Source organism: Hyalangium sp. (genome assembly GCF_045802625.1).
In the GTDB taxonomy this organism is placed as follows: domain Bacteria; phylum Myxococcota; class Myxococcia; order Myxococcales; family Myxococcaceae; genus Hyalangium.
In genome coordinates this window covers 57,672-106,562 of the sequence record NZ_JBJMQP010000113.1, presented here as the reverse complement: position 1 = coordinate 106,562, position 48,891 = coordinate 57,672, and the positions used below count along the sequence as shown (strand labels likewise).

At 68.5% G+C, this 48,891-nt stretch carries 39 protein-coding genes and 1 pseudogene (1 of these 40 cut by a window edge); 33 read left to right on the top strand and 7 right to left on the bottom strand.

Annotated elements, in window-relative coordinates:
- On the bottom strand, positions 1-405 hold a 405-nt coding region (locus ACJ8AT_RS21110; RefSeq protein WP_407739582.1), incomplete at its 3' end, for a MarR family winged helix-turn-helix transcriptional regulator.
- A gap of 157 nt (positions 406-562) precedes the next feature.
- Between ACJ8AT_RS21110 and ACJ8AT_RS21105 the strand changes: the two genes are divergently transcribed.
- The 3 genes from ACJ8AT_RS21105 (at position 563) to ACJ8AT_RS21095 (ending at position 6,350) form a co-directional block, all read left to right on the top strand.
- The gene (locus ACJ8AT_RS21105; protein WP_407739581.1) at positions 563-1,972 is read left to right on the top strand and encodes a TolC family protein; all 1,410 of its coding nucleotides are present in this window, start codon (positions 563-565) and stop codon (positions 1,970-1,972) included.
- 26 nt (positions 1,973-1,998) lie between these two features.
- Entirely contained in the window at positions 1,999-3,129 is a 1,131-nt protein-coding gene (locus ACJ8AT_RS21100) for an efflux RND transporter periplasmic adaptor subunit (RefSeq protein WP_407739587.1), read from the top strand.
- A 74-nt stretch (positions 3,130-3,203) separates the two neighbouring features.
- On the top strand, positions 3,204-6,350 hold the full coding sequence (locus ACJ8AT_RS21095) for an efflux RND transporter permease subunit (protein WP_407739580.1): 3,147 nt from the start codon (positions 3,204-3,206) through the stop codon (positions 6,348-6,350).
- Between the two features lie 51 nt (positions 6,351-6,401).
- Here ACJ8AT_RS21095 and ACJ8AT_RS21090 read toward each other — a convergent pair whose 3' ends face one another.
- The 3 genes from ACJ8AT_RS21090 to ACJ8AT_RS21080 all read right to left on the bottom strand — a co-directional run bounded on the left by ACJ8AT_RS21090 (position 6,402) and on the right by ACJ8AT_RS21080 (position 10,986).
- Entirely contained in the window at positions 6,402-7,460 is a 1,059-nt protein-coding gene (locus ACJ8AT_RS21090; RefSeq protein ID WP_407739579.1) for an ATP-binding protein, read from the bottom strand.
- 38 nt (positions 7,461-7,498) lie between these two features.
- On the bottom strand, positions 7,499-8,638 hold the full coding sequence (locus ACJ8AT_RS21085; RefSeq protein ID WP_407739578.1) for an FIST signal transduction protein: 1,140 nt from the start codon (positions 8,636-8,638) through the stop codon (positions 7,499-7,501).
- Positions 8,639-8,844: 206 nt separating this feature from the next.
- Positions 8,845-10,986 (bottom strand): hypothetical protein, encoded by a 2,142-nt coding sequence (locus ACJ8AT_RS21080; protein WP_407739577.1) that lies wholly within the window; start codon positions 10,984-10,986, stop codon positions 8,845-8,847.
- An 89-nt stretch (positions 10,987-11,075) separates the two neighbouring features.
- Between ACJ8AT_RS21080 and ACJ8AT_RS21075 the strand changes: the two are divergent.
- The 19 genes and pseudogenes from ACJ8AT_RS21075 to ACJ8AT_RS20985 all read left to right on the top strand — a co-directional run.
- Positions 11,076-11,354 (top strand): annotated as a pseudogene (locus ACJ8AT_RS21075) (response regulator); the annotation flags it as partial.
- A 228-nt stretch (positions 11,355-11,582) separates the two neighbouring features.
- Positions 11,583-13,190: a Tox-REase-5 domain-containing protein gene (locus ACJ8AT_RS21070; protein ID WP_407739576.1), complete on the top strand. Its 1,608-nt coding sequence runs from the start codon at positions 11,583-11,585 to the stop codon at positions 13,188-13,190.
- Positions 13,191-13,199: 9 nt separating this feature from the next.
- A complete protein-coding gene (locus ACJ8AT_RS21065) occupies positions 13,200-13,946 on the top strand; it encodes an Imm52 family immunity protein (protein WP_407739575.1) in 747 nt (248 codons plus the stop codon).
- 480 nt (positions 13,947-14,426) lie between these two features.
- A complete protein-coding gene (locus tag ACJ8AT_RS21060) occupies positions 14,427-15,848 on the top strand; it encodes a sigma-54-dependent transcriptional regulator (RefSeq protein ID WP_407739574.1) in 1,422 nt (473 codons plus the stop codon).
- 187 nt (positions 15,849-16,035) lie between these two features.
- Entirely contained in the window at positions 16,036-16,962 is a 927-nt protein-coding gene (gene gspC, locus ACJ8AT_RS21055; RefSeq protein WP_407739573.1) for a type II secretion system protein GspC, read from the top strand.
- A 22-nt stretch (positions 16,963-16,984) separates the two neighbouring features.
- Positions 16,985-19,642, top strand: a complete 2,658-nt coding sequence (gene gspD / locus ACJ8AT_RS21050) for a type II secretion system secretin GspD (protein ID WP_407739572.1) — start codon at positions 16,985-16,987, stop codon at positions 19,640-19,642.
- Positions 19,639-21,447 carry a type II secretion system ATPase GspE gene (gspE, locus tag ACJ8AT_RS21045; protein ID WP_407739571.1) on the top strand — a complete coding sequence of 603 codons (1,809 nt, stop codon included), beginning with the start codon at positions 19,639-19,641 and terminating at the stop codon, positions 21,445-21,447. The genes gspD and gspE overlap by 4 nt, the downstream gene beginning before the upstream one ends.
- A gap of 36 nt (positions 21,448-21,483) precedes the next feature.
- Positions 21,484-22,740, top strand: a complete 1,257-nt coding sequence (gene gspF / locus ACJ8AT_RS21040) for a type II secretion system inner membrane protein GspF (RefSeq protein ID WP_407739570.1) — start codon at positions 21,484-21,486, stop codon at positions 22,738-22,740.
- 14 nt (positions 22,741-22,754) lie between these two features.
- The gene (locus ACJ8AT_RS21035) at positions 22,755-22,907 is read left to right on the top strand and encodes a hypothetical protein (RefSeq protein WP_407739569.1); all 153 of its coding nucleotides are present in this window, start codon (positions 22,755-22,757) and stop codon (positions 22,905-22,907) included.
- 60 nt (positions 22,908-22,967) lie between these two features.
- Positions 22,968-23,402, top strand: coding sequence for a type II secretion system major pseudopilin GspG (gspG, locus tag ACJ8AT_RS21030; RefSeq protein WP_407739568.1), 435 nt, complete (start codon positions 22,968-22,970; stop codon positions 23,400-23,402).
- Positions 23,403-23,431: 29 nt separating this feature from the next.
- A complete protein-coding gene (locus ACJ8AT_RS21025) occupies positions 23,432-23,863 on the top strand; it encodes a type II secretion system protein GspG (RefSeq protein ID WP_407739567.1) in 432 nt (143 codons plus the stop codon).
- Positions 23,860-24,579 (top strand): Tfp pilus assembly protein FimT/FimU, encoded by a 720-nt coding sequence (locus tag ACJ8AT_RS21020; RefSeq protein WP_407739566.1) that lies wholly within the window; start codon positions 23,860-23,862, stop codon positions 24,577-24,579. The genes ACJ8AT_RS21025 and ACJ8AT_RS21020 overlap by 4 nt, the downstream gene beginning before the upstream one ends.
- On the top strand, positions 24,576-25,463 hold the full coding sequence (locus ACJ8AT_RS21015) for a prepilin-type N-terminal cleavage/methylation domain-containing protein (protein WP_407739565.1): 888 nt from the start codon (positions 24,576-24,578) through the stop codon (positions 25,461-25,463). Before ACJ8AT_RS21020 ends, ACJ8AT_RS21015 begins: the two co-directional genes overlap by 4 nt.
- Positions 25,460-26,131, top strand: coding sequence for a type II secretion system protein GspJ (locus ACJ8AT_RS21010; protein WP_407739564.1), 672 nt, complete (start codon positions 25,460-25,462; stop codon positions 26,129-26,131). Before ACJ8AT_RS21015 ends, ACJ8AT_RS21010 begins: the two co-directional genes overlap by 4 nt.
- Positions 26,131-27,492: a general secretion pathway protein GspK gene (locus tag ACJ8AT_RS21005; RefSeq protein ID WP_407739563.1), complete on the top strand. Its 1,362-nt coding sequence runs from the start codon at positions 26,131-26,133 to the stop codon at positions 27,490-27,492. Before ACJ8AT_RS21010 ends, ACJ8AT_RS21005 begins: the two co-directional genes overlap by 1 nt.
- A 2-nt stretch (positions 27,493-27,494) precedes the next feature.
- Positions 27,495-29,087, top strand: a complete 1,593-nt coding sequence (gene pilM / locus ACJ8AT_RS21000; RefSeq protein ID WP_407739562.1) for a pilus assembly protein PilM — start codon at positions 27,495-27,497, stop codon at positions 29,085-29,087.
- 3 nt (positions 29,088-29,090) lie between these two features.
- Positions 29,091-29,675, top strand: a complete 585-nt coding sequence (gene gspM / locus ACJ8AT_RS20995) for a type II secretion system protein GspM (RefSeq protein WP_407739561.1) — start codon at positions 29,091-29,093, stop codon at positions 29,673-29,675.
- 4 nt (positions 29,676-29,679) lie between these two features.
- Positions 29,680-30,690, top strand: coding sequence for a type II secretion system protein GspN (gene gspN / locus ACJ8AT_RS20990; RefSeq protein ID WP_407739560.1), 1,011 nt, complete (start codon positions 29,680-29,682; stop codon positions 30,688-30,690).
- A 178-nt stretch (positions 30,691-30,868) separates the two neighbouring features.
- A complete protein-coding gene (locus tag ACJ8AT_RS20985; protein WP_407739559.1) occupies positions 30,869-31,753 on the top strand; it encodes an endonuclease/exonuclease/phosphatase family protein in 885 nt (294 codons plus the stop codon).
- A 295-nt stretch (positions 31,754-32,048) separates the two neighbouring features.
- On the opposite strand, the gene ACJ8AT_RS20980 is transcribed toward ACJ8AT_RS20985, so the two are convergent.
- The gene (locus ACJ8AT_RS20980) at positions 32,049-32,504 is read right to left on the bottom strand and encodes a hypothetical protein (protein WP_407739558.1); all 456 of its coding nucleotides are present in this window, start codon (positions 32,502-32,504) and stop codon (positions 32,049-32,051) included.
- 371 nt (positions 32,505-32,875) lie between these two features.
- Here ACJ8AT_RS20980 and ACJ8AT_RS20975 point away from each other — a divergent pair, with 371 nt between their 5' ends.
- From ACJ8AT_RS20975 to ACJ8AT_RS20955, 5 genes are all read left to right on the top strand, one after another.
- Positions 32,876-34,297, top strand: a complete 1,422-nt coding sequence (locus ACJ8AT_RS20975) for a DUF3943 domain-containing protein (RefSeq protein ID WP_407739557.1) — start codon at positions 32,876-32,878, stop codon at positions 34,295-34,297.
- Positions 34,294-34,749: a hypothetical protein gene (locus tag ACJ8AT_RS20970; protein WP_407739556.1), complete on the top strand. Its 456-nt coding sequence runs from the start codon at positions 34,294-34,296 to the stop codon at positions 34,747-34,749. The genes ACJ8AT_RS20975 and ACJ8AT_RS20970 overlap by 4 nt, the downstream gene beginning before the upstream one ends.
- 131 nt (positions 34,750-34,880) lie before the next feature.
- Complete coding sequence (locus ACJ8AT_RS20965) at positions 34,881-36,524, top strand: sigma 54-interacting transcriptional regulator (RefSeq protein ID WP_407739555.1); 1,644 nt, start codon at positions 34,881-34,883, stop codon at positions 36,522-36,524.
- Between the two features lie 104 nt (positions 36,525-36,628).
- Positions 36,629-37,138 carry an RNA polymerase sigma factor gene (locus ACJ8AT_RS20960; protein WP_407739554.1) on the top strand — a complete coding sequence of 170 codons (510 nt, stop codon included), beginning with the start codon at positions 36,629-36,631 and terminating at the stop codon, positions 37,136-37,138.
- Between the two features lie 102 nt (positions 37,139-37,240).
- A complete protein-coding gene (locus ACJ8AT_RS20955; RefSeq protein ID WP_407739553.1) occupies positions 37,241-37,726 on the top strand; it encodes a hypothetical protein in 486 nt (161 codons plus the stop codon).
- Between the two features lie 39 nt (positions 37,727-37,765).
- Here ACJ8AT_RS20955 and ACJ8AT_RS20950 read toward each other — a convergent pair whose 3' ends face one another.
- Positions 37,766-39,766 carry a lysyl oxidase family protein gene (locus ACJ8AT_RS20950; RefSeq protein WP_407739552.1) on the bottom strand — a complete coding sequence of 667 codons (2,001 nt, stop codon included), beginning with the start codon at positions 39,764-39,766 and terminating at the stop codon, positions 37,766-37,768.
- A gap of 115 nt (positions 39,767-39,881) precedes the next feature.
- Here ACJ8AT_RS20950 and ACJ8AT_RS20945 point away from each other — a divergent pair, with 115 nt between their 5' ends.
- The 6 genes from ACJ8AT_RS20945 (at position 39,882) to ACJ8AT_RS20920 (ending at position 48,664) form a co-directional block, all read left to right on the top strand.
- Positions 39,882-40,865, top strand: coding sequence for an AAA family ATPase (locus tag ACJ8AT_RS20945; protein ID WP_407739551.1), 984 nt, complete (start codon positions 39,882-39,884; stop codon positions 40,863-40,865).
- A 9-nt stretch (positions 40,866-40,874) separates the two neighbouring features.
- Positions 40,875-42,083 carry a DUF58 domain-containing protein gene (locus ACJ8AT_RS20940; protein ID WP_407739550.1) on the top strand — a complete coding sequence of 403 codons (1,209 nt, stop codon included), beginning with the start codon at positions 40,875-40,877 and terminating at the stop codon, positions 42,081-42,083.
- A complete protein-coding gene (locus ACJ8AT_RS20935; protein WP_407739549.1) occupies positions 42,080-43,999 on the top strand; it encodes a DUF3488 and DUF4129 domain-containing transglutaminase family protein in 1,920 nt (639 codons plus the stop codon). The genes ACJ8AT_RS20940 and ACJ8AT_RS20935 overlap by 4 nt, the downstream gene beginning before the upstream one ends.
- Before the next feature lie 220 nt (positions 44,000-44,219).
- Entirely contained in the window at positions 44,220-45,971 is a 1,752-nt protein-coding gene (locus tag ACJ8AT_RS20930; RefSeq protein ID WP_407739586.1) for a GDSL-type esterase/lipase family protein, read from the top strand.
- A complete protein-coding gene (locus ACJ8AT_RS20925) occupies positions 45,971-48,118 on the top strand; it encodes a serine hydrolase (RefSeq protein WP_407739548.1) in 2,148 nt (715 codons plus the stop codon). Before ACJ8AT_RS20930 ends, ACJ8AT_RS20925 begins: the two co-directional genes overlap by 1 nt.
- A 48-nt stretch (positions 48,119-48,166) precedes the next feature.
- On the top strand, positions 48,167-48,664 hold the full coding sequence (locus ACJ8AT_RS20920; protein WP_407739547.1) for a hypothetical protein: 498 nt from the start codon (positions 48,167-48,169) through the stop codon (positions 48,662-48,664).
- Positions 48,665-48,677: 13 nt separating this feature from the next.
- Here the strand turns inward: ACJ8AT_RS20920 and ACJ8AT_RS20915 are convergent, their stop codons facing one another.
- A protein-coding gene (locus ACJ8AT_RS20915; protein ID WP_407739546.1) for a hypothetical protein crosses the window boundary here: on the bottom strand, positions 48,678-48,891 show its 3' end. The gene runs 434 nt beyond the window's last position; 214 of the gene's 648 nt are visible here — the last part of the coding sequence; the start codon falls outside the window, past its right edge; the stop codon is at positions 48,678-48,680.

Genomic DNA, 48,891 nt, shown 5'->3' with positions numbered 1-48,891 from the left:
CTCCCCCTCCTCTTCATCCGTGGCGGCGTCGCCGGTCTGCAGCACTCCGGCATGCACCTTCTCCAGCAACTGCAGGAGCAGCTTCCGCTCCTGCACCGTGAGGTGCTTGCGCACGTCGCTCTCCAGCCGCTCCAGCTCGGCGTGATAGACGGCCACCTCCTTGCGGCCCGCCTCCGTCACCTCCAGGCGCACGCAGCGGCGATCCTCTCCCGCGCCGCGCTTCAGCAGCCCATCCTCCACCAGCCGATCCACCAGCCGGCTCACGGCGGGAGGATCCACCAACAGCCGCTCCGCGAGCGCCGCCTGGCTGCCGACCTCTCCCCTATCAATCGCTTTGAGCGCCAACATCTGAGTAAAAGGACGCTCGGTCCGCTTGCTCAGTCGGCGAGTCAGCAGCCGATGCATGGCGCGGCGCAGGGATGCTACTTGCTCTGCCAGGGTCATTGAGCGTATTAATGGTTGCGCTTTGCAACTATTGTCAACTGCACCGATGAACACGGACGCTCCAGGGCGAGCGCCGGCAAGCTCCATCGGTGAAGTGCCCTCCCCTTTCGCCCACGGTATGCACCTTCGCATCGCCCTCCTTGTCGGGCTCGTCAGCACCACGGCTCTGGCCGAGACTCCCGCTCCGGCTGCGCCCAACGCTCCGGTTCCACCTCCCACCCAGTTCCAACCCAAGGTGGAGGATCCCATGCTGGCCCCGATGCCTCCCTCGGCCCGGCAGGTGGCCACCTGGGACGAGGCCCTCGCACTGGTGAAGGAGCGCTCCACGGATCTGGACAGCGCCCGGGCCGGCGTCGAGCGCGCCGAGGGCCGATGGCGTCAGGCGCTGGCCGCGCTGCTGCCCAACGCGCGCTTCGCGGGAGGCGTCGGCTATGACGTGCTCAACTCGAGCAACTCCGTGCTGGCGACCTCGGGCACGGTGCTGCCGCCCGCTCCCTCCCCGAGCGGGCGCAAGCCCACGGCGCCGCTGGCCTCCGCGGCCGCGTCGCTGACGCAGGCGGTGGTGGACGTGAGCGCCTGGCGAGGCCTGTCCTCGACCGAGGCCGCTCAGCACAGCGCCGAGGCCAACTTGCAGGACGTGCGGCGCCGGCTCACCCAGGGGCTCGCACGCGCGTTGGTGGCCGTGGTGTCCGCCGAGCGCGCCGCCGAGCTCAACCGGGTGGGGCTGCGCCAGGCCCTCGAGCGCGCTGCGCTCGTCCAGCGGACGCTGGAGCTGGGCGCGGCCACTCAGTTGGATCTGGCGCGCACCCGGCAGGACGTGGAGGTGGCGCGGCAGTCGCTGATCTCCGGGGACGAGCAGCTGCTCCGGGCCCGTGAGGCGCTCGGGCTGGCGCTGGGCTTCGATCAGGCGGTGGGCGTGGCCTCGGGCTTCAATCTCCAGGGGCTGGTGGCACAGACGCAGGCGGACTGCGCGCCGTTGAAGGCCCTGAGCGAGCGGCCGGATCTGCTGGCCGCGAGCACCCAGCTCGAGTCCGCTCGGGAGAGCCGCCTTCAGGCCTCTGCTGGCTACCTGCCCACGCTGGGCATCACCAGCAGCGCGCTGGCCTACACCACCGAGCCCGCCGTGGGGCGGGTGTCCACCTGGAACATCGCCGCGGTGCTGTCCGTGCCCCTCTGGGAGGGCGGGCTGCGCGGAGGCCTGGTGCGCGAGCGAGCAGGCATCGAGCGGCAGGCGGCCGACACGCTGGAACTCACCCGGCGCAACATGGAGCTGGAGGTGGCTCGCACGCGGCGCGACGTGGGCGTGGCCGAGGCGTTGGTGAAGACGGCGCAGGCGGGACGCTCCCTGGCCGAGCAGACGGACCAGCTGACCCGCCGTTCATTCGAGATTGGCCGCAGCGGTAGCCTGGAGCTGGTGCAGAGCGCGGCGGCCTTGCGTCAGGCGGAATTGGCCCTGGCGCTGCGTGAGTTTGAGCTTGTCCAGGCTCGCCTGGATGCATTCTTGACGGAGGCCCGGTGCGACTGGTGAAGCGGGTGCGCCCCCTGGAGGCGCGGATGAAGCAGTGGTGGGGATTGGCTCTGGTGGTGGGCATGGTGGGCTGCGGAGGCCAGCCGCCCGCGAAGGCTCCTCCTCCTCCCCGCGAGGTGGAAACGGTAACGATTGCTCCCAGCGAGACGCGCGACACGGGCGAGTACCTGGGCACGCTGATCTCCCGGCAGAGCGTCAACGTGCTGCCGCAGGTGGTGGGCTACGTGCGCCGCATCCACGTGACGCCGGGCCAGAAGGTGGAGGCCGGGGCCCCGCTGCTCGAGGTGGACGGACGCCAGGAGACCGCGGCGCTCGAGAGCGCCCAGGCCCAGCGCAGCTCCGCGCAGTCCTCGCTCGAGCTGGCCAGGCAGACCCTGGAGCGCACCGAGGCGCTCTACAAGGAAGGCCTGGTGAGCGCGCAGGAGCTGGAGCGCGCCCGCTCGCAGGCGCAGACCTCCGAGGCCGCCACGCGCGCCGCCTCCGCGCAGGTGTCCCAGCGCGAGGTGCAGTTGCAGTACTACGTGGTGCGCGCGCCCTTCGCCGGCACCATGGGTGACGTGCTGGTGCGCGTGGGCGACTACGTGGGCGCCACCACGCCGCTGACCAGCGTGGCCCAGGCGGACGTGCTCGAGGTGAGCGTGTCGGTGCCCTCGTCGCGCGCCCGCTCGCTGCAGCCGAACTCGCCGCTGGAGATCCTGGACTCACAGGGCAAGGTGCTGCTCACCAGCCCTGTCTTCTTCGTGGCCCCGCAGGCGGACCCGCGCACCCAGCTGGTGGAGCTCAAGGCCGCCTTCCGCAACACCGTGGGCCTGCGCCCCAACGAGCTGGTGCGCGCGCGCCTGGTCTACTCCACCCGCCGCGCCCTGCAGATCCCCGCGCTCGCGGTGACGCGCCAGAGCGGCCAGCCGTTTGCCTTCGTGGTGACGGACAAGGACGGGAAGACGCTGGTGCAGCGGCGCCCCATCACCCTAGGCGTGCTCGGGGAGACGTCGTACGTGGTGGAGAACGGCCTGCACGAGGGAGATCGCGTGGCGGTCTCCCAGCTCCAGTCGCTGCGCGACGGCGCCCCGGTGAAGGTCAAGGGCGCCGCCGCAACACCCGTGGCCGAGTCAGCGCCGGGCACCGAGGGTGGTGGTTCGGCCGGGGGCGCCCGCTAGCTCGGGCCCATCCCTCGGGCGGCTCTCGGTGAGGGCCGCCTGATCACAGCAAAGAGAACGAGGGCGTAAGCACCGTGTTCGTCGACTTCTTCATTCGCAGGCCCATCTTCGCGGCCGTCTGCTCCATCCTGCTCACCCTGGTGGGCGTGCTGGCCATCCCGACGCTGCCCATCTCGCAGTACCCGGATCTGGCGCCGCCCCAGGTGACCGTCACCAGCACCTACGTGGGCGCGAGCGCCGACGTGGTGGAGACCGCCGTCACCATCCCGCTGGAGCAGGAGCTCAACGGCGTGGAGGGCATGCGCTACATCTCCTCCACCAGCGCCAACGACGGCACGAGCACCATCACCATCACCTTCGAGCCCACGCGAGATCTCGAGGTGGCCGCGGTGGACGTGCAGAACCGCGTCAGCCGCGCCTCCGCGCGCCTGCCCTCGCAGGTGAACCAGACGGGCATCGTCGTCAACAAGGCCTCCAGCCAGCTGCTGATGAGCTTCGGCCTCTACAGCCCCGACGGCACCTACGACTCGCAGTTCCTCAGCAACTACGCGGACGTGAACCTGAAGGACGCCATCAAGCGCGTGCGCGGCGTGGGCGAGGTGCGCATCTTCGGCGAGCGCAAGTTCTCCATGCGCCTGTGGCTGGATCCCACGGAGCTGGCGCGCCGCAAGCTCACCCCGCAGGACGTGGTGCGCGCGCTCCAGGAGCAGAACCTCCAGGTGGCGGCGGGCCAGGTGGGCCAGTCTCCCTCCGCGGAGAACCAGCCCTATCAGCTCGCGGTGCGCGCGCACGGCCGGCTCCTCGAGCCCGCCGAGTTCGATGACATCGTCCTGCAGCGCACCAACGACGGGCGGCTGGTGCGAGTGAAGGACGTGGGCCACGCGGAGCTGGGCGCGGAGAACTACGGCCAGCTCATGCGCTTCAACGGGAAGGAGGGCGTGGGCCTGGGCATCTTCCAGCTCCCCACCGCCAACGCGCTGGACGTGCGCGACGCGGTGACGCGCGAGATGGAGCGCCTGTCCAAGCAGTTCCCGACGGGCATGGAGTACAAGCCGGGCACGGACACCACGCTGGCGGTGCGCGCCTCCATCCACGAGGTGGTCAACACGCTGGCGGAGGCCATCGCGCTGGTGATCCTCGTCATCTTCCTGTTCCTGCACGGGTGGCGCAGCGTGCTGATCACGGCGCTCACCCTGCCCGTATCGCTGGTGGGCACCTTCGCCTTCGTGAAGCTGTTCAACTTCTCCATCAACACGCTCACCCTGTTCGGCCTGACGCTGGCCACGGGCCTGGTGGTGGATGACGCCATCGTGGTGATCGAGAACATCGAGCGCTTGATGTCCGAGCGAGGGCTCAGCGCGCGGCAGGCCGCCCGCGAGGGCATGAAGGAGGTGTCCGGCGCGGTGGTGGCCATCTCCATCGTGCTGGTGGCGGTGTTCGTCCCGGTGGCCCTCTTCCCGGGCACCACGGGCGCCATCTACCGTCAGTTCGCGCTGACGATCGCCGCCTCGGTGGCGCTGTCCACCTTCTGCGCCCTCACGCTGACGCCGGCCCTGAGCGCCAAGCTGCTGCGCCACGGGCACGGGCCGAAGTGGATCCTCTTCCAGAAGATCGATCAGGTGCTGGATTGGACGCGGCGGACCTACGGCCGGATGTTGGGCGGCCTGCTGAAGCACCCGGTGCTGGTGCTGCTGGCCTTCCTGGCCTGCGTGGGCGGCACGGTGGCGCTGTTCCGCACGGTGCCCACCGGCTTCATCCCGGACGAGGACCAGGGCTACGTCATCATCTCCATCCAGGGCCCCGAGGGCATGTCGCTGGCGCAGACGCAGAAGGTGCTGGTCAAGGTCGAGAACCTGCTGAAGGCCCAGCCCGAGGTGACAGGCATGTTCGTCATCGGCGGCTTCTCCTTCAGCGGCGCCGGCCCCAACATCGCCACCGCCTTCGCGGTGCTCAAGCCCTGGGAGGAGCGCGAGGGCCGCGAGCACTCGGTGGCCGGCATGGTGGAGCGGCTGCGTGGCCCGCTCAACAGCATCGGCGAGGCGCGGGTGCTGCCCTTCCAGCCTCCCGCCATCCGCGGCGTGGGCCAGGTGGGCGGCTTCCAGTTCATGGTCGAGGACACCTCGGGCAGCGGCTCGCTGGACAACCTGGGCGCCTCCGTCGGCAACCTGGTGGCCAAGGGCAACGAGGAAGGCACCCTGCGCGGCGTCTTCAGCTCCTTCACCGCGGACACCCCGCTGCTGGACGTGGAGGTGGATCGCCAGAAGGCCAAGGCGCTGGGCGTCCCCATCGAGCAGATCTTCAGCACCCTGCAGCTCTACATGGGCAGCCAGTACGTCAACGACTTCAACTACGCCAGCCGCACCTATCGCGTGTACCTGCAGGCGGACCAGCAGTTCCGGGACAGCCCGTCGGACATCAGCGCCTTCTACGTGCGCAGCGACGGCGGGGATATGATCCCGCTGGAGTCCCTGGTGAAGGTGGCCCCCACCACCTCCGCGTCGATCATCCGCCACTACAACCTCTTCCGCGCCGCCGAGATCAACGGCCAGGGCGCTCCGGGCGTGTCGTCCGGCCAGGCGCTGGATGCCATGGAGGCGATGGCGGCCCAGCAGCTGCCTCCGGGCATGAGCACCGAGTGGACGGGCATCAGCCTCGAGCAGAAGGAGAGCGGTGGGCAGACGCTCATCATCTTCGCCATGGGTCTGGTCTTCGTGTTCCTGGTGCTCGCGGCCCAGTACGAGAGCTTCAGCCTGCCCTTCGTGGTGATCCTCTCGGTGCCGCTGGCCATCCTGGGCGCGCTGGGGCTCCAGCTGGCACGCGGGCTGGCCAACGACGTGTTCTGCCAGGTGGGGCTGGTGATGCTGGTGGGTCTGGCCAGCAAGAACGCCATCCTGATCGTCGAGTTCGCCGAGCAGCTGCGCGAGCAGGGCAAGAGCGCCATGGAGGCGGCCATCTCCGCGGCCGAGGTGCGGCTGCGGCCCATCCTGATGACCTCCATCGCCTTCCTCCTGGGCGTGGTGCCGCTGATGCTGGCCACGGGCGCGGGCTCCGCCGCGCGCAACTCGCTGGGCACGGCCATCTTCGGCGGCATGTTCGTGTCCACCGCCGTCAACCTCATCTTCATCCCCAGCCTGTACGTCCTGGTGCAGAAGCTGCGCGGCGATGCCAAGCGCGCTGGCGCGGACGATGAGGAGGCGGTCGCTCCCGCGCCCTCGCACTGACGCGGGCCGTGGGCCGCTGGGCCGTACCGGCTTCCTGAGCCGGCACGGCCTTCACGCGGGCGCGAGGTCCGGCTGCTCTGCCTGCTTCACCGGCAGGACGATCCGGAACGTGGTGCCCTCTCCGAGCTGGCTGCGCACCTCGATGCGCCCGTGGTGCCTGGAGACGATGCCGTACGAGAGCGCCAGCCCCAGGCCCGTTCCCTTGCCCACCGGCTTGGTGGTGAAGAACGGGTCGAAGATGCGCTTCAGGTTCTCGGGCGCAATCCCCTGCCCCGTGTCGGCGATCTCGACGAACACGTGCTCACCATCCTGGCTGCCGGTGCGCACCGTGATGGTGCCGCGGTGGCCCTTGATGGCCTGAGCGGCGTTGACGAGCATGTTCAGGAACACCTGGTTGATCTGCGACGGCAGGCACTGCACCTCGGGGAGGTCGCCGTACTCCCTGATCACATCCGCCACATAGCGGACCTCGTTGTGCACGATGTTGAGCGTGCTCTCGAGCCCCTTGCGCAGATCCACCTGCTGCCATTGCGCGTCGTCCGCATGCGAGAAGTCCGTCAGGTCCCGGATGATCTGGCGCACCCGCCGAAGCCCGTCCATTGACTCGTCGAGCAGTGACACGGCGTCTTCGCTCACGAGCGCCAGATCCACCTGCTCCTTGACGGCGATGATGCGGACCCGCGCGGCCGCATCGAGCCGAGCCTCCTCCTTCTCGAAGGCGGAGATGACCTTCAGCAGCTCCATCACATACTCGCGCAGCGCGCCCAGGTTGCTGTTCACGAACCCGACGGGATTGTTGATCTCGTGGGCCAGCCCGGCGGCGAGCTGGCCCAGCGAGGCCATCTTCTCCGACTGCAGGAGCTGGCTGTGCGTGGCCTCAAGCTTCCGGAACAGCGCCGCCTGCTCCGCCTTCTCGTTGAGGAGCGCCTCTTCGATCTGCTCCCGGTCCGCCAGCTCGATGCGCAGCTGATCATTGCGCTCCGTCAGCTCGCGGGACATCAGCTCCAGGGAGCGCTCGATCAAGCGCCGATCCTCATCCGCGGCCTGGTAGGCGTCGCTCACCGCTTCGAGGAAGGGCCTCAGCTCCGGTGGAAGCGCTCCCTCACCCAAGAAGCGCCGAATCTGTCTCGCGAGGAGCTTGTGGTAGGTCACGATTCGGAGAAGGCCGTGATGGTCATGGTCTGGTTGTGGAGCTCGCACTGGGTGACGGCGCCGTGCGGGCAGATCTCTCCATACGAGTAGAAGCCGGCCAGCACCGGCCGCGCTCCGAGCACCTCTCGCACGCTCTCGACTTCTTCCTCCACGCGCTGCTTGAGCACCAGCTTGCGCCCCACGCAGCTGATCAGCAGCGCCAGCTCGGGTGAGAAGTCGCCCAGCCGCTCGAGCCCGGTGCGCGCCGCGCCCGCGGCCCCATCGACGAGGCGATCGAAGTTAGCCTTCATCAGGCGAGCGTAGGTGCCCTTCGGCATGTCGCCCGCGAAGATCATGCTCTGGTTCTTCTCGTCGATCCCGAGCACGGTGCGCACCACGCTGTAGCCCTCATGCTCGCCGCGGAGGGCCAGGGGGAAGCGCAGCGCCGTGGCGGGCAGCCCCGCGGCGTGCTCTCCCAGGTATTGCTTGTAGAGCTCCAGCGCCGAGCGGCCGTCGAGCTCATAGAGGATGTTGCGCTCGGAGCGGGTGATCAGGCGCTCCGGGCCGAAGGGGTCCCATCCCCCGAGCGACCCATATCCGATGCGCAGCCGCTCGCCATAGAGGCCCACGGCGAGGAGCTGGCCCTCAGTGGGCACGTCATTGCAGCAGACCACGGTGTGCAGGAAGTCCGGGCCGTCGCCCGCGAGCCCGCCCGTCACCGCCACCGACGCGGGCAGGTTGGCTCGCAAGCCGCGCACGAGCTCGGTGCCGTTGACGTTCAACCCATCGGACAGGACCAATACATGGGAGAGCCCGGGCCGATGGAGGGATCGGGCCAGCGCCTCCCCCGCGGCCTGGCTCTGCTCCATGGCGTCGACATGAGCCCGGGCCAGCTGGACGTGGGTGTGCTCGAACTGGATCGCCGTGGCCACCAGGGAGTGGTCCCGCACCTCGGTGCCGCAGATCTCGCCCGCCGTGGAGCAGCCCACGATGGTGGCGGCCGGGTACCAGCCGCGGACCTGCTGGAAGGCCGCGGGTTCCCGCAGCTGCGCTCTCGCGCCAAACAGCAGCACCAGCTGTGCGCCCGAGCCCACGCCTTGCGCCACGATCTCGCGCCACCCGCTCGCGGCGGTCCATGCCTTCTGGTCGACCTTCATGCAGCTCCCTCGGTGAGGCGCGGAGCAAGGGAGATGTTAGCGAGCAACCTCCTGAGCAGAAAGGCGGAGATGCGAGTGCGTCCACATCGGCACTGAGAGTGAACACGATTCCAACGCAAGGCGCTACGAGAGCGAGCACTCAGGTATCAGATCCACCGCTGATACCCGAGCGCTCGGACGTGGCCTGCTCCTCGGCCCGCCTGACCTCAGTTGAGGATGACGTGGCAGGTGGTGCCGTTGCCCGAGGGCGCCACGTCGCACACCAACCCCGAGCAGCAAGCCGCACCCGTGGACTGATCACAGGTGGTGCCGTCCGACAGGCAGGCGCCCGCGTCTGGGTTGGAGCTCGGCGCCTGGCAGAAGTACGTCAGCTCCGAGGCCGGCTGGCACTGGAGCCCCTGGCAGCAAGTGGTGTTGGGGCCGCACTCGGCGCCGGAGGGCGTGCACGCCCCCCCGTCCGTAGGCTCGGGGACGCGAACGTCGAGCGTCCAGAAGGCGCGGTGGTTGTTCTCGTTCAGATCCTGGAAGGCGAAGCGGAAGGCGGGGTAGCTCGGATCCACGACGCCGCCGTCCGGGTAGGTTTGGCCCAGCTTCGAGCGATCAATGGCCGCCACCCAGATCTGCTGGGTGCCGCCAGAGGGGTAGACGACGCCGTAGGGGCGCAGGCTGTTGAAGGCCACCCAGTCCGTGTCCCCAGGCGGCGCCCAGGTGGGCATGTTGTTCTCGTACTGCCCATTGGTGAGGCCACGCGCATCACACGTCACGCCGAGGCAGTTGTTCACGGCCCGGTTGGCGGTGAGCAGCTCCACGGGCTGGCCCGTCCCATCCGCCTTGGTGAGGAAGAGCTGGAGCGTCTTGTCCCCATGGCCGCCCTTGCCGCGCGCATACACCACGGCCTGCCCATCAGGAGCGTAGCTGGGGAACAGGTTGCTCAGGCCGCCGGCGGGCACCAGCACGCGCGTAGACCCCCAGGCGCCCGTGGCGGCGTGGGCCACCACCCCCAGCGCGGCGTTCCCAGGCGAGTCGCCGCCCACGTTCGAGTACACCAACTCCGTCCCGGTAGGTGACCAATCCGGGTTGGTCCCCGCGGCGATGGGGAGGTCCGCGATCTTCGCGCCAGTGCTGGAGTCGAACTCGGCGAGCTTGGTGCCCACCGTCGCCACCACGCGCTTGTCGTCCGGCGAGAAGGTGCCGAAGCCCTTGTTGGCGGTGGAGATCTGCGTGGTGATGACAGGGGTGGGCGGCGGCTGGAGCGCGACGTCATAGACGAACTCTCCCGTGGCGGAGCTGGTCTGCGTCCCGCCGAACAGCTTCTTGCCGCTGCGGCTGACGGTATGGCAGGCCACGCACTTGACCACAGCGGAGTTGGGCAGCGTCGTGGGGACGGGCTTGGCCACGACGTACGCCTCGGGCGCGTTGTCGGACACGGAGGCCCTGCGCACACCCGCGGCCGTGGTGGACCAGTAGAAGATGGCCCCGCGCACGTCCCGCTTGGAGAAGCTGAGATCGATGGGGGGCGCCCGGTACACGTGGGTATCACTGGCGCTCACGCCGTCCACGGTGAGGCGCGTGGTGGCGCCCGCGTTGGAGCCCGCGATGGCGAGCCACGCATTCGCGTCCGCCTCCCAGCAGGCCGCCGTGGTGGTGTTGGCGCAGTCCGGGTGAGCGCCGTCGGTGTAGATGGTGGTCGTCGAGTACGGCCCCTCGAAGGTGAGACGGAAGGACTCGTTGCCTCCCTTCTGCCACTGGAAGAGCACCTTGTAGATGTTGCGCGGGAAGCGCGTTTGGTTGTGCGGGTACACCACGCGCGGCAGCTTGGCCGAGGTGGTGGTGTCCACCGTGCCGTTGAAGCGGTCGACGGTGCTCTGGGGCGGGCTGCCCACGGTGGCGGAGAGCTTGAGGGTGAGGCTCGCAGACCCGCTCACGCACCCGTCGGTGGCGCTCAAGGTGACGACACCGCCCACGCCCGGCGCGGGGGTGTAGACTCCGTCCGCAGAGATGGTGCCCGCGGGGGAGTCGTCGCTCCGGGTGACGGACCACGTGACGCGCCGGGTGGCCTCCAGGCTGCCTCCGCCAGACAGGGCCGCCGTCGCGGTGAAGGAGACCGTCGTTGGCCCGCTCGAGGTAACGGTGACGGTCTGGCCGTCCGGCCCCACCTGGAGGGACTGGGCCCCCGGGATGCAGGCTTGGGTGGTGCCGCCGTCGTCTCCTGTCTGCCCACCGTCTGTCTGCCCACCGTCCTGCTGCGGGTGGTCGTCTCCACCGTCATCGCCGACGTTCCCGTCAGGATCTCCACACTGGCAGGCAGTGATGAGACACAAGCAGAGAATGGGCAGCAGTGTACGCATGAGCAGCTCCAAGACGGGGGACGGCACACCCTACACCAATGCGGGTTCGTGCCGCTCTCCTCTGACCCGAGCCGCCTCCGAGCGGCCACATGACCACCGCCACGGTTCTGGTCGTCGATGACGACCGCGCCAACCTCGACTCCGTCGCCCGTATCTTCCAGCGCGAGGGACTCGCCACCCTCTCCGCCTCCAATGGCACCGAAGCGCTCGACCTGCTGCGCAAGCCCGAGGTCAGCGTCATGGTCACCGATCTGATGATGCCTGGCATGGACGGCCAGGAGCTGCTCAAGGCCGCTCGCACCATCCGCCCGGACGTCGAGGTCGTCCTGATGACCGCCTACGCCACGGTACGACGATCGGGAGCAGCCTGTGCTCCCGCTTTGGCACGCCGCACCTGTCACGCTGGGGGTGCTGGCAGGGCATCGTGGTGGAAGCCGACGCACCGCATGGAGAAATCCAGGGCGCCTACACCCTCAAGTTGTGGGAGGCGGGAGGCCCTCACAGCATGACCTTGGAGGGCGTGGTCTTCCCTCCGGCACCGAATTCTACTGCTCCCTGACTCCGCGCCTGTTCTGGCGCGCGGAGGGGGAGGACCCATGCGTGCAAACCTGCTCCACCGCCGCGCCGCTGCGCGCTGGCCGGTGCTGATGCTTTGGGGATTGCTGGCGGGCTGCGCCACGGGCAGAGCGGACATTCCCCTGGGCGCGAGGGTGGAGTTCGAGAACCTGCGCTACCGCCCCGCCACTCCCCAGGACGCACCGGATACAGCGGCGGCTCGGAAGCAGGCGCAGTCGCAGCCTCAGCAGGCTCTCGGGGAGGGCAGTGGCCCTGCGGGGATGGTGACGCGCTCGGTGTTGGGCGGCATCCGGCAACTGGACGCCTTCGAGGCGGTGCTGGTGCTGGCCGGGCTGGACAACCCCGAGGCGCTGCCCTCGCCCGAGGCGCCCCTCACCCCCGAGGACGCGGCGGCGCTGTATGACGAGCTGCTGGACAAGCCCGTCCCCCTGGCCCAGTTCGCTCCTCGGCTCGTAGCTTCCTACCTGCTGCGCGAAGCCATGGAGGGGGAGGAGGAACTGCCCCGGGAGGTGCTGCTCCAGCGGGTGCAGCGCTTCCGGGGGCTGGCGGTGCTGCGGCCCGACGGCTACCTGGCGTGGGCGCTCACCGGGCAGACGCAGCAGCACGTGGCCGAGGTGGAGTGGAAGGACGGCGCCTTCCGGGCTCACGCCTTCGAGGTGGGGCACTTCTACTCGGGCCGCAATGGCATGGCCTTCTTCGCGGTGGATGAGCAGCTACGGGACAACAAAGCCTCCGGCGTGCTGGCCGAGGTGTACGACGACGCGGACGTCATCAGCCGCGTACTGGACGGAGCCGAGGCTTCCTACATGGAGCTGGCGCTAGCCATCGGCAAGCTGGTGAGCCACCCCGTGCAGAGTGCCGAGGACTTGAAGCACCTGCCCACCGCGCTGGCCACTCTCCTGGAGAACTCGCCGGAGTACCTGGAGCGCTTCCGGCTGATGACGCGCGGAGAGCAGATCCGGGCGCTGTCGAAGTTGGGCACCACGCTGCTGTCCACCTACGGAGCTGCGGGGAGCACCACCCGCACGATGGGGACGATGGGCCGTGGGCTGGAGTCCATCTCCGTGCCCGCGCTGACGCTCACGGCGGAGGGAGCGCTGGTGGTGGAGCGGGTGATGGTGCCCGCCGGGCGCGTGGTGACGGCGCTGAGCGGCGGGCCCGGAGCCGCCATCATCCTCCAGCGCGCCGGTGATGCGGCCAGAGGGCAACCCTCGGCACCGGAAGGCCCTGGCGAGTGGGGACCGGCCAAGGAGTCCATGAGCAAGCGCTCGGCGCGTTACCAGGAACAGATCACCGGCCACTCCTCCAGTGAGGCGTATTGGGTAGGCGGCAAGGACATGAAGAGTGGTGGGGTGAAGCTGGATGGCTTCAAGGACGGAACGCTGCTGGACGCCAAGGGGCCCGGTTACGCCAACAAGTTCACCGACGGCCTCAAGCCCAAACCGTGGTTCAAGGAATCAGGAGCCAAGCAACTCGTCGCGCAAGCGAGACGCCAACTCAAGGCGGCGCCGGGCGTACCCATCCGGTGGCATGTGGCGGAGAAGAAGGCTGCGGACGCCATCCGGAAGTTGCTGGAGGGAGAGAAGATCTCGGGGATCGAGGTTGTTCACACTCCAGCGTTGCAGTAGAAAAACTTCATGGAGGATCCGCGTTACATCGGGGCCTACTGGGGCGCTCGTAAGGAATCGGCCGAGGAATGCGCTCGCCGCCTCGCGGCTTTGGTCCAGTTGCTAGCGCCGATGGATCCTCTCTTCGCCAACTGGTTCAAGAGCGCGAAGTCGCTCAAGGAGTCCCTCAAACGCCCACTGGAACTCGAACTCTCCGCCCTCACAAAGCACGTCCAGCGCTGCATCATGCGCGACACTCGGCGCCAGCCCATGGAAGACTTGGGCTTCAGTGTCTGGCTGTGGAACGGGCGTCAGGGGGGCAACGACGCCTGGCTGCGGACCTCATGTGGAGGCTATTCAGAGTGGGTGGGCAACAATTGTATTTTGGAGGCTCCGGATGAGGGGCCCGGTTCGGAGCGGGTCTTGACGATGCCGATCCAAGTCGCAGCGCTGAGGGCAATCGCCGCCGCGTGGGATCCGGACTGGGGAATATCCACCTCGTATGCGCTCCAGGATGTCATGGCGAAGAAGGGTGATGAACGGGACTGGCGGGTGGGGTGGATAACTTATATCTCACGCCGTCTGGGTCGCGTGCCCCCGCTGCCCGCGCCCGTGCGCATTGAGCCCGTGGAGGAACTGGGCACGTTGGTCATCGTGACTCCCGAGTTCTTCTCCGCATTCAACCCTGAACACATTGCCCTGGCCGAGCGAGTCCGCGAGCTACTGGATCGCGCGGGGCTGCTCACAGCGAGACCTGTGCAGCCCACGCCACAATAGACATGCTCATCAAGGTGCTGCGTAGGTTCGCGCCAATGCAGATGTCAGCCCCGAGCATTCAAGCAGCCTCATCACCGTTTGTGTGAACGAGGCCCCAGCCGCAAAGGCTTCGTCTGCGGGAAAGCCCGAAGATGCCAGATGTGCGTTGTATCTGTCGCGCAGACAAAGCACTCCCTTGGGCTGCTGAACCTCATCGAGGCTGGCACGGTCCTGAGCCCACGCCTCGAGTCTCGGTCGACACTGCTTGCAGCCTTGCTCGTCGCAGAGACGCATGGCTTCTCGCGTGTTTTGATACAGCGACCAACCGCGTCCCAGGCTTCACCGAGCGGAACTTGTTGATCTGAAGCCACCGCAGCTTGACCATCGATCACCTGTCCCGGCGTCCCACGCCGACAAAGTGTGCGAGCATACGCACCAAGCCTCCCATGTCCAGATCCAGGAATGCGGATTGCAGGACCGTGCTATTGAGGCCCTGCACCCATGACCACCGCCACGGTTCTGGTCGTCGATGACGACCGCGCCAACCTCGACTCCGTCGCCCGTATCTTCCAGCGCGAGGGACTCGCCACCCTCTCCGCCTCCAATGGCACCGAAGCGCTCGACCTGCTGCGCAAGCCCGAGGTCAGCGTCATGGTCACCGATCTGATGATGCCCGGCATGGACGGCCAGGAGCTGCTCAAGGCCGCTCGCACCATCCGCCCGGACGTCGAGGTCGTCCTGATGACCGCCTACGCCACGGTGGAGACCGCCGTGGCCGCCATGAAGGACGGCGCCTACGACTTCATCACCAAGCCGCTCAAGCGCCACGCCCTCGTCAAGGCCGTGGAGAAGGCGCTGGAGAAGCAGGCCCTCGTCGCCGAGAACAAGTCCCTCAAGGCCAAGCTGGCCGAGATCGGCGCCTCCGGCGGCAAGGCCATGGTGGGCCAGTCTCCCGCCTTCCGCGCCATGATGGACACGCTCCGCCAGGCCGCGCCCTCCACCGCCACCGTGCTCCTGATCGGCGAGTCCGGCACCGGCAAGGAGCTCGCCGCCCGCGCCCTCCACGAGCACTCCACCCGCGCCAAGGGCCCCTTCATCGCCGTCAACTGCGCCGCCATCCCCGAGAGCATCCTCGAGGCCGAGCTCTTCGGCGTGGAGCGCGGGGCCTACACCGGGGCCGTGGCCCGCCGCGAGGGCCGCTTCGAGCGCGCTCACGGGGGCACCCTCTTCCTCGATGAAGTGGGCGAGATGCCGCTGTCCGCCCAGGTGAAGCTGCTGCGCGTGCTCCAGGAGGGAGAGATCGAACGGCTGGGCGGCACCCAGACGGTGAAGGTGGACGTGCGCCTGGTGGCCGCCACCAACAAGGATCTCCAGAAGGAGGTCGCCGAGGGCCGCTTCCGGGAGGATCTCTATTACCGCCTCAATGTGGTGGAGATCCGCGTCCCCGCGCTCGCCTCGCGCCGAGAGGACATCCCCCTGCTGGCCGACGCCTTCCTGCGCCGCTTCGCCGCCAAGAACGGCAAGACGCTGCGCGGCTTCTCCGAGGAGGCCCTGCGGATCCTCGAGAACTACGCCTGGCCGGGAAACGTGCGGGAGCTCGAGCACGCCGTCGAGCGCGCCGTGGTCCTCGCCCGAGGCGAGGTGCTGGAGGCCAGTGATCTGCCCGAGAGCGTGCGCAAGGGCCCGCTGGGCTCAGCCGGTCAGCTCGTCATCCCCATTGGCACACCCATGGAGGAGATCGAGCGCCGCGTCATTCACGAGACCCTGCGCCACACCAAGGGCGACAAGACGCTGGCCGCCCGCCTGCTCGGGATCGCCGCGCGCACCATCTACCGCAAGCTGGAGCGCGAGGCCTCCGGCTCCCCCGCCGAGCGAGAGCCCACCGAGCCCGAGCAGGGGGAGCCCTCCTCATCGGCCGACTGACAGCCCGTCACATGCGCCCCCGCCCTGCTTTGACAAATTGTCCGAGCCCCCAAAACCCCATGCCCGCCCGCCCCGAGTGCAGTTCCTACCCGGAATAATTTCGCGCACTTGGCCGTAGGGCACAGATTGCCCGCCGCCCTTTGGGTGGCACTTCGCTTGCTCAACCCCGAGTAGCCCCCTGGGACGCATGATGGAACTCTTCTTCCGCAAGTACTTCTGGACCGTGAACCTCGTGTTCATCCTGCTCGTCGCCTGGATGGTGGCGCGCACGGGGAACCTGTTCGTGGAGTCCGCCATCGCGCCGGGGCCCAGCACGGAGCCGGCGGCGCGCTCCCCCCAGCGAGCCCAGGAGACGGAGAAGCTGGCCTCGCTGGAGATGGAGCGCCTGTCCAAGCTGACGGGCATCAAGATCCCCGAGCCCGAGCCCACGGTGCAGGAGCCCACCGTGGCCGCCAAGGCGGCGGACGACAACGCCGAGCCCGTCAAGAGCGGCCTGCGCGTGAAGCTGCTCGGCACGCTGGTGGCCGCGGACAAGTACTGGTCCTTCGCCTCCGTCCTGGACATGGGCACTCAGCGCTCGCAGACGTACATGGTCAGCGACCAGATCCAGGGCGCCCAGATCATCGACATCCAGCGCGAGCGCGTCATCATCATCAACAACGGCCGCAAGGAGTTCATCGACAACCAGCCGGGAGACGGCAGCGCGCCCACGCCCGCCTTCACGCCGCCGCCGCCCGTGGCCGCCGCCACCGCTCCCAACAGCGGCCTGGGCTCGGGCATCCGCGCCACCAGCGAGAACGAGTACGAGGTGCCGCGCGGTGAGATCGACAAGACGCTGGCCAACCTCAACGAGGTGGCCATGCAGGCGCGCATCGTCCCGGCCTTCAAGGACGGGCAGGCCCAGGGCTTCAAGCTCTTCTCCATCCGCCCGGATTCGATCTACTCGAAGATCGGCGTGCAGAACGGCGACGTGATCCGCCGCATCAACGGCTTCGACCTGAACAGCCCGGAGAAGGCGCTCGAGGTCTACTCCAAGCTGAAGGAAGCCTCTCGTATCGAGATCGAGATCGAGCGCAACGGAGCGCCGATCCGCAAGACGTACAACGTCCGTTAACCCCCGCAGTGCAAGCCCTTCCATGAAGACGCTCTCGCCCTGGTCGCTCCTGCTGTGCCTGGCGCTGGCCACCTCGCCCGCCTGGGCCCAGCGCCGCCCGCCGCTCGGCGGCCCTCCCGCCGGTACTCCCGCTGGCTCCCCCGCTGACAAGGGGGAGAAGCAGATCTCCCCACAGCCCGCCGCTGGCGTCACCGCGGCCGGTGAGGGCGCGCCCAAGGGCGGCGATGCGCGCACCACGCCCACCTGCGACGAGGCCCGGCGCCGCGCGCGCTACGGCATCTACTTCGACAAGGTGGACATCGAGAAGCTGGTGCAGACGGTGTCGGACGCCACGTGCAAGACGTTCATCCTCCCGGAGAACGTGCGCGGGAAGATCTCCATCATCGGCCCGGAGAACGGCCGGGTGGAGGTGGACGCCGATCAGTTCTACGCCGCCTTCCTCGCGGCGCTGGATGCCAACGGGCTCTCGGTCTACCCGCACGGCCGCTTCCTGAAGATCGTCGACAAGCGCTCGGCGAAGCAGAACCCCATCCCGACGATCGTGAACAGCGACGAGCCGTACACCACGAACGAGCAGATGGTGACCAAGCTCTTCAAGATCCGCTACGTGGAGGTGGAGCCGCTGCGCGGCGTGCTCCAGCAGCTGGTGTCCAAGGACGGCGACACCATCCCCTACCCGCCGGACACCATCATCGTGAACGACGTGGGCTCCAACATGCACCGCCTGGAGCGCCTGATCGATCAGCTCGACACGCGCGCCTCCAGCGACGAGCTGCGCGTGATCCAGGTCCGGTACGCCACGGCGCAGGACGTGGCCAGCACGGTGCAGAAGCTCTTCGAGGCCAAGTCGGGGCGCCCCGGCCAGCGCGCGGGCGGCGGCTTCATGCCCAGCGTCTCCCCGGGCGCGCCGGCCGGTGAGGGCGCCGCCGCCAACGCCGGGGGCCAGGAGACCGGCGGCGCGGTGACGCTGTCGCAGATCATCCCGGACGAGCGCACCAACAAGCTCATCATCGTGGCCAGCCCCGCCGCCTTCGAGCGCATCCAGCAGATCGTCCGCGAGGTGGACGTGCCCACGGACGCGGGCGGCCGCATCAACGTCTACCCGCTGGAGAACGCGAACGCCGAGGATCTGGCCAGCACGCTGCAGACGCTGGCGCAGGGCACCGCCAACCGGCCCCGCACGGCCACCCCGCAGCCGCCCCCGGGCCTGCCGCGCCCGGCCACCACGGCCGCCGAGCTGTTCTCCGGCGAGGTGAAGGTCTCCGCGGACAAGACCACCAACTCGCTGGTGATCGTCGCCAGCCAGTCGGACTACAAGAACATCGTCCGGGTGATCGAGCAGCTGGACATCCCCCGGCGCCAGGTGTTCGTCGAGGCCGTCATCATGGAGGTCAACCTGGACCGGAACTCCGAGTTCGGGATCAACTTCCACAGCGGCTACAAGCTGTCCACGGATCAAGGCGCGGTGCCGGGCCTGTTCGGCACCAAGTACACCTCCTCGGGCCTGCCGCCCTCGTTCTCGCTGGCGAACCTGGCCAGCTTCGGCGGCTTCCTGGCCGGCCTGCAGGGCCCCGTCATCCCCGAGCTGCAGAAGCTGGGCATCGACATCCCCGCCTTCGGCGTGGTGCTGCACGCGCTCCAGCAGAGCTCGGACGTGAACGTGCTCTCCACCCCGCACATCCTCACCAGTGACAACGAGGAGGCGGAGATCACCGTCGGCCAGAACGTCCCCTTCCAGGCCGGCTTCCAGCCCAGCGCGCTGGGCACCACCGGCCTCACCGGCGGCACCACGGGCAGCACGGGCCTGCCCACCTCGCTGCTCGGAAGCCTGGGCGGCCTGGGCTCGCTCTTCGCCCCCATCACCCGCCAGAACGTGGAGCTCAAGCTCACCGTCAAGCCTCAGATCAACGAGAGCGACTTCATCCGCCTGGTCATCACCGAGCAGACGGAGGAGATCGCCTCGAGCGATCCCGTGCTCGGCCCCACCACCTCGAAGCGCAGCGCGAAGACGACGGTGGTGGCCAAGGATCAGGAGACGGTCGTCATCGGCGGCATCATGCAGGACCGCACCATCGAGTCCGTCTCCAAGGTGCCGGTGCTGGGAGACGTGCCCCTGCTGGGCCACCTGTTCCGGCAGACCACGCGCAAGAAGACGAAGACGAACCTGCTCTTGTTCCTGACGCCCTACATCATCCGGGACCAGAGCGACTTCCGCACCATCTTCGAGCGCAAGATGCGCGAGCGGCAGCAGTTCGTGGAGGAGTTCTACGGGCAGGTGCCGGGCTACGACGTGGCCGTGGACTTCAGCCGCAAGCCGGGCCCGCTGTCGCGCATGAACCAGTCCTTCCTGCGCGAGCAGCAGCGGGTGGAGAACGGCGGCCCGGGCAGCCCGGGTGAGCGCGTCATCAAGCCCACCGGGCCGGGCGGCCAGGGCGCGACACGCCCGAGCACCTCGACGCCGGGCGATCAGACGCCCGCTCCCGCGCCGGGCGAGCTGGTTCCCGTGCCTCCGCAGGGCGCGCCCCCCGCGGGAACTCCACCCGGAGTGGAGACGGGCACGGACGTGCGGGAAGTCCCACCGCCCGAGAAGGGTTCAGAGGGACCAGTGCCCCCGCCTGAGAACCCTGAACGGCTGCGTATCCAACCGGATACCGCCGGCGAGGGAGTGCGAGCCCCATGAACGTGATGCCCGACGCCATCCCTACCGCGCCCACCGAGGCCCCGCCGCGCAACGACGCCACCCAGGTGGTGTCGCACGGCCCCGCCTTCCTGTCCGGCCGCCCCATTGGAGAGATCCTCCGCGCCACCGCGGGGCTCACCGAGGAGAAGCTCCAGGAGGCGCTCGCCGCTCAGGCAGAGAAGGGCGGCCGGTTGGGTGACGTGCTCGTCGGGCTGAAGGCCGTGTCCGAGGAGGACGTGGCCAAGGCGCTCGGGCTGCAGCTCGATCTGCCCTACCTCCAGCGCATCTTCGTGGAGGAGGTGGATCCGGAGCTGGTGAAGAAGGTCCCCATCAACTTCGCCAAGCAGGCGAAGATCATCCCGCTGTCACTCCAGAAGGACGACACCATCGCCATCGCCGTGGCCGATCCGCTGGACACCGCGGCCATGGACCACGCGCGCATGCTGCTGGGCGCCAGCCTGGACACACGCATTGCCCTGGCCACCACCATCGTGGATGCCATCAACAGCGTGTACGACAGGTCCATCAACGAGGCCGAGCAGCTCGTGGACGAGCTGGAGGCCACGGACCTGGACTCGCTGGCGCACGAGCTGGAGGAGCCCAAGGATCTGCTGGACACGGACGACGAGGCGCCCGTCATCCGGCTGGTCAACTCCGTGCTCTTCCGCGCCGCCAAGGAGCGCGCGAGCGATATCCACATCGAGCCGATGGACCGCGAGCTGATGGTGCGCTTCCGCGTGGACGGCGTGCTGCAAGAGGTCATCAAGCCGCCCAAGCGCTACCAGAACTCCATCGTCAGCCGCGTGAAGGTGATGGGGCAGCTGAACATCGCCGAGAAGCGCCTGCCGCAGGACGGCCGCATCCGCATCAAGCTGGCGGGCCGCGACATCGACATCCGTCTGTCCACCATCCCCACCACGTACGGCGAGCGCATCGTCATGCGCCTCTTGGACAAGACGGCCACGCTGCTGGACTTGTCCGAGATCGGCATGGCGCAGCACACGCTGACGGGGATGGAGGCCGTCATCAAGCGCTCGCACGGCATCATCCTCGTCACCGGCCCCACCGGCTCCGGAAAGACGACGACGCTCTACGGCGCCCTGTCGAAGATCAACACCCCGGACCTGAACATCCTCACCGTCGAGGACCCGGTGGAGTACCAGCTCAAGGGCATTGGCCAGATGGCCATCAGCCCGAAGATCGGGCTGACGTTCGCCCAGGGGCTGCGCTCCTTCCTCCGCCAGGATCCGGACGTGATCATGGTGGGCGAGATCCGCGACAAGGAGACGGCCGAGATCGCCATCCAGGCCTCCCTCACCGGCCACCTGGTGTTCTCCACGGTGCACACCAACGACGCGGCCGGCGCCGTCACCCGTCTGGTGGACATGGGCGTGGAGCCCTTCCTCGTGGCCTCCTCGCTCACCGCCATCCTGGCGCAGCGCCTGGTGCGCCGCGTGTGCCCGGACTGCCGCGTGCAGTACACGCCCACGGACGACGAGCTCAAGGAGCTGACCCACTCGCGCGCCTCCTTCAAGCAGCGCTACGGGGTGGAGAAGATCTACAAGGCCGTCGGCTGCCCCAACTGCAACCGCACCGGCTACCGCGGCCGTACGGGCATCTACGAGCTGCTGCTCGTGGACGACGACGTGCGCCAGCTGGTGTTGAAGAACGTGGACGCGTCCACCATCAAAAAGGCCGCCACCAGCAAGGGCATGCTCACGCTGTTGGAAGACGGCGCGCGCAAGGTAGCGCTGGGAGAGACAACCATCGCCGAAGTCCTCAGCATCACTCAGGAGGACATCTAACCACCGCCCCTCTCGAGGGGCTGGGGGTGAGCCACCATGCCAGTCTTCGAGTACAGAGGTCTCAACACCACGGGCAAGACCGTCAAGGGTCTGCTCGAGGCGGACTCGCCGAAAACGCTGCGAGCCCAGCTCCGCAAGGACGGCATCTTCCTCACGGACGTGCTGGGCCAGGCCGAGGGCAGCCGCGGCGCGGTGATGAAGGGCGCGGGAGCCTCGCTGGCCGCGCGCGACATCGATCTGCGCAAGCTGGCCGGCGGGCGCATCAACACGGATGACGTCGCCATCACCACGCGCCAGCTCGCCACGCTGCTGGGCGCGGGCGTCACCCTGGTGGAGTCCCTCACCGCGCTGGTGGACCAGGTGGAGAAGGAGCGCCTCAAGCGCGTGCTGTCGGACGTGAAGCAGCGCGTGAACGAGGGCTCGTCGCTGGCGGATGCGCTGGCGCAGCACCAGAAGATCTTCGGCTCGCTCTACGTGAACATGGTGCGCGCGGGCGAGGCCTCGGGCGCGCTGGACACGGTGCTGTTGCGCCTGGCGGACTTCACCGAGAGCCAGGCCAAGCTGCGGCAGAAGATCGTCGGCACCATGCTCTACCCCGCCATCATGATGGTGGTGGGCGGCGGCGTGCTGGTGCTGATGATGACGGTGGTCGTCCCCAAGGTGACGAAGATCTTCGAGTCCATGAAGGCCACCCTGCCCTGGACCACGCGGCTGCTCATCGCCAGCAGCAACCTGCTGCAGGACTGGTGGTTCATCATCTTCCCGGTGGCCTTCGTCTCCATCTTCACGCTGGTGACGTACTTCCGCAGCCCCGCCGGCAAGCCCAAGTGGGACCGGTTCGCGCTGCGGGCCCCTATCTTCGGCAGCCTGGTGCGGCTGCTGGCCATCTCCCGCTTCGCGCGCACCCTGGCCACGCTGCTCAAGAGCGGCGTGCCGCTGCTGGCCGCCATGGACATCGTCCGGGCCGTCATCACCAACTCGGTGCTGGCGGACGTGGTGGAGAAGGCGCGCGACTCCATCCGCGAGGGCGAGAGCATCGCCAACCCGCTCAAGCGCTCGGGCCAGTTCCCGCCGCTCGTGTACCACATGGTCTCCATTGGTGAGCGCTCGGGCCAGCTCGAGGACATGCTCATGTCCGTGGCGGACAACTACGAGGCGCAGGTGAATGTGCGCATTGGCGCCCTCACCTCGCTGATGGAGCCCATCCTCATCGTGATGATGGGCGTGGTGATTGCATTCGTAGCCTTCTCGATCCTGATGCCGATTCTGCAGGTGAACTCGGTCATCCATTAGAGAGAGGCACGGCGATGAACGACACGCTCGACCGGTGGATCCAACGCGTCACCTTGGCGGCGATGGTCGCCCTGGCGGCGGCGCTGCTGGCCGTGGGGGTGTCGCTCTACGCCTCGGACTCCGAGGCGCATGAGCCGGCCGCTTCGGCCACCCACAGCGTGCCCTGACATAAACGACCCAGCGGGGCTCTCGGGCCCTGCCAGAAAGTCAATCCAGAGGAAGAAACGATGGACACGACGACGATGAAGAAGAAGCAGCAGCGCCGCCGCAACCGGGGCATGACCCTGATCGAGATCATGGTGGTGATCACCATCCTCGGGCTGATTGCCGCGGCGGTGGGCGTGGCGGTGATTCCTCAGCTCAACCAGGCCCGCCGCGACCGCGCGGAGCTGGACATCAAGAACATCCAGAACGCGCTCAAGCTCTACTACACGAAGAAGGGCAACTACCCGGACACGGCCACGGGCCTCAAGGGCCTGGTGGACATGCAGGCCCTGGAGCAGATCCCCAAGGATCCCTGGAACAACGACTACGTCTACATGAACGAGGGCGGCAAGCCCGTCATCGTCTCCTACGGCGCGGACGGCACCTCCGGCGGCGAGGGCAATGACGCGGACATCTCGTCCAAGGATCTGAACTCCGGCAACGCCAAATCGAAGTAGCCCTGCCCGGGACACGAGGACCTGAATCCATGACGACCACCCCCGCTACCTCCCAGAGCCCCGCGATGGCGGCGCGTCCCTCCCGGACGGGGCGGGTCGTGGTCGCCGTCGCGTGCCTGCTCGCCACGGCGCTGGCCTTCGTGGTGGCGTACGTCACCACGGACCACACGCTGAGCCCCAACCAGCGCAGGGCCATGGAGCGGATCCGGCGCCTGGAGACCGTCTTCAAGGACTACCAGCGCGTCATGGGCAGGTTCCCCACGGAGCAGGAGGGGTTCACTCCGCTCATCCAGGCGCAGGCGGTGGACGGGGTCCCCATGGATCCGTGGGGCCACCCGTACGTGTACCAGTTCAACAACCAGCACACGGGCGTGATCTCCTACGGCGCGGACGGCGCGCCCGGCGGCCAGGGCGAGGACGCGGACATCACCAGCGGTGGAATCATGAGGGTCCGGCAATGAGACACACCGCTGCGCTCCACGCTCGCCGCTCCCAACGCGGCCTGACGCTCATCGAGATCTGCATCGCGCTGCTGATCGTCGCGGTGCTCTTCTCCGCGGTGGTGTCCGGCGTGGGCGCCGTCACCGGGACCAAGGCCAAGGCGTCGGCCGCGGAGCTGGCGGGCGTCATCCGCTCGCTCTACGACACGGCCGCGCTCTCGGGGAAGACGTGCCGGCTGGTGTTCGAGATCGCCGGCCCCAAGAGCGAGGAGCGCACGCGCTACCACGCCGAGTGCGCCGAGAGCGGCGTCACCACCTCCAGGGATCGAGACACCGCGATCCGGGACGAGAACCAGGCGCGGGACGATGAGAGGCGCCAGGGCAGGGACTCGCGCCACAACTTCAACCAGAGCAACAGCGGCGGGGCGCCCAGCCTGCAGGACTTGATGGATCAGGAGCAGCACCGCGTGGAGCAGTCGGCGAAGTTCGCCAGCTACACCGGCGAGGAGGTCGCCGCACGCGAGCTGCCTGGCAGCGTGTCCGTCTCCGTGTGGACGCGCCAGCAGAAGACGGCGGTGGATCAGGGCGTGGCCTATCTCTACTTCTTCCCCCAGGGCTACACGGAGAAGGCGCAGGTGTACGTGCGCCAGGGGGACAACGTGTGGACGCTCGTCGTCTCGCCGCTCACCGGCAAGGTGAACGTCGTGGCGGAGGAGCTGGAGGTGCCTCGCTCATGAGAACCCGGAACCGAGGCTTCACGCTGCTGGAGACGGTCGTCGCGCTCGCCATCCTGGCGCTGGCGCTGATGGCGATCTTCGATCTGAACTCCGGCGCCGTCGCCAACCACGTCTACACCAAGCACCTCACGGTGGCCGCGCTCCTGGCCCGCTCGAAGATGACGGACCTGGAGCAGAAGCTCTACGACGAGGGCTTCTCCACCGATGACGCGGAGGACTCCGGCGACTTCTCCGCCGAGGGTTGGCCCGGCTTCAAGTGGCGCGCGAAGATCATCGCGCCCAAGACGGACGGCGTCTCGCCGGACCAGCTCATTGGCGCCATCTTCAACCTGCCCATCGGCGAGATGGGCGGAGACCTGGGCGGCCTGTCCTCGCTCTTCGGTGGCGAGAGCGGCTCGGGGGGCAAGGACGGCAAGAGCGGCCCAGCCTCCGCGGCCGGTGGCATGGGCGGCATGGCAGCCATGGCGCAGCCCATGTTCAAGCAGATGGTCGATCAGCTCACCCAGGCCGTGCGCGAGGTGCACCTCACCGTCACCTGGAAGGAAGGCAAGCTGGTGGAGAGCATGGACGTGGTGACGCACGTGGTGTCGCTCGGCCCGGGCTCGGATCGCAACGGAGGCGCCGCAGCGGCCGCCGCGGCGGCCACCGGCCAGCAGCCGCCGGACACGGCCAACCAGTGGGTGAATCCGCAGACGGGCATGATCGTCTCCAACCCCATCCCCGGCCCCAACGGCCAGATGCTGGATCCGACGACGCGCCAGCCGCTGATGAACCGCCTGCAGTGGCTGAACCAGATGAACAACCCGGGTGGCGGCAAGACCGGGGGCATCATCCCGCCGGGCGGTGGCGGCATCTTCAACCCTGGCGGAAAGGTCCCCCAATGAAGCGCTCGCTTCGTGGCTTCACGTTGATGGAGGTCATGGTCGCCGTGGCGATCACCGCCCTGATGGGCACGATCGTGGCCATGGCCTTCCAGACGGGCTTCCGCGCCAAGGAGGTGGTGGAGGGCGAGGCGGAGCACTACCGCATGGTGCGCGTGGCGCTCAACCGCATGGCGCGGGAGATCGGCTCGGCCTTCGTGAGCGACCGGTACGATCCCAAGCGCTACCGGGACCAGAACGACCGGCCCACCAACTTCGTCGGCGAGAAGGAGCGCCTGCTCTTCACCACGTTCGCGCACCAGCGGCTGTACACGGACTCGAAGGAGTCGGATCAGGCGGTGGTGGAGTACTTCGTGGAGTCCTCCACGGAGAAGGGCGCCCGGGGCCGCCCGGATCTGAAGCGGCGGGTGAACCCCAACATCGGCGAGCGGATGGATCGCGGCGGCACCACGGACGTGCTCTTCGAGGGCGTGAAGAAGCTGGAGTTCGAGTACTGGGACTCGGAGCGCAAGGAGTGGACCGACGACTGGGACACCCGCCGCCCCGAGCGCAAGTCCTTCCTGCCCACGCGGGTGCGGATCACCGTGGTGGCGCTGGACGAGAATGGCAAAGAGGCGCGTTACACCACCCAGGCCCGCATCATGCTCAACACGGAGCTGCCGAGGTTCTAATGCGCAAGTTCTTCTCACAGTCAGCCCGGCGCCGCTCCGCCCGCCCCCTCTCGCCCGCCCAGCGCAACAGGCGCTCGCGCGGCGTGGCGCTCATCATCGCCATCCTCGCCATCAGCGTGCTCACCGTGGTGGCCACCGAGTTCGCCTACAACACGCGGGTGGACTTGCAGCTGGCGGCCAACCAGCGGGACGAGGTGCGGGCCTATTACATGGCGCGCTCCGGCATGGCCCTCGGGCGCCTGCTGCTGCGCTTCCAGAAGCAGGTGGACAGCACGCCCCTGCCCAACCTGGGCGGCCTGCTCCAGCAGCTCACCGGCGGCGGCGCGCAGGGCGCCAGCGCGCAGGCCCCCGCCTCGTCGCTCAACATCCAGCTCTGGAAGCTGGCGCGCGTGGACTGCCACATGCTGAAGGGGCTGGTGAAGAGCGACACCGGCAAGGGAGACGGGAAGGAAGCGCCGCCTCCTCCCAAGGACGAGAAGTTCGAGATGGACGACGAGAAGGAGGGCGCGGCCATGGAGAACCAGCCAATGAAGCGCTCCTTCGGAGGCTTCGAGGGCTGCTTCCTGGCCACCATCAGCGACGAGGAGGAGAAGCTCAACGTCCACCGTCTGGCTTCGCTGGCCACGGATGCGGGGCCCACCGCGGCGCGCATGATGGACATGTTCAGCGACAAGCGCTTCGAGTTCCTCTTCAACCGGGACGACGCCAACCGCGTCCGCGTCACGCCGCAGGACGTGGTGATCGCGCTCAAGGACTGGGTGGACGAGGACGAGGTGCAGTCGGCCATCAACCTGGCGGATCCGGTGAACCCGTTCGCCTCCGGCTTCTCGCCCGAGAACAGCAACTACGATCGCTTCGACCCGCGCTACGAGGCGAAGAACGCGCGCTTCGACAGCCTGGACGAGCTGTACCGGGTGCACGGGGTGACGGACATGTTCATGGCCGCCTTCAAGGACCGGCTCACGGTGTACCCGGACGTGAACTCGCGGCCCAACATCAACACGGATGATCCGATGATGATGTACATGGCCATCCTCTCCGTGTCGGACCCGGCGCACCCGGACCCGCGGATCAAGGATCCCGTGTTCATCAACGAGCTGATCACCCGCATCCGCTCGGCGCGCATGTTCAGCTTCTTCGGGATGTCCGTGCAGGACTTCGTCACCGTGGTGGAGGCCGCGGGCATCCAAGTCAACCCGGCCATCAAGGCCAACGCGGCCAGCAACCGGCTCGTGGGTGACAAGAGCCAGACGTTCACCATCAAGTCTGTGGGAGAGGCGGGCAGCGTGCAGAAGACGCTCACCGCCGTGGTCAAGCTGGATGACTCGCTTGGCAAGCTCCTGTACTGGAGAGAGGAATAAAGATGGCCCGGATTCTTGGCCTCGATCTCGGCAGCTACTCCGTCAAGGGCATCCTGTTCGAGACGAACATGCGCGGCCCGGCCACCAAGGCCTACGCCGAGGTGCGCCGCGCCGAGGGGGACCGCACGGAGACGCTGCGCGCCGCCGTGCACGAGCTGCTCACGCAGCACCCCATGCCCGCCGATCAAGTCATCGTCGCCCTGCCCGGGCCGACGCTGATGACGCACTCCTTCACCCTGCCCTTCGTTGATCCGAAGCGGCTCGAGGCCGCGCTGCCCTTCGAGGTGGAGAGCCAGCTGCCCTTCGATCTGGCGGACGCCGTGTTCGACTACCAGATCGTCAGCCAGAAGGAGAAGACGAGCAGCGACGTGCTGGTGGGCGTGGTGCGCAAGGAGGAGCTGACCTGGCTGATGGGGCTGCTCACCGAGCTCAAGCTGGATCCGCGCGTCATCACCCACCCGGGCGTGACGTACCAGAACCTCTTCCTCCAGGTGCCCACGGCCTTCGAGGCCATGGGCGAGGCGGACGCGGTGGCCCTGGTGGACATCGGCCACGAGCGCACCACGGTGGCCATTGGCCGTCCGGGCGTGGGCATGGAGTTCGCGCGCACCTTCCCCGGTGGCGGCAAGGACCTGACCCGGGCGCTGGCGGCCGAGTTCCAGACGCCGCTGGCCGAGGCCCACCAGTGGAAGGAGACGTACGGCGCCATGGCCAGCGCGGCCACGGCCCTGGGCCCGGACGCCGAGCGCGCCGCCGCGGCCTTCGTGCGCGGCCTGCAGCCGGTGCTGCGCGAGCTGCGCCCCTCCTTCAAGGCCTTCACCGCCCGCACCCGCAGGCATGTAGGCGGCCTGATGCTGTGCGGAGGCACCGCGCGGCTGAAGGGCATCGCCGAGCAGCTCGAGCGGGATCTGCACCTGCCCACGCGGGTGCTGGCCCTGCCGGCCGAGACGAGCTCCGTCGTCCCCGCGGAGGCGCAGCCCTCGGCGGCCCAGGTGTATGCGCTGGCGCTGCGCGGGCAGGCCTCGGGCTCCAAGGCGCCACGCTTCAACCTGCGCCGGGGCGAGTTCGCCTTCAAGGGCGACTTCGACTTCGTGAAGGACAAGGTCGGCCTGCTGGCCTCCTTCGGCGCCACGCTCCTGCTGCTGCTGATCGCCAGCGGAGTGGTGCGCAACTCGGTGCTCGCGCGCAACGAGGCCAAGGTGGACGCGGTGCTGTGCACCACCACCCAGCGCATCCTCGGCAGCTGCGAGAAGAACTATGACCGCGCGCTCAACATGCTCAAGGGCGTGGAGAGCCCCGCCTCCGCCCTGCCGAAGATGACCGCGGTGAACCTCCTGGCGGAGGTGACCCAGCGGATCCCCACCGAGGTGCCCGTGCAGTTGGATCGCATCCAGATCGATCTGGACCGCATCATCCTCCAGGGGCAGACGAACAGCTCCAAGGAGATCGACACCCTCACCACCGCGCTCAAGGGCCACCGCTGCTTCAAGGAGGTCAACCCGGGCAAGGTGGAGAAGACGCGCGACGGGCAGAAGGTGACGTTCCGCCTGGACATCCAGGTGCAGTGCCCTGACCAGACCGGCGCGGAGACCTGAGCCATGAACCCGATCCGGCAACTCCTCAATGATCTGCGGGCTCGCTTCGAGCAGCTCAGCACCCGCGAGCGGCGGCTGGTGATGGCCGCTGGCAGCGCGGTGCTGGTCTTCATCCTCTTCGTCACCCTGCTGTCCTTCTCCACCAGCGCCAACAGCTACCGCAAGCGCACCCAGGAGAAGCTGGCCAAGCTGCAGCAGGTGCAGCAGCTGGCCGACAGCTACAACCAGGCCACCGCGGCGCGCAACGCCGTGGAGCAGCAGCTCACCAACAGCGACGTGCGCCTGCTCAGCTACATCTCGGACAAGGCCACCGCCGCGGGGCTGGATGTGCCCAACATGACGCCCAAGGGCGAGGTGGGCATCGGGGATGGGAAGATCCTCGAGAGCAGCATGGAGCTGACCTTCACGGACGTGGATCTGCGCAAGCTCACGGACTTCCTGAAGTCCGTGGAGAGTGGGCCCGGCATCGTCAAGGTGAAGTACCTGCGCATCGAGCCGCGTCCGGCCTCCGACACCCTGACGGCGTGGGCCACCGTCGCCACCTACAAGCTGAAGCAGCAGCCGCAAGCGGCCCAGCCGCAGCAGTGACGCCATGGCCCCTCAGAGCAAAACCGCCCGTTGGAAGGTTGTCCTCGGCTACAGCGTCTTCTCGCTGCTGGCCCTCATTCTGTGCTTCTTCCTCACGTTCCCGTACGGCGCGCTGCGCTCGCGCATCGCCACCGAGGCGTTGAAGGCGGGCTACGTGGTGCGCATCGACTCGCTGCGGCCGGGCTTCATTGGCCTGACGGCCAGGGGCGTGCGCATCAGCCAGCCCTCCGCGCCGCTGAGCGCCGAGACCACCGCCGCGCTGACGAGCGGCGATCCGGACACGGCGCGCATGCTGGGGCCGGCCGAGGTGGGTGAGCCGTTCGTCATCGACTCGCTCTCGCTGCGCCCCACCCTCTTCCCGCTGGGAGCCTCGTTCCAGGCCCATGTCATGGGGGGAGAGGTGTCCGGCAACGCCGGGGCGCGCGGCAACCAGGTGCACCTGAAGCTGGACAAGCTGGATCCGTCCCAGGGCAACCTGAAGAACTTCACCGGGCTGGATCTGGAGGGCAACCTGAGCGGCACGCTGACGATCAACATGCCGGTGACGCCTGGCGCCAACGGGCGGCCGGGAGAGCCGGACCTGTCCCAGGCGGACGGGGAGCTGGCGCTCGACGGCCATGATCTGCTGCTCAAGGGGAGCGTGGAGGGCGCGGGCATTGCGAGCAAGGGCAGCCCCGTGACGTTGCTGTTCCCCGGGGGCCTGCCGCGCATCCCGGTAGGAGATCTGACGGCGCAGATCCGCTTCGAGAAGGGCCAGGGCACCGTGGACGCGCTGTCGCTCAAGAGCGATCAGCTGGAGATCAAGGGTAACGGCACGCTGAAGCTCAACAAGCGCGTGCAGTACACCGAGCCGAACATGGACGTGAAGATCCGCGTCGAGCCGGAGCTGGTGAAGGCGCTGGGCACGGCCGGGCTGGGGCTCTCCATCCTCCCGCCGGACAAGGATGACCCGAAGTTCCGCGCGGGGCACCTGAGCGGCTCGCTGGGCCGGCTCACCTTCCTGCCCAAGCGCTGAGCTGGAGCAGCCGTGTGTACCAAGCGGCTGCCTGGCCTCTCCAACGACCCGGCGTACAGCCCGCGTGTCACCCGTGCGCGAAGAGAAGGCAGGCACTGGGAGTTGTGGGCATGTGCCTGTTTCGAATCGATTCCAAGCTCACGGCCCACCGCTCGCTCGGCTCCTGGCCTTCTGCGCGATGCTGCTCTGGACGGGATGTGCGAGCACATTGGCCCCGTTGCCGGACAAAGCTCCTGCTTCGCCCACGGGGAGGCTGCGCGTCATCTCCTATAACGTGCACCTCGGCGAAGCCCTGATTGATGAGCGGGGCGGAGGGTCCAGGTCGATGATCCAGGCGTTCCGGGACAACGCCACGCTCCGGGACGTCGACATCCTCGGTCTCCAGGAGCTGTGCTCGGATGAGGGCGGCTGGCAGATCGACTACTTCGCCAAGCTCATGCGTGCGTCCGGTGGCCCCTCCTACTCGGCCGTCGCCCTCGCCGATCCAGTCGGAAAGACGATGTGCGCCCGGGTCGAGGCCATCTTCAGCCGCCACCCCATCGTCGACTCCGGCGTCATCGAGCTGCCGAATGTCCGCCAGCCACGCTCCGCGGTATGGGCGGACATCGACGTGCCCTCCGCGGACGGGGCAGGCACCAGGCGCATCCGCGTCTACAACGCGCACCTGGAGAATCGCCCCGAACACATGCCCTGGGCGAAGGGACGGCTGCGGCAGACGCGGGCCATCCTCCAGCATCTGCAGGCGTGGCGCATCACCCACCCCGACACGCCGGTGCTCTTGCTGGGAGACCTGAACAGCCTCGGCCGCTACTGGGACTTCTGGCGCCAGGAGGCCTCCGTGACCGAAATCCAGCGCCAGGGGCTGGAGTCCTCGCTCAAGACATACAACCGCACGCTCACGCTGACTCCCCATCAGATCGACTGGATCTTCTTCCAGAAGCTCAAGCTGCACGGATCGCAGGTCGTGCACGTGTGGCTCTCCGACCATTTCCCAGTGGTGGCGGACTTCGAGCTGCCCGCGGCGCCTGGGAGTACTCGGGCAAGCGTGTCAGCGCCACCATAGGCCGCGCGGTACGGTGGCGTGCTCCTCCAAGGCTCCCCTCGCGGGAGGCACCACGCTGCGGTGGCACCTGGAGCAGGAATCGACCTCTCGGCGTCTCCATGAGGGTGGCTGGCGTTATGTCGTGTTGCAGGAGCAGAGCCTGCTCGGAGGGCTCTGCATCGACGGAGTGGCCTACGTCGACAGCTCACGTCGGAAATGTCGGGAGTTTTAAAGCTCAAAACCCCCGACATTTCCGACCAGCGGGCCAGCGGACAGGGCCGACCGGGCTCTCGGTGCTCCAGCGACGCGCCTGGGCTCAGAACCTCTTGATGCTCACGAGGTTGGCCGGGCCCGCGCCATTGCTCATATACGCGATCTGGCTGCCGTCGGAGTTCACGTACAGGTGCCAGTCGTTCGGCGAGGTCTGCAGGGTGAAGTGCTTGCTCTTCCCCGTCGTTCCGTCCGGGCGATCCACCGACTGGTGCAGGCCCCAGCGCACCTTGATCGTCGAGGAGGAGCCCGATGCGTCCTGGAGCACCTTCTTGGCCGCGGCGGCCTGGGCCCCCTGGAAGTCGAGCTTCTTCAGGTTCTGCACCGTGGTGTCGATGATCTTCTGCAACTCCGCCGCGGTCTTCACCGTGAAGAAGTCGTCGCCAACGACATAGTGGTTGGCTGGCAGGGGCGTCGGGCCCGGAGGGGCGTGGGCGTTGGGTGCGTGGCTGGAGATGAAGGTGCTCCGGTCATGGCATCCCTGTCCGAGAACGATAGGCATGGGTACACTCCTTGGTGTGCATGAAGGCGATGGGACTCGGAGGCAACGACGAGCCTCCGAACAAGAAGACGTGCACACGCAGCAGTTGTGATGCCCCCATGGGCGCTCGAGCCCGCCACCGCCGTGGAGGGGCATCCTCCCCAAGCCCTGAGCCGAAGCGAGAGGGATAAAGACTCGATATTCCAGAGTGGGGCTTCACTTCCAGACACGGGCCCGGCACCGGAGGGCAGCGTGTGGCGGCTGGAGTGCCGGAGCCGCGGCGAAATCCGTCGTCATCCGCACTCCGGCTCGTCCCCGCTGACAGCCTGCCGGCGCCCGGCGAGTGCACCAATTTATTCCGATACCCCGCCGAGGAGCCCTGGAGACGCTCGATGAGACGGTTCCCGCTCGACTTCCTACCCGCCGCGATTCTCCTGCTGGGAGGACTCGCCGCGCATGCGAGCCCGCCCGCGGATGCGCCGCTCGCCCAGCCAGCCCATTCCCCATCGTGTCCCGACTGCGAGGTCGAACCGAAGTTCTGGCGCGGGGCCGGGGAGCTGCTCTTGGTCCAGCTCATCCCCTCGACGATCAACATCACCGTGCGCGATGCCGAGTGGGCGAAGGTCAACCCTTCGAGCTGGGCCACCAACCTCGAGAACCCCTGGCAGTGGGACAACGACCGTTTCCTCAACAACCAGTTCAGCCATCCGTACCACGGCAGCCTCTACTTCAACTCCGCGCGCGCCAACGGCTACGACTTCTGGCGCTCCGCTCCCTGGACCTTCGCGGGCAGCCTGATGTGGGAGCTCTTCGGTGAGCGGTGGGCCCCTGCTCCCAATGACTTCTGGAACACCAGCCTGGGTGGCATCACCCTGGGCGAGACGCTGTGGCGCGTGTCCTCGCTGGTGCTGGACAATCAGGCGGAGGGCTCCGAGCGCGTGGTGCGCGAGGTGGTCGCCGGCCTGCTCAACCCGGTGCGCGGCTTCAACCGCCTGGTGGACGGGCACGCCTGGCGCTACTCGGAGAACCCGCTGGGGTTCCGGCCCAGCCGCATCCTCGGGGTGCTGGACGTGGGCTATGGCTCCACCACCGGCACCACCCTGGAGCAGAAGGCGGTCAAGCAGAGCACCGCATTGCTCGCCGGAGAGATGGTCTATGGCGACCCCGTCGAGGATCTCGGCGGTGCGCCCTTCTCCACCTTCGACGCGCGGCTGTGGCTCATGTCCAAGCAGGAGGGCGCGCACCGCTTCGCGCTGCTGCAGTCGCGAGGGAGCCTGGCCGCCTGGCAGCTGACGAAGAGCGGGCCGGTCGGGCACCAGCTGGCTGCCTTCATCACCTACGACTACCTCTCCTCGCCCTCGCTCGATTACGGCGGGCAGGGCTTCGCCTTCGGGCCCGTGTCGCGCTGGGGGAACTTCTCGGACTTCCGCATCGAGAGCGAGCTGCTCTTCACGCCCATGCCCATCGCCGCCGTCCGCTCCGACTACTTCGTCTCCCAGGAGGGGCGCGACTACGACTTTGGCCTGGCCCTGGGGGGGAGGGCCGAGCTGCGGGCCTCGTGGACGAACCGGGCGCGGCTGCGTGCCACGGCCCGCTACCTCTGGGAGCCGGTGCTGAGCGGCTTCAACGGCAACCACCAGCTGATGACGGTGGATGTCGAGGCGCGCTTCTTCGCCATCGGGCAGGTCGGGCTGGGCGCCGCGGCCACGTGGTTGTTCCGCCAGAGCCGGTACGACGCCTTTCCGGACGTGAGCCAGAGCGGCAGGCAGATTCGCCTGTTCGTCTCGGTCGCGGGGCCGAGGTGGATGCCATGAAGCGCACGGTGCTCGGGGGTCTGGTGCTGCTCGCCGCGGCCAGTGCCGCCTGCCAGGACATCATCTTCAAGACACTGGGGACGGAGAACGCGGTGAGCGTCGAGAACACGCCGGGCACGCTCCGCTTCCAAGCCTCCAACCTGGACAACGTGCACGACGAGGTCGACATCGACTGGGAGAATCCCGAAGGCCGGGCCGCGATCGCGCATCGCAGCTTCGTGCCCCACGGCCAGGTGGTGGTGACGGTGTCCGACGCGGCGGGAGTGCTGCTCTACTCGACGCCCGCGGAGTACCAGTTGGACAACCAGACTCAAGCCGGCCAGCCGGGCACATGGCACGTGCGCTTCCAGTTCTTCGGGGCGCGCGGGCGGGTGGACGTCTCGCTCACGGCGCTCGCGGGCGAGGGCGACCCGGAGCTGGTGCCGCCCCTGCCTCCGCAGCCGTCGCCCTAGGGGATCCGCCGGGCGTTGCTCGGGGAGCTTGAACCTACCCCTGGCAGCACAGGAGACCTTCCCTACCCATAAAGTTGCCTCGCGCATTGCCCAGCGTATGTATAAGCCTCCTGTCCCTCATGGAGGCCGGCATGCCGGAGTTGGTGTTCTTTCGACGTGGCGCGGAAGTGCTCAGGTTCGCGGTGGACAAGGAGCGGGTGGTGCTCGGCCGCGGCGAGCGGTGCGACGTCGTCATCCCCGATCCGGAGGTCAGCCGGCAGCACGTGGCGCTCATCTATGACGGGAAGAGCTGCAAGCTGGAGGATCTGTCCGGCAAGGGCACCCTCGTGGCCGACAAGCTGATGAGCCACGGCGAGCTGCCGGACGGAGTGGATCTCTCCCTGGGCCAGTGGCGCGCCGTGTTCCGCGAGCGCAGCAGCTCGGACAGCGAGGGGCCCACCGGCGTGGGCCGCCGCACGGATATCCAGGAGCGGCCCCGGGAGCCGGGGGAGTCGCAGCCCGCCCAGGTGCGCGTGAAGCAGGGCGACACCGAGCTGATCCACGAGATCTCCGGGGAGACCTTCATCATCGGCAAGGATCCGTCCAACGCCATGGTCATCCAGGATCGGTTCATCTCCAACCGGCACCTCAAGGTGACGCGCAAGGACGGCCTCTTCCACGTGGTGGACTTGAACTCCACCAACGGCACCTTCCTGGGTGGCATGCGCGTCTTCGAGGTGGAGGTCCCCCTGAACACCGTGCTGCGCGTGGGCGAGACGGAGCTCATCCTCGAGCCGCTGTCGCGAGGCCGGCAGGAGTCGGCCTTCCACGGCCTCATCGGCAATGATCCGTCCGTGCGGAACCTCATCGAGCTCATCGAGCGCGTGGCGCCCTCCCCCGCCTCGGTGGCGATCCTCGGCGAGTCCGGCACCGGCAAGGAGCTGGTGGCCAAGGCGCTGCACACCTGCTCCACTCGCGCGGACAAGCCCTTCATCCCCATCAACTGCGCCGCCATCTCCAAGGAGCTGATCGAGAGCGAGCTGTTCGGCCACGAGAAGGGCGCCTTCACCGGAGCCCAGTTCCAGCGCCGAGGCGCCTTCGAGGAGGCCGACGGAGGCACCCTCTTCCTGGACGAGGTCGGCGAGCTGCCGTTGGATCTCCAGGCCAAGCTGCTGCGCGCGCTGGAGAGCGGAGAGATCAAGCGCGTGGGCTCCAGCCGCCCCACCCACGTGGACGTGCGAGTCATCGCCGCGACGAACCGGGATCTGCTGGCCCACGCGCGTGAAGGCAAGTTCCGCGAGGATCTGTACTACCGGCTCTGCGTCATCCCCCTGCTGCTCCCGCCGCTGCGCAACCGGCAGGGAGATCTCTCGGTGCTGGCCGAACACTTCGTGCGCACGTACGCGCCGCGAGGGCAGTCGGTGAAGCTCACCCAGGCCGCCGTGGAGAAGCTCCGGAAGCACTCCTGGCCGGGCAACATCCGCGAGCTGCGCAACGTGGTGCACCGCGCCCTGCTGCTGCGCAAGGGTCCCCGCATCGAAGTAGACGACATCTCCTTTGATCAGGAGTACAGCCGCGGCGCGGTGGGCGCCTTCACCCTCACCTTCGACTTCCCCGGGGGCATCGGCCTCGACGAGATGATGGAGCTGGTGCAGCGGCAGATCGTCGCGACCACCCTCCGCCGCTACCAGAACAACCGGGACCGGACGGCCAAGGAGCTGGGCCTGGCACGCTCCACCCTCTTCAAGCGTCTGAGGGATTGGGGCTTCACGAAGAGCGACGAGGAGCCGGAGTAAGCCGCTCACCGACATCACGCACCGCGCCACGGCCAGAGATCCTTTGAGCCCTTCGTGCGTTTCATGCCCCAAGCCCCTTATGCGGGGGCCACAGGAGGCATGTCATGGTTGCCGGTGTCGCCGGGCTACCCCCCATCTCACAGCTCTACCTCCAGCATCGTACACGGGCCTTGGCCATCGCGCGGCGGATCGTCGGAGACGCGGATGACGCGGAGGATGTAGTGCAGGACGTGTTCACGCGGCTGGCCCGCAAGCCCGAGGGCTTCCGCGGGCGAGCGGCGTGGACCACATGGCTGCACCGGGTGATGGTGAACAGCAGCATCAACTGGCTGCGGGCGCGCAAGCGCCGCGAGCGGCTGAGCCACGAGCCGCAGGAGCCCACCTCTCCGGAGGCGCAGGCCGCGGGCGAGGAGATGCAGCGGCACTTCGGCGCCGCGCTGAACGAGGTCAGCGAGCTGCAGCGCCAGGTGCTCTGGCTGCGCGAGGTGCGCGGCTTCAGCTACCCGGAGATCGCCCAGGTGCTGCGCATCCCCGAGGGCACGGTGAAGAGCTCGCTGCACCGAGGGCGCGTGCGCGCGCTCGAGGTGCTGGAGGAGCGCGGCCAGCGCCCGTGAGCGCGGAGTGGGCCTCATCCTGTCCGTCACTCATCCTCCCAGTGACGGATGTTCGTCCTGGCGGAAGTGTGGGAGTTTCCTCAGCACTCGTCGGGAGGCCTCATGGCACGCGCCGCGAAAAACCCGCTGAAGCTCAACGTAGCCTCTCCCTGCTCCGAGCGCTGGGAGAACATGAAGGGTGACGATCGGGTCCGCCACTGCGCGAGCTGCAAGCTCAACGTGTACAACCTGCACGAGATGACGATGTCCGAGGTCGAGCAGCTGCTCCGCCAGCCCAATGGGCGGCTCTGCGCGCGGATCTACCAGCGCAAGGACGGCACGGTGATCACGGCCGACTGCCCGGTGGGCCTGCGCAAGGTCCGGATGCGCATGGCCTCGGGGGTGCTCGCCACCGTGGCCTTCGTCGCCGCCATCTTCGCCACCGTGGTCCAGGTCAGCGCCCCCGGAGGGCTCTCCGGGTTCTGGGCGCGCCAGGTCCGCTACAAGGAAGAGGCGCAGCAGTGGCCCGTGGTGGGCCCCGCGGCCGACACTCTCCGCGGCCACCAGATCAAAGGGGGAGCCGTGGCGTCGGAGGACTCGTCCTACTGAGCGCGCCCCCTCGCGAAGGCGCGCCCCCCTGCCTGGGTGTCACGGCGGAGGAATGGTCACCGGGACGCTGGCGGTGTTGTTGTCGAGCGTCTGTTCCTGGAAGGCCCGCGCCGGATTGAGCGTGACCTGGAGGCGGTAGTCGCCCGGGGCCACGTCCGTGATGTCCAGCCACTGGCAGTCGAGCGTGTTGCCGTAGAGATCCGACCAGCCACGCTGAATGCCCTGGTTGTCACAGGTGAACTGCTTGGAGCACGCCACCTGGGGGCCTTCGGCGACGCGCTCGGTGTCCTCCATGCAGTAGGCCTGCTTGCGGCCGGTGAGCACCGTGTGCCCCTTCAGGTCCAGCAGGGCGTACGAGGCAAAGCCGCTGAAGTGGAAGTGCCCGTGGCAGGGGGAGAACGTGAAGAGGTCGGGCCGGTTGGCTGGAGGCGGCACGGTGAGGGTCGCGCTGCCCTGGTTCAGCGCCTCCACGCTGAAGCGCAGCACCCGGCGCTCCCCCGTGCCCGTCACGCAGTTCTCCACCTTCGCGCACGAGTTGTCGGTGACGTAGATGGTGTCGAAGAGCATCTCGTCCCGCAGCCGCTTCTCGTCCACCACCAGGTCCGGCAGGGGCTCGTCGACCTTGTGGCAGGTGCAGTCCGTGCCGCAGAACTCCGACGCGCCGCAGGCCGGCGAGCACGTGGGGCGCAGGTGATCGCAGTCCGGGAAGGTGTCGCACTTGCCGGTGGCCAGGACGCACAGCGTCTCTCCCGGGCAGAAGCCACACTGCCCTCCGCACCCGTCATCCCCGCACTCCTTCCCGTCACAGCTGGGGAAGCAGGGGCTGGGCAAGCATCGCCCCTTCACACAGGTCTGAGCGTCGCCACAGACGCCGCAGTTGCCGCCGCAGCCGTCACTGCCGCCGCAGTACACGCCATCACACTTGGGGACGCAGCCGTCCTTGGCGAAGCGGACGCTCAGCGTGAAGGGGCCCGACTGGGACGAGTCGAAGCCGTCGACAATCAGGTAGTAGGTCCCCGGGTCCAGCGCCACGGTGATGCGCGAGCCGTAGTTGCCCGGAGGCGACGAGTCGTCACTGCACGCGACCGTCTTCGCCGGAGTGTCATCGAGGCAGTCGGCCACGCCATCCGCGGTGCGCTTCTTGCGGAGGTGAAGCACGGTGTCATAGCCGGAAGAGCGCGCCTCCAGGCCGAGCCGCTCGGTGAGGGTGAAGGTGTACACGGTCTCCACCGCGGTGCTGGTGCTGTTGCAGGAGGGCACCACCTGGTGGATCCCTCCGGAGCTGTCACCTTCGATGGTGTGGTCGCCGAGGGCTGGGACACCGTCCGCCAGGAGCGGCAGCGGAGAGCGGCAGGTCCCCGGCTGCGTCTCGGGCTTGCACTGGAAGAGGGCCTGCGCGCAGCCCTGGCCTGCAGCACAGGTGCCGCACTCGCCTCCGCACCCGTCGTCGCCGCACTGCTTGCCCGTGCAATCGGGGGCGCAGGTCGCGCCACAGATCGCGCACTCGCCGGACGGGGTGTGATGACAGGCCTGCCGCTGCTCGTCGCAGGCGTCCGTGGTGCACGCTGTGCCGTCATCGCACGGGGGCGGCCCCGCGACGCACTCGCCGTTGGCGAAGCGCTCCTCGCCGTTGCAGAAGATGCCGTCGGAGCAGGTCACCTCCACCTGAGCTTCCACGGCGCTCTCGAAGGCGGTGCCCTTGTGCCGAGGCGTCCATTTCAACGAGTGGAGCCCAGGCTGAGCCGGCGCGGTAGCCTTCCCCTCGAAGGAGGCCATCTCCCCAGGCTTCGTCTCCTTCGCGAGCTCCAGCGTGCCACTCCACTCGGGCGTGTCCGTGAGGGCCAGCTTCACCTGCCCGGTCTTCCACGTCGCGGTGCCATCGTTCCGCAGTGCCAGGGACAGCGTCCCGCTTCCCCCAGGGCTCAGGCGCGCCAGAGCGGGAGGCTCCGGCATGGTGGCGACGTAGGTCCCATCGTCATCACAGCCGCTCAACAGGCCCAGGCATGCGACTGCTCCCAGGAAGCACAGGATCTTGTTCACGAAGTCCCCCCAGTGGGTTTTCCCCAGGTATCGCTCGGAGGCGGGGCCTTTGTCACGGGGGGTACAAGCCTGACAGCCTCTCCGTGAGCGCGGCGCGGGCTGATACGCTGAGGCCATGCGCATGGCACCCGCCCAGATCTCACCTCCCCCGAGCGCCGAACAGACCGGGAACGCTCGCACCCTCATCGTCAGGCTGTTGGGCAATCTGGAGAAGGCCATCCGCGGCAAGCGCGAGGCCCTGGAGCTGGTCCTCTGCTGCGTCGCCGCGGGCGGACATGTGCTGCTGGAGGACGTGCCCGGCACCGGGAAGACCACGCTGGCCAAGGCCTTGGCGCTCAGCATCGGTGGGGCGTTCAAGCGGGTTCAGTTCACGCCGGACCTGCTGCCCACCGACATCGTCGGCACGTCCCTCTTCAATCCCCAGGATGGCACCTTCCGGTTCAAGGCCGGCCCGATCTTCGCGAACGTGCTGATCGCCGATGAGATCAACCGGGCCTCCCCGCGCACCCAGTCCGCGCTGCTGGAGGGGCTCTCCGAGCAGCAGGTGACGGTGGATGGAGAGACACGCTCGCTGCCCTCGCCCTTCCTGTGCATCGCCACCCAGAACCCGGTGGAGTTCCACGGCACCTATCCGTTGCCGGAGGCCTCGCTGGATCGCTTCGCAGCCCAGCTCTCGCTCGGCTATCCCCCCGAGGCCGAGGAGCGCGCCCTGATCACCGAGCAGCGCGGCCCCCAGCCCGTGGGTCAGCTCGAGACGGTGTGCACGCTGGAGGAGATCGTCGCGCTGCAACGAGCGGTGGAGGAGGTGCGGATGGAGGGCTCCGTGGCGGACTACCTGCTGCGCGTCATTCACGCCACGCGGAGCCACGCCAGCGTCCGGCTCGGAGTGTCCACGCGCGGGGCGCTCGTCTACGGCCGCATGGCCCGGGCCCGAGCGCTCGCCAACGGCCGTGACTTCGTGCTGCCCGAGGACCTCAAGGCCCTGGCCGTCCCCGTGCTGACCCACCGGCTGGTGCTGGATACCCGCGCCCGCTACGCCGGCACCGACAAGCAGGCGCTCACCCGGGACATCGTCTCCGCTGTCCCCCTGCCCCGCTAGGCGCTCGCCATGGCTCGCCGCCGACGCTGGTCCTTCTTCATGCCCCCGGAGGAGCACCGCTTCATCCGGTTCCTGAACGATCGTTACCGCTCGTGGCTCACGCCGCTCGGGCAGGCCATGCTGTGGGCCGCGGGAGCCGCGGGGCTGATGATGCTCTGGGGGCTCCAGCCGGCGATCGTCTTCTTCTCCTTCTGCGCCGGAGTGCTGCTGGTGGGGCTCTCGGCCGGACTGCCCTTCCGGCCCCGGCTCACGCTCTCCCGGCGCCTGCCGCCTCCGGTGTCCGCGGGCGACACCCTGCTCTATCGCGTGGTGGTCGAGAACCGAACCCGGAGGCCCGCTCGCAAGGTGGTGGTGGAGGAGCGCAACCTGCCTCCGGAGCTGAAGCCCGTGGGTGAGCCTCCCGTGATCGAGGCACTCGGGCCCGGCGAGCGGGCCGAGGTGAGCCTGTCGCTGGCCTGCGCCACACGTGGGGCCTACGAGCTGCCGTGGCTCCAGGCCTCCAGCTTCTTTCCCTCCGCGCTGGTGAAGTGGCCGCGCCGCGCGCCGGGCAAGGAGCGGCTCCTGGTGTACCCGCGCTTCACTCCGCTGGCGCGCTTCGATGTGCCCCATGGCCGCAACTACCAGCCGGGCGGCATCCCCATCGCCTCCAGCGTGGGCGAGTCCACCGAGCTGGCCGGCACTCGCGAGTGGCGCGAGGGCGACCGCACCCGGGACATCCACTGGCCCTCGCTGGCGAGGACCGGCCGGCTCGTGGTGAAGGAGTACCAGGAGGAGTACTTCGTCCGGCTCGCCATGGTGCTGGACGTGGAGTCGCGCAGCGTCAGCGATGACGCGCTCTTCGAGCGCAGCCTCTCTTTGGCCGCGGGCATCGCCGACGTGCTCGCGCGCCAGGAGTACATCATCGACATCTTCGCCGCCGGCTCGCAGGTGTTTCACTTCCAGGCGGGCCGCGCGCTGGCGCACTTCGAGCACATCCTGGAGATCCTCGCCTGCCTCGAGGCGGAGGATCGGCTGGACATGAACGCGCTGGAGGCGGTGCTGCTGCCCGAGGCTCGCAAGCTCTCCGCGGTCGTCCTGGTGATGATGGACTGGGATGAGGCGCGAGCCGAGCTGATCCGCAAGCTGAAGGCGCACGGGGTGGCCGTGAGGGTGCTCTCGGTGCGGCCCGATCGCAGGCCCGAGGGGCTCGCCCCCGACGAAGTGGTGGAGCTGCCATGAGCGAGACGCCCGCCCATGTCTCCCGCCTGGAGCGAGGAGCGGAGCTGCTGCCGGTGTTCGCCGCGCTGGCCCTGCACGCGCTGTCCCATGACCGCTGGCTGCTGTGCGTCCCCGCCGCGGTGCTGCTGGCCGTCCTGGTGAGCCTCGGCAGGAAGTTCACGCACTCGTCCCGGCTGCTGCTGATCGCGGGCATCATCGGAGGCGCTGTGGGTACGGCGCTGACGCCGTTCTGGCCCGTGCCAGGTCCGATTCCTCCCCTCGTCATGGGGCCGCTGAGCGGCGCCCTGGTGGGGCTCACCACCATCTGTGCCCTCTCGGGGCGGCAGACCTACGCCATCACCTATGCCCTGCTGCTGTCGGCGCTCAGCGCGGCGGTCCGTGGCTCCGGCGCGGTGTACGTGGGGCTGGCGCTCGTGGCCGCGAGCCTCGTGGTGGTCGCGTTCGTCCGGGGGCGCATGGGGCGGGCGGGGCTGGTGGGAGCGCTCGGCTTTGGCGCCTTCGTGCTGCTGGTGGTGGGAGCTTCCTTCGGGGTGTTTCGCTTCGTGCTCGCGAGCGAGGGCGTGTTGTCGTCGACGCTCATGAGGATGGTCGAGAACGTCCCTCGCATGCCAGGCGCGGCCCTGCAGTCAGAGGTCAATCTCTATCGCATGGGACATATGCCGAAGACGGGCCGGCTCCTCATGGAGCTGAGGGGTGACCGCCCGGAGCGGCTGCGGACGACGGTGTTCGACACGTTCGATGGGACGAGCTGGGCCACTTCCCGCACGCTCACCCAGGCCCTCCTGACGCTGACGCCTCCCAAGCCAGACGAGCCGCTGCGCTCCACCGAGCTCACCCTGCTGGAGTCCCTGCGCCCCTACCTCCCCGCTCCCGCCGGGGTCCGCGCGGTCCGGGGCCTGGCGCCCACGGTCCTCGGAGGCTGGATGCTCCGAGCGGACGGGAAGCAAGGGACCACCCTCACCCTGCTCCACGAGCAGCGCGAGCAGCTTCCCCCGGAGCCGCCTCCGGATGGCTCGCTCACGGCGCTGCCCGAGGAGCTCCGAGCCGAGCTGCGCCCGCTGGCGCTGGAGCTCACGCGAGGCGCCGCCACGCCGCGGGCCCGGGCCGAGGCCTTGGAGCAGTGGTTCCGTGAGCACTTCGAGTACTCGCTCTCGGTGGACCTCAACGGACAGGGCAGCCCCCTGGCCGTGCTCATCCGCGAGCGGCGACCCGCGTGGTGCATCTACTTCGCGGGCGCGATGGCGGCGCTCCTGCGCAGCCTGGACATCCCGGCGCGCATGGCCGGAGGTTTCGTCCCCCAGGAGAAGAACCCCTTCTCGAAGGCCTTCCTGATCCGCGAGCAGGACGCTCACGCCTGGGTGGAGGTCTATCTCCCGGAGGAAGGGCGCTTCGTCGCCTTCGATCCAACTCCCTGGCGGAGCCGCGAGGCCCTCCAGGAGCAGCAACGCATGAGCACCTGGGCCGCCGCATGGCAGGCGTTCACCTCCACGCTTCGCCGGTGGACCTCGCGCCTCTTGGATGCGCCCTTGGAGGTTCTGTCCGATGTGGCGAGCTTCCCGTTGACCTGGCTGGCCGTGGCCGCTGGCGTCGCGTGGCGCCTGTTCCGGCGATACAGGCGCGGACGAGATCCCCGGACTCGCCACGCCATGCGTGGAGCGGATCCGGGACTGGAGACGGCCTACGCACGCTACCTCCGCGCGATGAAGCGAGGAGCGGGCCTCGTCCCGGCTCCCACCGAGACCGATGAGGAGTTGCTCAGCCGCCTGCGCGCCGCTCGGGGAGAGCGCGCCGGAGCCCTGGCCGAGGAGTTCATCACCCGCTACCGCCGAGCCCGCTATGGAGGCGGCCCCGCCGATCCCGCCTCACTCGGGAAGCTCACCACGGAGCTCGAACACCACCTCCGTCAGGACCCGTGAGCCGTGCCGCCCCTGCTTCCTCGGCTGCTCTCTAGCCAGCCCCGGAGGTGCGGCTAGACTGGAGACAATGGACGTTCAGCCCCCGCAGGGGGTCCCTCGGCGTGGGGGGACCTCGAGACGGATCGCCACCGTCGTGGTCGCCGCGTGGGTGGCCGTCATCACGCTGGTCCCGGTCCGAGCCGCCCGTGCAACGGATGCCACGCCTCCACCCACCGCTCCAGTGCCAGCCTTGGGAGAGCCACTGGACCGGGAAGCTGTTCGCATCGCGGCGGCGCGCGCCATCGCCCGCACGCTGGCGCTGGTCCCGTCTCGCCGCCTTCCCGAGCCAACGCACCGAGACCAACAACTCTTCCAGCTCGCCGCCGCGCTCAAGGCTCCGGGAGCCGCCGTGGAGAACCCCTGCACCGAGTGGGCGGGGCCCTTCTGCGCACGCACGACGCTCGATCCCTTCTTCTCCGCGCTGGATGACGTTCGCTCGGGGAATGCTTCCTCGCGCGTCACGATCGCTGCTTTCGGCAATTCCCTCATCGCGTCGGATCGCATCGTGGATGTCGTCCGCGAGGATCTGGTCCGCCTGTTCGGCGACGGCGGCCGCGGACTGCTCCTGATCGACAAGCTCGCGGACTACGGCCCCCGGGCTCGCACCGGCAACTCGGGGGAGGGCTGGGAGGTGCACACGGTGGGCGATCTCCAGCCTTCGCCCGCTCCCTTTGGGCTCGCCGGAATCGTCCACATCTCCAAGATGCCGCGGGCCCGCTCGCGCTTCCGTCTCTCGGGAGAGACGAAGGGCACCCTGTTCTGGGTGGACAAGGGCGCAGGCCCCATCGAGCTCCGCATCGACGGCAAGCCCCTGGTGCAGATCTCTCCCCAGAATGATGGCCACGCCCAGAGCACGGACTTCACGCTCCCCCAGGGCGCGGCCTCGCTGGAGCTCATCGCTCACAAGAGCGGCACGGTCATCCAGGGGCTCGTGCTCGACCGGCCGGGCCCGGGCCTGGTGCTCGACACCCTGGGCGTCGCCGCGGCGGACGCCAGCCTCTTCCTCCACGCAGACGAGGAGATGGTCACCGAGCAGCTCCGCTCCCGTGCGCCCAACCTGGTGCTCATCATGCTGGGCGGCAACGAGGTGAAGCGGCTGCAGTGGGGGCGCTCCACCTTCGAGAAGGTCGAGCGGGACTTCCACCGCTTCATCCAGCGCATCAAGCAGGGCGCGCCCGGCTCGGCGTGTCTGATGGTGGGGCCGCTCGACGCGGTGCTGGGACCCGAGGCGCCGAAGCCGTTCCAGCAGCGGGCCGAGCTGCTGGAGGTGATCGAGCTGGAGCTGACCATCTCCCAGCAGGAAGGGTGCGCGTTCTTCGACATGTACACGGCCATGGGTGGCAAGGGCTCGCTGGAGCGCTTCAATGCCCGGGGACTGCTGCATGAAGATCTGGTGCACCCGCGCGGGCAGGGACTCGATGTGTTGGGGGCGATGCTGGCGGACTCGCTCCTGAAGGCCTGGTCCGAGACTCCGCGCGCCGAGCAGCCCTATGCGCTCGCGGAGGCCTGGGCCACGCTGGTGGGGAGCGATCTGCTCCCCCACGAGACCTCGCCCTGGCGAAAGGCCCCACTCGTGACGCTGCTCCCCGGAGACCCCAAGGATCCGCTAACGGGAGGAATCCAGCGGGTGCTCTCGGCGGCGCGAGCCTGGACGCCGCGCTCCGAGGAGGCCCGGTGGCTCGTGCTCGATCCCGGCGCCGCTCACGCGCTGCCTGGCACCATCGCGACGTCGGGACCCGTGAGCCTGCGCTGTGCGTCGCTCGTCTCGTCGAGCGGCACGGCCCCGAGCCAGGAGCCCTGCCTCCCGGTCACCCTCCCGGCCCTGCCCCCGGATCTCCAGGATCCGCTCGACCGCGGGGTGACGCTGGGCGCGTGGCTGCTGGCGGAGCTCGTCCGGCATGACTCGCTCGTCGAGCCTCGGAGCGATCGCTGATGCGGCAACCCAGAGCGGGGGGCCTCCCCGGTGTGCTGCTGGCGCTCGGAGTGGTGCTGTCCACGGCCGTCGCCGCCGCGCCTCGAAGCAAGCACGAGCCCGCGCAGCTTCCTCCCGGCACGGAGTCCTTCCCGCCCCAGATGGTGCGGGCCCTGGAGGCCCGGCTCCACGAGCAGCTCGAAGGCCGGCTGGCCGGCGGGCTCTCGGTGGGCATCGTCAAGGGAGACCTCGCGTGGACGGGAGGCTTCGGCTTCCGCAACGTCGAGCAGCGGCTCCGGGCGACGCCTCGGACGACGTACCGCACCGCCTCCATCACCAAGAGCTTCACCGCCATCTGCGTCCTGCAGCTCGTGGAGGAGGGCAAGGTGTCGCTGGATGATGACATCCGCAAGTGGGTGCCGGAGTTCCCCGCCAAGCCCTGGCCCGTCACGGTGCGGGAGCTGCTCGGCCACCTGGGGGGAGTGAGCCACTACAAGGACCCGGCCAAGGAGAACCGGGTGACGAAGCACATGAGCACCTCCGAGGCACTCGGGCTGTTCAAGGACTGGCCGCTGGTGGCCGAGCCCGGCACCGAGTTCGTCTACAGCTCCTACGGCTTCAACCTGCTCTGGGCGCTCGTGGAGCGGGCTTCGGGGATGCCCTTCGGGCAGTACCTGCAGCAGCGGGTCTTCGGACCCGCCGGGATGGAGCACGCGGCGCTGGACGACTTCCGGACGCGGGATGCGTGGCAGGCCGTGGGCTATCGCCTCACCAGCGGTGGCCTCGCCCACTCCTACCGATTGGATGTCTCGTCGCGCTACGGCGGCGGCGGGGGCCGCGCATCGGTGGTGGATCTGCTCGCGTTCGGGCGCGCGGTGATGGCCAGCACGCTCGTCAAGCCCGAGACCACCCGCATGATGCAGGTGTCGATGGAGACGCGGGACGGCCGGCTCACCGACTACGGGATGGGGTTCGCCACCTATCCGCTGCGAGGCCACTACCTCGTCGCGCACGCGGGCGGACAGCCCGAGACGAGCACCTTCCTGCTGCTCGTGCCCGCCGAGCGCGTGGTGATCGCGCTGGAGACGAACGTCGAGGATCAAGGGGACTTGCTGAAGGACATCTACAGCTCGCTCCTCGAGGTGCTCCTGGAGGGAGGCACCCGCCGGCGCCCGGTCCACGCGACGGATCCGGTGGACGAGGTGCTCCACGAGGGCCTGTTCCGGATCTACTCGTACGGCCGGGCCTGGTACACCTTCCACCAGGCTGGCTACGCCGCTCCTCCCGAGCCCGGCGATCTCCCGAGCGCCTTCGCCGAGGCCTCCAAGCTGCTGTCCCGAGACACGCTCACGGCGGATTCGCGCGCCGCCTTGAAGCAGCTGAAGCAGGCCCACCAACCCCGCGCCGGGCGCCTGTTCATCCGGGTGGGCGTCCAGATGGCGGAGCGGATCGCCTCGGTGTTCGGGCCCGAGGCGCTGGCCGCCTACCCCGCCGAAGGAGCCCTGCCCTTCTTCGAGGACTACCTGCGCGCCTGCGAGAAGGCGCACTGCCCCGAAGAGCTCCGCTTCTCGCCTGCCGTGCGCGCGGACGTCATGAGGCTCGCGGGGCCGTGGCGAAAGGCGAACACGCCGGAGCTGCGCACGGTGTCACTTCGCTCGGTTCCGGATCTGCGTCTGGCGTTGGAGACGCTCGAGCACGCATTCCAGGAGGCGCCGATCCACCCGGACTACTCCGAGGAAGTGCTCGCGCTGGCGAAGTCGCCGAAGACGCCTCCGGAGCAGTCGGCGAAGTTGCTGGAGTGGGCCGTGAAGAACCACCCGGGCTCCATCCCAGCGCTGGCCGCCCGAGCAGAGGCGTTCCTCCAAGCGGGAGATGTCGAGGCGGCGGAGCTGCTCTACCGGCGCGCCTTCGAGCGGCCCACGGGCCCCGAGGCCCTGTCCTCCGAGAAGCTCCTGGCGCGGGCGAAGCGCCTGCCCACGGGGCTCGAGCTGCTGCGCATCGCCGTGAAGCTGCATCCGGGCTCGCCCACCTTGTGGCGGGCCTTGGCGGTCCGCGAGCGTGAGGAAGGCGACACAGAGGCGTCCCAGGCCGCGCTGGAGCGGGAGAAAGGGCTCGCCACGGTGCCGGCGGCCTCCCCTGCTCCGCTCCAAGCCGTCCCGTCCCAGTAGCGCCTACTTCACACGGTGTGCGAGAATGGCGGCTCCGCGGGAGGCCCCATGACGGACGGAAAGTTCGATCTTCAGAAGCTCCAGATCGCATCGCCCTGTTACGAGCGCTGGGACAACATGAAGGGGGACGAGCGGACCCGTCACTGCGCAAGCTGCAAGCTCAACGTCTACAACGTGCGCGAGATGAGCACGGCCGAAGTGGAGAGCCTGGTGCAGCGCACGAACGGCCGGCTGTGCGTCCGGCTCTACCGGCGCTGGGACGGCACGGTGCTCACGCGCGACTGCCCGGTGGGCGTGCGGCGGGCGCGGGTGCGCATGGTGGCGGCCCTGGCCACCGCGGCGTCCTTCGCGATCGTGCTCCTGCTGCCGCTGCTGCTGCGGGTCAGCTCGAAGCAGGCTGCTTCCTTCGAGGAAGGCGCCACGCTCGAGGATCGCGTCGAGTCGCTCCGGTGGAGGGCCTATGAGATCCCCCTCCTCGGCGCGGTGATCTCGAAGATCTACCCGCCTCCGCGCTACACGATGGGGGCCATGGTCGGCCGCCGTTGAGCCACGGGGCGGGCTACTCGTCGCCCTTCTGGCCCACGAACTGATCGTTCTTCTCGCGGAACAGGATGTTGAAGCTCGTCAGCGAGCCGTAGACGCGGGTGATGTAGCTCTGCATCTCCACCTTCTCGGCGTCCGACAGCTTCGGGTGCGCGTTGAGCTTCTGCTCCAGCGTGCGCAGCCTGTCCCGCACCATCACCACCTTGTGGAACAGGTTGTCGATGGGCAGG

What these genes read in the sequence shown, in the direction of transcription:
- ACJ8AT_RS20965 (WP_407739555.1), top strand. Translation starts at nt 34,881, where the DNA reads ATGCCGGAGTTGGTGTTCTTTCGACGTGGCGCGGAAGTGCTCAGGTTC.
- ACJ8AT_RS21005 (WP_407739563.1), top strand. Translation starts at nt 26,131, where the DNA reads ATGCGCAAGTTCTTCTCACAGTCAGCCCGGCGCCGCTCCGCCCGCCCC.
- gspE (WP_407739571.1), top strand. Translation starts at nt 19,639, where the DNA reads ATGAACGTGATGCCCGACGCCATCCCTACCGCGCCCACCGAGGCCCCG.
- ACJ8AT_RS21105 (WP_407739581.1), top strand. Translation starts at nt 563, where the DNA reads ATGCACCTTCGCATCGCCCTCCTTGTCGGGCTCGTCAGCACCACGGCT.
- gspG (WP_407739568.1), top strand. Translation starts at nt 22,968, where the DNA reads ATGGACACGACGACGATGAAGAAGAAGCAGCAGCGCCGCCGCAACCGG.
- ACJ8AT_RS21025 (WP_407739567.1), top strand. Translation starts at nt 23,432, where the DNA reads ATGACGACCACCCCCGCTACCTCCCAGAGCCCCGCGATGGCGGCGCGT.
- ACJ8AT_RS21065 (WP_407739575.1), top strand. Translation starts at nt 13,200, where the DNA reads ATGGAGGATCCGCGTTACATCGGGGCCTACTGGGGCGCTCGTAAGGAA.
- gspM (WP_407739561.1), top strand. Translation starts at nt 29,091, where the DNA reads ATGAACCCGATCCGGCAACTCCTCAATGATCTGCGGGCTCGCTTCGAG.
- ACJ8AT_RS21085 (WP_407739578.1), bottom strand. Translation starts at nt 8,638, where the DNA reads ATGAAGGTCGACCAGAAGGCATGGACCGCCGCGAGCGGGTGGCGCGAG.
- ACJ8AT_RS20975 (WP_407739557.1), top strand. Translation starts at nt 32,876, where the DNA reads ATGAGACGGTTCCCGCTCGACTTCCTACCCGCCGCGATTCTCCTGCTG.
- ACJ8AT_RS21015 (WP_407739565.1), top strand. Translation starts at nt 24,576, where the DNA reads ATGAGAACCCGGAACCGAGGCTTCACGCTGCTGGAGACGGTCGTCGCG.
- ACJ8AT_RS21070 (WP_407739576.1), top strand. Translation starts at nt 11,583, where the DNA reads ATGCGTGCAAACCTGCTCCACCGCCGCGCCGCTGCGCGCTGGCCGGTG.
- ACJ8AT_RS21100 (WP_407739587.1), top strand. Translation starts at nt 1,999, where the DNA reads ATGAAGCAGTGGTGGGGATTGGCTCTGGTGGTGGGCATGGTGGGCTGC.
- gspC (WP_407739573.1), top strand. Translation starts at nt 16,036, where the DNA reads ATGATGGAACTCTTCTTCCGCAAGTACTTCTGGACCGTGAACCTCGTG.
- ACJ8AT_RS21035 (WP_407739569.1), top strand. Translation starts at nt 22,755, where the DNA reads ATGAACGACACGCTCGACCGGTGGATCCAACGCGTCACCTTGGCGGCG.
- ACJ8AT_RS20955 (WP_407739553.1), top strand. Translation starts at nt 37,241, where the DNA reads ATGGCACGCGCCGCGAAAAACCCGCTGAAGCTCAACGTAGCCTCTCCC.
- ACJ8AT_RS20970 (WP_407739556.1), top strand. Translation starts at nt 34,294, where the DNA reads ATGAAGCGCACGGTGCTCGGGGGTCTGGTGCTGCTCGCCGCGGCCAGT.
- ACJ8AT_RS20940 (WP_407739550.1), top strand. Translation starts at nt 40,875, where the DNA reads ATGGCTCGCCGCCGACGCTGGTCCTTCTTCATGCCCCCGGAGGAGCAC.
- ACJ8AT_RS20925 (WP_407739548.1), top strand. Translation starts at nt 45,971, where the DNA reads ATGCGGCAACCCAGAGCGGGGGGCCTCCCCGGTGTGCTGCTGGCGCTC.
- ACJ8AT_RS20980 (WP_407739558.1), bottom strand. Translation starts at nt 32,504, where the DNA reads ATGCCTATCGTTCTCGGACAGGGATGCCATGACCGGAGCACCTTCATC.
- pilM (WP_407739562.1), top strand. Translation starts at nt 27,495, where the DNA reads ATGGCCCGGATTCTTGGCCTCGATCTCGGCAGCTACTCCGTCAAGGGC.
- ACJ8AT_RS20985 (WP_407739559.1), top strand. Translation starts at nt 30,869, where the DNA reads ATGCTGCTCTGGACGGGATGTGCGAGCACATTGGCCCCGTTGCCGGAC.
- ACJ8AT_RS21020 (WP_407739566.1), top strand. Translation starts at nt 23,860, where the DNA reads ATGAGACACACCGCTGCGCTCCACGCTCGCCGCTCCCAACGCGGCCTG.
- ACJ8AT_RS21060 (WP_407739574.1), top strand. Translation starts at nt 14,427, where the DNA reads ATGACCACCGCCACGGTTCTGGTCGTCGATGACGACCGCGCCAACCTC.
- ACJ8AT_RS21010 (WP_407739564.1), top strand. Translation starts at nt 25,460, where the DNA reads ATGAAGCGCTCGCTTCGTGGCTTCACGTTGATGGAGGTCATGGTCGCC.
- ACJ8AT_RS20920 (WP_407739547.1), top strand. Translation starts at nt 48,167, where the DNA reads ATGACGGACGGAAAGTTCGATCTTCAGAAGCTCCAGATCGCATCGCCC.
- ACJ8AT_RS20945 (WP_407739551.1), top strand. Translation starts at nt 39,882, where the DNA reads ATGCGCATGGCACCCGCCCAGATCTCACCTCCCCCGAGCGCCGAACAG.
- gspF (WP_407739570.1), top strand. Translation starts at nt 21,484, where the DNA reads ATGCCAGTCTTCGAGTACAGAGGTCTCAACACCACGGGCAAGACCGTC.
- ACJ8AT_RS20935 (WP_407739549.1), top strand. Translation starts at nt 42,080, where the DNA reads ATGAGCGAGACGCCCGCCCATGTCTCCCGCCTGGAGCGAGGAGCGGAG.
- gspD (WP_407739572.1), top strand. Translation starts at nt 16,985, where the DNA reads ATGAAGACGCTCTCGCCCTGGTCGCTCCTGCTGTGCCTGGCGCTGGCC.
- ACJ8AT_RS20960 (WP_407739554.1), top strand. Translation starts at nt 36,629, where the DNA reads ATGGTTGCCGGTGTCGCCGGGCTACCCCCCATCTCACAGCTCTACCTC.
- gspN (WP_407739560.1), top strand. Translation starts at nt 29,680, where the DNA reads ATGGCCCCTCAGAGCAAAACCGCCCGTTGGAAGGTTGTCCTCGGCTAC.
- ACJ8AT_RS21080 (WP_407739577.1), bottom strand. Translation starts at nt 10,986, where the DNA reads ATGCGTACACTGCTGCCCATTCTCTGCTTGTGTCTCATCACTGCCTGC.